At 68.7% G+C, this 43,536-nt stretch carries 38 protein-coding genes and 1 pseudogene; 23 read left to right on the forward strand and 16 right to left on the reverse strand.

Annotation, left to right across the window (positions count from 1 at the left end):
- Positions 1 to 562, reverse strand: a pseudogene (locus D7Y15_RS17230) (bifunctional aspartate kinase/homoserine dehydrogenase I); the annotation flags it as partial.
- A 457-nt stretch (positions 563 to 1,019) separates the two neighbouring features.
- On the opposite strand from D7Y15_RS17230, the gene D7Y15_RS17235 reads away from it, so the two are divergent.
- Positions 1,020 to 1,301 carry a hypothetical protein gene (locus tag D7Y15_RS17235; protein WP_120576139.1) on the forward strand — a complete coding sequence of 94 codons (282 nt, stop codon included), beginning with the start codon at positions 1,020 to 1,022 and terminating at the stop codon, positions 1,299 to 1,301.
- Positions 1,302 to 1,365: 64 nt separating this feature from the next.
- Here D7Y15_RS17235 and D7Y15_RS17240 read toward each other — a convergent pair whose 3' ends face one another.
- Entirely contained in the window at positions 1,366 to 2,862 is a 1,497-nt protein-coding gene (locus D7Y15_RS17240) for a pitrilysin family protein (RefSeq protein WP_121753270.1), read from the reverse strand.
- Between the two features lie 2 nt (positions 2,863 to 2,864).
- Entirely contained in the window at positions 2,865 to 4,271 is a 1,407-nt protein-coding gene (locus tag D7Y15_RS17245) for a pitrilysin family protein (RefSeq protein ID WP_120576137.1), read from the reverse strand.
- A 132-nt stretch (positions 4,272 to 4,403) separates the two neighbouring features.
- Between D7Y15_RS17245 and D7Y15_RS17250 the strand changes: the two genes are divergently transcribed.
- A complete protein-coding gene (locus D7Y15_RS17250) occupies positions 4,404 to 5,225 on the forward strand; it encodes a DUF4190 domain-containing protein (RefSeq protein ID WP_121753271.1) in 822 nt (273 codons plus the stop codon).
- A 9-nt stretch (positions 5,226 to 5,234) separates the two neighbouring features.
- Here the strand turns inward: D7Y15_RS17250 and D7Y15_RS17255 are convergent, their stop codons facing one another.
- Entirely contained in the window at positions 5,235 to 6,002 is a 768-nt protein-coding gene (locus D7Y15_RS17255) for a hypothetical protein (protein ID WP_148712795.1), read from the reverse strand.
- A gap of 10 nt (positions 6,003 to 6,012) precedes the next feature.
- On the reverse strand, positions 6,013 to 6,825 hold the full coding sequence (locus D7Y15_RS17260) for a hypothetical protein (protein ID WP_121753273.1): 813 nt from the start codon (positions 6,823 to 6,825) through the stop codon (positions 6,013 to 6,015).
- 184 nt (positions 6,826 to 7,009) lie between these two features.
- Between D7Y15_RS17260 and D7Y15_RS17265 the strand changes: the two genes are divergently transcribed.
- The gene (locus tag D7Y15_RS17265) at positions 7,010 to 7,450 is read left to right on the forward strand and encodes a CBS domain-containing protein (protein WP_120576160.1); all 441 of its coding nucleotides are present in this window, start codon (positions 7,010 to 7,012) and stop codon (positions 7,448 to 7,450) included.
- A gap of 5 nt (positions 7,451 to 7,455) precedes the next feature.
- On the opposite strand, the gene dnaA is transcribed toward D7Y15_RS17265, so the two are convergent.
- Positions 7,456 to 8,811, reverse strand: a complete 1,356-nt coding sequence (gene dnaA / locus D7Y15_RS17270) for a chromosomal replication initiator protein DnaA (RefSeq protein ID WP_120576133.1) — start codon at positions 8,809 to 8,811, stop codon at positions 7,456 to 7,458.
- Positions 8,812 to 9,141: 330 nt separating this feature from the next.
- Here dnaA and D7Y15_RS17275 point away from each other — a divergent pair, with 330 nt between their 5' ends.
- A complete protein-coding gene (locus tag D7Y15_RS17275) occupies positions 9,142 to 9,477 on the forward strand; it encodes a hypothetical protein (protein WP_126936227.1) in 336 nt (111 codons plus the stop codon).
- Positions 9,478 to 9,507: 30 nt separating this feature from the next.
- Here the strand turns inward: D7Y15_RS17275 and D7Y15_RS17280 are convergent, their stop codons facing one another.
- The 3 genes from D7Y15_RS17280 to D7Y15_RS17290 form a co-directional block, all read right to left on the reverse strand.
- Positions 9,508 to 10,245 (reverse strand): hypothetical protein, encoded by a 738-nt coding sequence (locus D7Y15_RS17280; protein WP_148712796.1) that lies wholly within the window; start codon positions 10,243 to 10,245, stop codon positions 9,508 to 9,510.
- Positions 10,246 to 10,427: 182 nt separating this feature from the next.
- A complete protein-coding gene (locus tag D7Y15_RS17285) occupies positions 10,428 to 11,183 on the reverse strand; it encodes a DUF5953 family protein (protein ID WP_121753290.1) in 756 nt (251 codons plus the stop codon).
- Entirely contained in the window at positions 11,180 to 11,776 is a 597-nt protein-coding gene (locus D7Y15_RS17290) for a DUF6310 domain-containing protein (RefSeq protein WP_306465329.1), read from the reverse strand. The genes D7Y15_RS17285 and D7Y15_RS17290 overlap by 4 nt, the downstream gene beginning before the upstream one ends.
- Before the next feature lie 601 nt (positions 11,777 to 12,377).
- On the opposite strand from D7Y15_RS17290, the gene rpmH reads away from it, so the two are divergent.
- The 8 genes from rpmH to D7Y15_RS17330 all read left to right on the forward strand — a co-directional run bounded on the left by rpmH (position 12,378) and on the right by D7Y15_RS17330 (position 18,224).
- Positions 12,378 to 12,530 carry a 50S ribosomal protein L34 gene (rpmH, locus tag D7Y15_RS17295; protein ID WP_120526629.1) on the forward strand — a complete coding sequence of 51 codons (153 nt, stop codon included), beginning with the start codon at positions 12,378 to 12,380 and terminating at the stop codon, positions 12,528 to 12,530.
- Between the two features lie 15 nt (positions 12,531 to 12,545).
- Positions 12,546 to 12,965 (forward strand): ribonuclease P protein component, encoded by a 420-nt coding sequence (gene rnpA, locus D7Y15_RS17300; protein ID WP_120576130.1) that lies wholly within the window; start codon positions 12,546 to 12,548, stop codon positions 12,963 to 12,965.
- Entirely contained in the window at positions 12,962 to 13,180 is a 219-nt protein-coding gene (gene yidD / locus D7Y15_RS17305) for a membrane protein insertion efficiency factor YidD (protein ID WP_120576129.1), read from the forward strand. The genes rnpA and yidD overlap by 4 nt, the downstream gene beginning before the upstream one ends.
- A gap of 54 nt (positions 13,181 to 13,234) precedes the next feature.
- Positions 13,235 to 15,058, forward strand: a complete 1,824-nt coding sequence (gene yidC, locus D7Y15_RS17310; RefSeq protein WP_121753277.1) for a membrane protein insertase YidC — start codon at positions 13,235 to 13,237, stop codon at positions 15,056 to 15,058.
- Positions 15,055 to 15,849, forward strand: a complete 795-nt coding sequence (locus D7Y15_RS17315) for a hypothetical protein (protein WP_120576127.1) — start codon at positions 15,055 to 15,057, stop codon at positions 15,847 to 15,849. Before yidC ends, D7Y15_RS17315 begins: the two co-directional genes overlap by 4 nt.
- Positions 15,850 to 15,895: 46 nt before the next feature.
- A complete protein-coding gene (locus tag D7Y15_RS17320) occupies positions 15,896 to 16,123 on the forward strand; it encodes a hypothetical protein (RefSeq protein ID WP_120576126.1) in 228 nt (75 codons plus the stop codon).
- 56 nt (positions 16,124 to 16,179) lie between these two features.
- Positions 16,180 to 17,538 (forward strand): tRNA uridine-5-carboxymethylaminomethyl(34) synthesis GTPase MnmE, encoded by a 1,359-nt coding sequence (mnmE, locus tag D7Y15_RS17325; RefSeq protein ID WP_121753278.1) that lies wholly within the window; start codon positions 16,180 to 16,182, stop codon positions 17,536 to 17,538.
- 77 nt (positions 17,539 to 17,615) lie between these two features.
- Complete coding sequence (locus tag D7Y15_RS17330; protein ID WP_120576125.1) at positions 17,616 to 18,224, forward strand: Uma2 family endonuclease; 609 nt, start codon at positions 17,616 to 17,618, stop codon at positions 18,222 to 18,224.
- 10 nt (positions 18,225 to 18,234) lie between these two features.
- Here the strand turns inward: D7Y15_RS17330 and D7Y15_RS17335 are convergent, their stop codons facing one another.
- The gene (locus D7Y15_RS17335) at positions 18,235 to 19,245 is read right to left on the reverse strand and encodes a general secretion pathway protein GspE (protein ID WP_121753279.1); all 1,011 of its coding nucleotides are present in this window, start codon (positions 19,243 to 19,245) and stop codon (positions 18,235 to 18,237) included.
- A 323-nt stretch (positions 19,246 to 19,568) separates the two neighbouring features.
- Between D7Y15_RS17335 and D7Y15_RS17340 the strand changes: the two genes are divergently transcribed.
- Entirely contained in the window at positions 19,569 to 20,132 is a 564-nt protein-coding gene (locus D7Y15_RS17340) for a cysteine dioxygenase family protein (protein ID WP_233604986.1), read from the forward strand.
- 1 nt (position 20,133) lies between these two features.
- Here D7Y15_RS17340 and sppA read toward each other — a convergent pair whose 3' ends face one another.
- On the reverse strand, positions 20,134 to 21,927 hold the full coding sequence (sppA, locus tag D7Y15_RS17345; protein ID WP_121753281.1) for a signal peptide peptidase SppA: 1,794 nt from the start codon (positions 21,925 to 21,927) through the stop codon (positions 20,134 to 20,136).
- Between the two features lie 248 nt (positions 21,928 to 22,175).
- On the opposite strand from sppA, the gene D7Y15_RS17350 reads away from it, so the two are divergent.
- Entirely contained in the window at positions 22,176 to 23,162 is a 987-nt protein-coding gene (locus D7Y15_RS17350) for an aldo/keto reductase (protein WP_120576121.1), read from the forward strand.
- Between the two features lie 21 nt (positions 23,163 to 23,183).
- Here D7Y15_RS17350 and D7Y15_RS17355 read toward each other — a convergent pair whose 3' ends face one another.
- Positions 23,184 to 23,573 carry a hypothetical protein gene (locus D7Y15_RS17355; RefSeq protein WP_120576120.1) on the reverse strand — a complete coding sequence of 130 codons (390 nt, stop codon included), beginning with the start codon at positions 23,571 to 23,573 and terminating at the stop codon, positions 23,184 to 23,186.
- A gap of 230 nt (positions 23,574 to 23,803) precedes the next feature.
- On the opposite strand from D7Y15_RS17355, the gene D7Y15_RS17360 reads away from it, so the two are divergent.
- The 4 genes from D7Y15_RS17360 to D7Y15_RS44180 all read left to right on the forward strand — a co-directional run bounded on the left by D7Y15_RS17360 (position 23,804) and on the right by D7Y15_RS44180 (position 28,487).
- The gene (locus tag D7Y15_RS17360; protein ID WP_199745937.1) at positions 23,804 to 26,623 is read left to right on the forward strand and encodes a pitrilysin family protein; all 2,820 of its coding nucleotides are present in this window, start codon (positions 23,804 to 23,806) and stop codon (positions 26,621 to 26,623) included.
- 11 nt (positions 26,624 to 26,634) lie between these two features.
- Positions 26,635 to 27,096, forward strand: coding sequence for a macro domain-containing protein (locus D7Y15_RS17365; protein ID WP_121753283.1), 462 nt, complete (start codon positions 26,635 to 26,637; stop codon positions 27,094 to 27,096).
- Positions 27,097 to 27,133: 37 nt separating this feature from the next.
- Positions 27,134 to 27,811, forward strand: coding sequence for a glutathione S-transferase family protein (locus D7Y15_RS17370; RefSeq protein WP_120579471.1), 678 nt, complete (start codon positions 27,134 to 27,136; stop codon positions 27,809 to 27,811).
- An 82-nt stretch (positions 27,812 to 27,893) separates the two neighbouring features.
- A complete protein-coding gene (locus tag D7Y15_RS44180; protein ID WP_148712797.1) occupies positions 27,894 to 28,487 on the forward strand; it encodes a hypothetical protein in 594 nt (197 codons plus the stop codon).
- Between the two features lie 362 nt (positions 28,488 to 28,849).
- On the opposite strand, the gene D7Y15_RS17380 is transcribed toward D7Y15_RS44180, so the two are convergent.
- Both D7Y15_RS17380 and D7Y15_RS17385 read right to left on the reverse strand, forming a co-directional pair.
- Positions 28,850 to 31,339: a kelch repeat-containing protein gene (locus D7Y15_RS17380; RefSeq protein ID WP_233604987.1), complete on the reverse strand. Its 2,490-nt coding sequence runs from the start codon at positions 31,337 to 31,339 to the stop codon at positions 28,850 to 28,852.
- Between the two features lie 20 nt (positions 31,340 to 31,359).
- On the reverse strand, positions 31,360 to 32,019 hold the full coding sequence (locus D7Y15_RS17385) for a hypothetical protein (RefSeq protein WP_147452188.1): 660 nt from the start codon (positions 32,017 to 32,019) through the stop codon (positions 31,360 to 31,362).
- Between the two features lie 439 nt (positions 32,020 to 32,458).
- On the opposite strand from D7Y15_RS17385, the gene mnmG reads away from it, so the two are divergent.
- Both mnmG and rsmG read left to right on the forward strand, forming a co-directional pair.
- Positions 32,459 to 34,300, forward strand: a complete 1,842-nt coding sequence (mnmG, locus tag D7Y15_RS17390; RefSeq protein WP_121753286.1) for a tRNA uridine-5-carboxymethylaminomethyl(34) synthesis enzyme MnmG — start codon at positions 32,459 to 32,461, stop codon at positions 34,298 to 34,300.
- Between the two features lie 76 nt (positions 34,301 to 34,376).
- Positions 34,377 to 35,030 (forward strand): 16S rRNA (guanine(527)-N(7))-methyltransferase RsmG, encoded by a 654-nt coding sequence (rsmG, locus tag D7Y15_RS17395; protein ID WP_120579475.1) that lies wholly within the window; start codon positions 34,377 to 34,379, stop codon positions 35,028 to 35,030.
- A gap of 27 nt (positions 35,031 to 35,057) precedes the next feature.
- Here the strand turns inward: rsmG and D7Y15_RS17400 are convergent, their stop codons facing one another.
- Positions 35,058 to 36,212 (reverse strand): NAD(P)/FAD-dependent oxidoreductase, encoded by a 1,155-nt coding sequence (locus D7Y15_RS17400; protein WP_233604988.1) that lies wholly within the window; start codon positions 36,210 to 36,212, stop codon positions 35,058 to 35,060.
- 205 nt (positions 36,213 to 36,417) lie between these two features.
- On the opposite strand from D7Y15_RS17400, the gene D7Y15_RS17405 reads away from it, so the two are divergent.
- Positions 36,418 to 37,290 carry a helix-turn-helix transcriptional regulator gene (locus D7Y15_RS17405; RefSeq protein WP_233604989.1) on the forward strand — a complete coding sequence of 291 codons (873 nt, stop codon included), beginning with the start codon at positions 36,418 to 36,420 and terminating at the stop codon, positions 37,288 to 37,290.
- Positions 37,291 to 37,315: 25 nt separating this feature from the next.
- Here the strand turns inward: D7Y15_RS17405 and D7Y15_RS17410 are convergent, their stop codons facing one another.
- Entirely contained in the window at positions 37,316 to 38,269 is a 954-nt protein-coding gene (locus D7Y15_RS17410; protein ID WP_121753288.1) for an oxidoreductase, read from the reverse strand.
- Between the two features lie 99 nt (positions 38,270 to 38,368).
- Here D7Y15_RS17410 and D7Y15_RS17415 point away from each other — a divergent pair, with 99 nt between their 5' ends.
- A complete protein-coding gene (locus D7Y15_RS17415) occupies positions 38,369 to 38,761 on the forward strand; it encodes a VOC family protein (protein WP_120579477.1) in 393 nt (130 codons plus the stop codon).
- Between the two features lie 3,773 nt (positions 38,762 to 42,534).
- On the forward strand, positions 42,535 to 43,326 hold the full coding sequence (locus D7Y15_RS17425) for a ParA family protein (protein WP_120579480.1): 792 nt from the start codon (positions 42,535 to 42,537) through the stop codon (positions 43,324 to 43,326).
- Positions 43,327 to 43,536: the final 210 nt, after the last annotated feature.

Here is a 43,536-nt window from a genome sequence, read left to right on the forward strand (position 1 = left end):
GCATCAACATCAGCCCCGGCCCGCCCTCGCGCAACGTCGCGAACCTCGCGCGAATCTCCTCCACCCGGGGCGTCGCCTGCAGCGGGTCTCCCGAACACACCAGCGCCTGCCTCGGGTCCACGCTCACGGGCTCCAGGCCCCGTGCCTCCAGCAGCGCCGCGAGCAGCAGACACGACGCCCGCTCCCCCAGCCCCGACAGGTGCGCCAGCACCGATGGCGAGCACTCCCGCAGCAACCCCACGCCCTGCAGCAGCCCTCGCAGCTCGACGCCAAGCGCAACCAGCCCCTCCGCCAGGGGCCGCGTCTGCGCGGGCTTCAGGTCCACGCTCAGCACCTTCGCGATGGCGGAGTGCGTGTCGTCGAACCGGGCGCAGGCCTCCTGCACGGACTCGCCCTCCTGCGCCACCTTCGCCGCCTCCACCAAGAGATTCGTGATGCCCGACACCGCGGACGCCACCACCATCACCCGCTCGGCCTTGCGCGCCTCCTCCACCAGCGCCACCACTCCGCGCATCCGTTCCGCATCTCCGACACTGGTGCCACCGAATTTCATCACGCGCATGACACGGACTCCTTCCGGAACGACGGGACTCGGTGGCTGGGGCGGCACATCGGAAGCGGCGTCATGCGGGTCCTCGGGGGTGACGACTGGCAGATGGGGCAACGAAAAAGCCCCGCGCTCGGGAGGAGCGCGGGGCCGGGTTCGGAAGGAGGGACCTTCAGGAGGTCCACTTCGGAAGTCAGGCGGTCCGCGCTCCGCGAGGAGTCAGGCCGGTGCGAGTGCAAGTCTCGGTCATCACGGTCTGGACGCGCGCGCCCACGGAGGACGTCGTCCCCTCGTGCCGCTGGCTGTTCCCGCTGCGTCCAACCATGGAGTCCCCATCCTAGCCGCTTCCGCGCGCCAAGGTCAGGGGGCAGGCGACCAGCCCCCCGCCCCAGGGCTCCCACCGTGGTGCATGCGGCCAGGGCTGCCGACATTGAGCGTGTGTGAGCTGTCCCACCCCCTTCAGGAGCAACCCATGGCCACCCGCAAGAAGAGCGACACCGCCCACAAGCCCGGCTTCGCCAAGGACCGCGTGGAGCGGGGGCTGGAGGCGGACGACACCAAGCCCCTGTACGCGGACGACGCCAAGCACTCCACCGAGGAGCAGAAGTTCGCCTTCGACAGCGACGCCCCCGTCGGCGGGGATCGCAACAACCCCCAGAGCGTCCTCGATGACGTCGACGACGAGGAGCGCGAGGAGCGCGGCCGCCTCAGGGCCGAAGCCCGCCAGGAAGAGAACGAGCCCACCCGGGAATGAAAAACCGGGGCCCCGACACCCACGTCGGGACCCCGGCTTCAACATCTCGAAGTGAAGCGCTGCGCTACTTGGACGCCGGCGTCTCTTCCAGCGTGAGCTTGCCCAGGTTGAGCGGCGTCACCTGCTCCTGGATGACCAGCGGGTCGCCCACGAGCACCACCTGCATGTTGGCCGGGTCCAGGTAGGACTCGGCCACGCGCTGCACCTCCGCGGCGCTGGCCTTCTCCAGTCCCTCCACGGTGCGCTTGAACTCATCCATCGGCCGGCGGTGGAAGTAGAGATTCGCGGCGCTGACACCCAGGCCCTCCACCGTCTCGAAGGCGCCCGGGAACGCGCGGATGAGGCCTTCGCGCGCCGCGGCCAGCTCCTTCTCCGTGATGGGGTTGGACTTGATGCCGGCCAGCTCCTTGATGAACTCGTTGAGGGCCGGACCCGTCACGTCCTTCCGCACGGCCGCGTACGCGGTGAGCGGTCCCACGCCCAGGCGCGTGCCCAGGTGCGCGTTGGCGCCGTAGCTGTAGCCCTTGTCCTCGCGGATGTTCATGTTGAGCCGGCTGCCGAAGAAGCCGCCGAACACCGTGGTGGCCAGCTCCAGCGGGAACTCGTCCGGGTGGCCCGTGGCGAGGCCAGGACGGCCCACCAGCACCACCGTCTGCTCCAGGCCCGGCTTGGGCACCACGCGCACCAGTTGACGCGGCGGCGCGGGCGGCGCGGGCGGCGGCTTGGGAGCCACGGCCCCGCCCTTCCACCCGCCGAAGTACTTCTTCCCCCACTCCACTGCCTGCTGGAGCGTCACGTCGCCGGTCATGATGAGCGCGGCGGCGCGAGGGCCGGTGTTCTTCGTGTAGAAGTTCTTCGCGTCCGCCAGCGTGAGCGACTCCACCGTCTTCGGCGTACCGCCGGACGTGTGGCCATACGGGTGGTCCGCGCCGAACACGGCCTGGTAGTAGGCCTGCTGCGCCAGGAAGTTCGGGTCGCCCATGCGGCGCACCAGCTCGCCCAACTGCTGCTTCTTGCGGCGCTCGAAGGCCTTCGCGTCGAAGGTGGGCCGCAGGACGACGTCCGACAGCAGGCTCATCGCCGCGTCCACGTTGGTCGTGAGCACGCGCGCGCCCACGAAGGCGCCGTCCGGGTCCACCGACAGCGCGGGCGACACGCCCAGGTCCGCGAACGCGTTGTCCAGCGCCACCGTGTCGCGCTTGCCCGCGCCCTCCAGCAGCATGCGGTAGGACAGGTCCGCGATGCCCAGCTTCGCGGCGGGCTCCTGCGACCCGCCCGCGGCGAAGGCGATGCCCACGAACACCAGCGGCAATTCCTTGCGCGTGCTGACGATGACGGTGAGGCCGTTGTCCAGCTTCGCCTGCTCGAACGTGGGCAGCACCAGCTCCGGCGGCTTTCCGGGCTTGGGCTGCTGGTCGCGGAACGCCTCCGCGTCCGGAGCGGGTGTCTGGGATTGCTGCGCCGTGGGAGGCGTCTCGGTGGGAGGCGTCTCCGCGGGCTTCGTGGTGGCGCAGCCGGCGACGGACAGCGTGAGGAGGGCAGTGAGGATTCGGCGGTGCATGACTAGCGGGCCTCCTTGCCCGGGGCGGAAGACGGCGCGGCCTTGTCGGCGGACGGCACCGCGTGGAGCACGACGCGCGCGTCCGGGCGCAGCACGTCGTTGGCGAACTGCTTCACCGCGTCGGGCGTGACGTCCTGGTAGCGCGCCAGGTCCTGCGCGACGTAGCTGGGCTCGCCCACGAACTGGTTGTAGCTCTGGAGCGTGTCGGACTTGCTGCCGGATCCGCCCACCGCCTGCAGACCCGCCAGTTGGCGCGTGTCATAGCGGGTGCGCGCGCGGACAATCTCCTCCTGCGTGACGCCGTCCTTGCGGACCTCGTCCAGCACCGCGTCGATCTCCTTCTTCAGCGTGTCCGTGGTGACGCCGGGCCGGGCCACCGCCTCGATGGAGAAGACGGACTGCGCGCCCTGGCTCTGCTGCACGGCGTCCACGCTCTGCGCCAGCTGCTTGTCCAGCACCAGCCGGCGGTACAGGCGGCTCGCGCGGCCCGTGCCCAGCGCGGTGGCGAGCACGTCCGCCGTCGCGTCCCCGGGCTTCAGGTACGGGGCGGTGAGCCAGGACATGGTGAGCAGGGGCAGCGTGGCCACCTTCTCGTCGTGGCGGATGACCGTCTCACGCGTGACCTTCACCGGCTTCACGTCCGGACGCTGGGGCCTGGGTCCAGAGGTCAGCGTGCCGAAGTACTTCTCCACCAGCGCCTTGGCCTTCGCGGGGTCGAAGTCGCCCACGATGGCGAGCGTCGCGTTGGAGGGCGCGTACCACTTGCGGAAGAACCCCTTCACGTCATCCACCGTGGCCGCGTCCAGGTCCTTCATGGATCCAATCACGTTGCCGGAGTACGGGTGCGGCGCGGGGAACAGCGCCTGCCACGCCTTCTCCTGCGCCTCGCCGTAGGGGGCCGTCTCCACGCTCTGGCGGCGCTCGTTCTTCACGACCTCCTTCTGCGTATCGAGCTTCTTCTGCGTGAGCGCGTCCAGCAGGAAGCCCATGCGGTCGCTCTCCAACCACAGGGCCGTCTCCAGCAGGTTGCTGGGCACGGTCTCGTAGTAGTTGGTGCGGTCGAAGCTGGTGGTGCCGTTGAGGTCCGTGGCGCCCGCCTGCTCCAGCAGGCCGATGTGCACGTCGTCCGGCACGTGCTTGGAGCCCTGGAACATCATGTGCTCGAAGAGGTGCGCGAACCCGGTGCGGCCCGGCTGCTCGTCGTAGGCGCCCACGTGGTACCAGATGTTGACGGCCACCACGGGCAGCTTGCGGTCCACGGAGAAGATGACCTCCATGCCGTTGGGCAGCGTGTACTTCTCATACGGGATGGCCAGGTTTTCGCGGCCGGGCTCCAGCGGCTTCGCCTCGGGGGTCTGAGCGAGCGCCGGAAGCCCCACGAACAGGGCCGCTGCGGCGAGGGCCTTCAATCGGGACAAGGTTCCTCCACGGTTCAGGACGTTCTCTCGCGCGCTTAGCACGCGCCCCGGGGCCTGTAAGCCGGAAGGAGACGGGGTGGGCCCGGGGGTGCCGGGTGTTGCTCGCCGTGCGACACTGCGGCCATGAGCCCGGAGGTGCCCCTCTCCCAGCAGGGCCGCTGCGCGGTCCACCCGGACCTGCCCGCGGGCGGCACCTGTTCCCGCTGCGGGAGCTTCTTCTGCGCGGACTGCGCCACGTCCGTGGCGGGCCTGGGCGCGCGGTTGTATTGCACGGCCTGCGCGGCGCGCCCGGACGTGAACTACCTGGAGGCCCTGCGCCAGCGCTATTGGGGCCGGCGCGATGACTGGGCGTGGGTGGTGGGAGGCGTGACGCTGCTGCTCTGCGTGGCCACCGCCGCCGCGCTGGCGCAGTGGGGGCTGCGCGCGACGAAGTCGTCGTTGTTCACGCTGTTGCTGCTGTTGCCCGTTCCGGTGGGCGTGGCCTTCTTCCTGGGCCAGCGCTGGGCGCGGCACGCCATGCTGGTCACGCCGTTGGTGATGGCCGTGGCGGCGGATGCCATGAACCGGGATGGGCGCTTCTTCTACTTCCTGTGCGCCATCCCCGGGGTGCTCACCGGGCTGCGCATCCACCGGGACGTGCGCAACCAGCTCTTCTTCCGGCTGCCGGTGTCGCCCGGGGCGCTGAAGTTTCTCTGGGACCAGCGCTTCAACAACCCGATGGCGCATCAGGCGCTGCGGTTCGGCTTCGGCTCGGTGCTGATGCCCCTGCTCTCACCCATCGCGGTGATTTGCGGCGCGGTGGCGCTGACACGCGTGGACCCGGCGGCGACCCCGCCCATTGGCCGCCAGGGCCAGGCCATTACGGGCCTGGTCCTGGGGCTGGTCAGTCCGCTGCTGTGGTGGCTCGTCCTGCTGCCGTGGTTGGCGGACCTGATCCACTCCTGACCGCGGCGGTCAGAAGGTGCGGGACTGCAGCGAGATCCGGGTGCGGATGGTGTCGCGCACCCGGTCCCCGGCGCCCTGGCACTCGCCGCGCGCTTCGTCCAGGCGCAGCTCTGAGTCCGTCCGGGGCAGCTCTCCGCTCTGGAAGCACGTCCCCAGCGGCAGCTCCTTGAGCCAGGCATCCTGGTTGAACATCACGCGCAGGGAACCCCCCTCCTCCAGCGTGAGGTCGTAGGCGGTCTCGAAGCCCAGCGCCGTGCCCTCGGGCAAGGTGAGGTTCATGTCCCAGCCCCGCGAGTCCTGGGTCAGGCGGGTGTGGGCATTCAAACCGTTCTTCCCCAGCACGAAGTCCACCCGCCGGTAGATGCCGGGGGGCACCCGCGGTCCTTTCACGTCATTCCAGGGCTCCCCAGTCCCCAGGTCGATGGAGAACGGACCCGCGAGCGTGACCGTGCCCGGGGCATCTCCCGACTGGACGCACCCGGTGCCCTCCGGGAGCTCGTCCTCCACGTCCTCGCAACGCAGTCCTCCCCCCAATTCCAGACGGATGTCCGCAATGTCGGCGGTGGCGAACTCCAGCTGGAAGGCCGATCCGTCACCCGACTTGATGTCGCGGAGCGAGGGCGGGTCCGTCATCGCCCGGACTCCCGAGGCCGGGACCGCCAGGGAGCTCCCCTGGAGGAACGAGTGATTGAGCGCGAAGTACAGCCGGGGATGGCTGTCACCGCAGCCGGACAGCCCCAGGGACATCAAAGACAGACACAGCCAACGTGAGGTCATGGACATGGGTTCACCGGTGGGAAGCGAGGTACATCCGGGTGCTGGCTTCGATGTTCTGTTTCACGCGCTCGGCGGCGCCCGCGCACGCACCCGTCCCGCTCTCCAGGCGCAGCGTGGTGCCGTCCAGGGTCAGGTCTCCCAACGCCAGACAGCTCGCCACGGGGACGCCGTCGAGCCACGTGGTCAGGTCCAGGCTGCCCACCACGACGGGGTTTTCGGCGTCGCTGAGGTCAAAGGGATGCCGCGGCTCGAAGCGCAGGGCCGCGGTGGACGGGAAGGCCACTGTCAGGACATGGCGCTGGTCCTCCCAGGTGAAGCTCGCGGCCATGCTGAAGCTGGGGAGCGAGGGCGCGTTCTGACCCAGGCGGGCCTCGATGCGGGAATAGGTTCCCTGGGGGATACGGAGCGTCCAGTCCGGGATGATCGTGGCGCTCAGCCAATTCACGTCGAGGGGCTCCCGTACGCTCAACGTCCCGGGCTGTCCCTCCGCCGCGTCGGTGCAGGTCATCAACGGGGCCAGCGGGTCCTCGTAGTCCGAGCACTCGCGCCCGGACGGCAATTCCAGACGCACGTCGAACAGCGTGGCGTTGGCGGACTCGACCGTGAACTTGAGACCGTCGTTCGAGGAGAAGGTGGGCGACGCGAGCGGGGCGTCCATCGTCATCCGCCGGGACGGCGAGGCCTCCGCCGTCAGCGGACGCATGTAGGTCGACGGGTTGATGCCGAAGCGCAGCTCGGTGGTGTCCGAGTCGCTGTCACAGGCAGACAGACACAGCACGGCGACAGCAAGGCCGGAGGCACGCAACCAGGGGATGGAGGGCATGTCGGAAGCAACGCGTGAGGGGGAGCGCCTCCGGCCGGGCGTCCCGATGCGCGGACCCCGGAGGGCCCACGAAGCCTCAGCATGCCCGAAGCCCGGGGAAATGGACAGACACCCGCGAGGGTGGCGCATGCCAGCGGACAGACCGGTGCCCACGCTGAAGGAGGAACCCCACAGGAGAGACGCCATGGCAACGCAACGAGTGAGCGACGTAATGACATCCGACGTGGAGGTCGTCCGCCCGTCTGATTCCCTGAGGGTCGCCGCGGAGAAGATGCGCCTGCTGAACGTGGGCCCCATCCCCGTGTGTGATGGCGACCAGCTGGTGGGTATCGTCACGGACCGGGACATCGTCATCCGCGCGGTGGCGCAGGGACTGGACGCCGAGCGCACCCAGGTGGCCCAGGCGATGACCCGGGGCGTGGAGTTCGTCTACGACGATGACGACCTCACCCAGGCGGCCCAGAAGATGAGGGCTTCGCAGATCCGCCGCATCCTGGTGTTGAACCGGGAGAAGCGGTTGGTGGGCATCCTCTCGCTGGGGGATGTCTCGGCGGAGCTCAGCGACCAGGAGAGCGGCAGGACGCTCGAGGAGGTGTCCGCCCCGTCACAGCCGGCCGCACCCTGAGACGGCTACATGCCGCCGAGCTTCGTCTCCAGCTCCGACAGGTCGCGGTGCACGGCCGCGTCCGTCTCCCGCAGGCCTTCGACCTTGCGCACGGCGGAGATGACGGTGGAGTGGTCCTTGTTGAAGCGCGAGGCGATCTCCGGGAAGGAGCTCTTCGTCAGCTTGCGGCTCAGGTACATGGCCACCTGGCGCGCGTGCGCGAGCGCCTTGTGGCGCCGGTCCTCCTTCAGCGCTTCGACCGTCACCTTGTAGAAGCGGGCCACCTCGCGCTGGATGGCGTCCACGTCCACGGCGCGCTGCGCGGGCAGGATGTCGCGCAGCACCTGGGACGCGAACTCCTCCGTCACCGGCTGCTTGGTGAGGCTGTGCATCGCGGACAGCTTCACGAGCGCGCCTTCCAGTTCGCGCACGTTCTTCTGCACGTGCTTGGCGATGAAGTGCGCCACGGGGTCCGGCAGGTCGAGGCCCTCCTGCTCCGCCTTCTTCTGGAGGATGGCGACGCGCGTCTCGTAGGAGGGCTCGCGGATGTCCGCCATCAGGCCCATGGCGAAGCGGCTGCGCAGGCGGTCCTCCATGCCGGGCACTTCCGCGGGCACCATGTCGCTGGTGAGCACGATGGCCTTGTTGAGGCCGAAGAGCGTCTCGAAGGTGTAGAAGAACTCCTTCTGTGTCTCCTCGCGCTTGCCCAGGAACTGGATGTCGTCGATGAGCAGCACGTCGCACTCTTCGCGGAACTTCCGGCGGAAGTCCGTCATGCGGTGCTCGCGCACGCTCTCCACGTACTCGTTCGTGAACTGCTCGCTGGAGAGGTAGACGATGCGCTGGGTGGGGTCCTTCTCCCAGATGTGATTGCCCACCGCCTGGAGCAGGTGGGTCTTGCCCAGGCCGGTGCCGCCGTAGATGTAGAGCGGGTTGTAGTTGTGGCCCGGCCGGTGGGCCACGGCCTGCGCGGCGGCGGCGGGGAGCTGGTTGCTGTCCGCGACGACGTAGGTGTCGAAGGTGAAGCGCGGGTTGAGCCGCGCGGGCCGCAGCGAGTTCACCTTGACGATGGGCGTGGGTGGCAGGTCCGCGGACGGCGGGATGCCGACGACGACCTCATAGGCGACGCGGCCCAGGGACGGCTCCAGCCGGGCCAGGTGCGTCTCCAGCATGGCGCGGTAGTGGTCATCCACCCAGTCGCGGAAGAAGCGGTCCGGCACGCCCAGGACCAGGGCGTTCTCGCGCACCTCCATGGGGCGCATCCGCTCCAGCCAGGTGAGGGCGTAGTGCAGCCCCTCCTGACGGATGGCTTCCAGCGTGCGGGTCCAGATGACGCCGGCACTGGGAAGCGAAGGCGAAGGGGCTTGGGCGAGGGCGTTCACTTGGAGGCTCAGGGACGGCGCGGAACGAGGGAACCCGCGGGCGTTCGGCGGTGCTAACACCCGCTCTCCGGCTGATCAAGGAACCGGCCTGTAGCACGGATCAGCGGGGCGCCCTGGCGGGTGGGGATGATCACTCCCGGTGGATCCGCTTTTTCGCCTCTAGCGCGAGCCGTTCCGGTGGGTTGTGCGAGGTGGTCCGTGGAGCCACCTGAACGGATCCACCGGTGTGTCCGGGACGTCCTGCGCTGGACGGATGGCGGAGGTCCGTCCGTGGCCCTCCCCTGCTCCCGGCAGCATGGGAGGGAACCCTCGAGGCCTGGGAGCGGCGGGATGTGTGAACCGCATCGTGGAGCGGGGCTGACGCGCAGGAGCGCGCTGTTCGCGGGGGCTCTGCTCCTGGGCGCGGGATGTCTTCGACGGGGGACGGTGCCCGTGCGCGAGACGATGTCACAGGACACGGGGAAGGCGGGCCGCCGCTACCTGGTGAAGGGCGGCGTGGTGACGCTCATGGAGCGCAGCAACGTGGACACCGTCATCGTGGCCGGACAAGTCCGCAAGTGGCGCGGGGCGCTGGTGGACGTGGACCTGGAGGGCCTGCGTCAGCGGGTCACCGCGTCCCGGGACTTCCTGTTCGAAACATCCGGGGTGCCGCGCCGGTTGTTCTGAAGGGCCCTTGCGGCCTCCGCACGCGTCGGCTCATTCCCGCCCCAGGCCCCAGTTGCGGTCAGGGTCATTGTGGCGATTGTTGGCGTACAGGCTTTCCTTCTGAATCTTCTGGGCCGTTCCATCAGCAGAAACCCACGAGAAGATGACATCGGAGTCGTGACTCTTCCCAGAGTTACTCCAATAGATGAACACGCTCTTGGTCACGAGCAGGCCCCCAATCCTCATTTGGATGGATCCGCCCTGTAAACCATGGTGGCGGATGAATACGCTGTTGAGCAGGCTGTATGTGAAGTCCTGCTCGGTGATGCGTTCTGGCTGATCGATCAAGAGGGCACGTGCTTGCCGGGCCTCTTCATCCTTGCGCATTGCTTCGAGGATCTCCGGAAGAGAGTTGGCATACGCCCGAAGTTTCACAGGGTCACCCGGGCTCGCCCGCTTCTTGCGCAGCTCGAAGAGTCCCGCCTCATACATTCGGATGAGCAGGATCGCACCTGCAGGGGTCACCCGGTTGCGCTCGCGGCTTTTGAAGCACTCCTCCAGGTCCGAGGGTGTGATGATCAAACCCGGGCTGGGTTCCCGTCGTCGGGGATCCGGTGGTTTGGGGAGAGGAGTTCCATCCTCTCGGACATAGGACTGCGCCCATGGTTCGTTCCGTCTGTAGGCGTTGTAGTGCTCGTTGGAGAAGTCGTTGTCGAAATCGTCAAGGGTCTGCTTTGCCAGGCGCGGCTTTACATCCGGCAGCAGCGCGAGCGCCTCCAATAGGAGCATGAGCCGCTCATCAAGGATTCTGGGTGAAGGCGATGTTGGAGGGGGTGGTGACATTTGGGCGCCCAAAGATCCAGAGGAAGGCATGGCACGAAGTCGATCTCTCGTTCCTACGCCTTGGGTATGCCATGGAGGTCTGACACGCGGATTAGGAGTGCAGAGCGTGGGCTGGCACTTTCGTGTGATCAAGGCACTGACCGTCCGCCTATTTCCGGAAAACGCTCGTAGGCCCACAGAAGTGCTGCCAGGTGCGCGCGGTTTCCCAGGTCGAGCGGAGCATCCGTGAGCCGGACCACCCACCCGCCAGTAGCCGTGCGCCGGGCACGTGACAGCAACTCGGCGTCACGCGAAGGGTCCGGGAACCCGATGGCCATCGCGGCTGAGGCAGACCAGTAGTTCAGCCAACCCAGGTGGCGTGGAATCTCTGGAGCGGAAATCGCTTCTGGGAGCTTGAGGGCGGGCAGGCCGAGAGGTGGCCTTTCAGGTCCATGTCGCTTCGGACCTGTTTGATCCGCGATGACCTGCATCACGGATGACGGCGCCAGGAGCCCCCAATATGCGCGGATACCCTCCGCGACGTGCTCCAGCACATCCGCTGCCGCCGCGATGCCGGCTGTGTCCTGAGGCAGCTTCGCATGGACCTGGAGTTGAGGTTGTCTGCCCGGACTCGAACTGGCGGATCTGCGCAGTCCGGAAATCGTCACGGGGTAGTCCTCGTCTCCGTTGCAGATGAGTGGAAACTCTCCTCGCGCTGCTGAGGCCGCGAGCCACGCGTCTCGCTGAGATAGCGCGACGGGCTTTCCTTCCTTGGATATCTCCCACGCCAGACGCATGCCGGGCATCGCCCGTTCCATGCCTTCAACGACAGCGAGCGTACGGCCGTCGTCCATCGTTAGAGCCGGCGCATGGACATTCAGGATGAGGCGGTCGCGCGTCGTCATCGTCCGCACCCCGTGACGACGATATCCAACTCGTCGGCAATCTCCTTCAGCGCGGCTTTATGCGCCTCGCTGCTCACGCCCACCACGAAGGCGTAGCCACATGCCCCCGCGATGTCTCGCTCCTCCAGCAGCTCGGCCACCTGGTCCCTGACCACCTGCGCTTGAAGGAAGTCGCTGTACGTGTCGAACTGGTCGGTCTTGATTTCCCACAGCACGCGCACACCGAATTGCAACGCATCGAAGTGCTTGCCGTTCACGAGCACGTCATGGCCGGGGTAGCGATTCGGTGGAATCCTGTCGGCACACCGGTTGTGCGCGTCGTCTCCTCCCCGGTGCTTGACCGGAATGGGCTCGCACCTGGGATGGCGCGTCCGGTCCAAGGCGTCGGGAGGTATCGGGGGCTGCCAGTCCTTCCCGACAGGGTCGGGTTCAAGCTTGGGCTTCCGTTTCGCCACGGTCTCCCGGGGAACGGCCTGCGTTCCTCGCATGGCCCCAGCTTCCTCGGGATAGAGCTGGCGGAACTCGTACGCGTCCAGTCCCTCTTTGATGGCGACCCCCACCACGACAACCCCTGTGATGATGACTGCGCCCATGACGATTTCAGGAGCGACAAGGACACAAACTCCAAGGCCCAGGGTTGCAGCTCCAGCGGAGGCGACCGTGCAACGTCCCGTCGGATCGTGAAACCGGATCCGGTGATGGTCCAGCGCTCCGAAGCAGCGCTCCACCACCACGGACCAAGGCGAAGAAGCCTCCTGGACGACGCATCGTCCCTCATCACTCCAGGGCAGTTTTGACGCCCTATGGAGGTTGGCGACTCTCAAGGAAGAGGTCGTGCGGGCCTTCAGGGGCGTTGAGGGAGCGCACGCCGAGGCTAGGAGCAAAAGCAGGATGCAGGCAGGGAGGCGCATGGCCACGCCCGTTCAACCGGCCAACCACTCGTGGGTCAACAGCGAAGGACCTGGATCGGGCCCGCCCTACGCCGGACCCAGGGTCCTTCAGCCAAACCCTCTTCCTTGCCCCCTGCCCCCTTTTCCTACATGATCGCCAAGTCCACCCGGCGCAGGGCTGTTCGGTCGGCGCAGGTGATCCTTGATTGACTTGTCCAAGAATTAGGGTTACGGACGCCCCCTTTCCACTGTACGGGTCGCGCCGGAAGTTCCCAGGTGCCGCCTTCAGCTCTCAGGAGTCGTTGTGTCCAAGCGCACGTACCAGCCGTCGAAGATCCGGCGCAACCGCGCCCACGGGTTCCGTAAGCGGAATGCCACCAAGGGCGGCCGGGATGTCCTCAAGCGCCGCCGCGCCAAGGGCCGTAAGCGCCTGGTGGTGTCGTCGTTCAAGAAGTAACTGGACGCACGGACGATGGCCGAGGGAGCGGCGCCGCGGGTGCCTCAGGCAACCGACGAGCGCTTCCCCAAGGCCTTTCGCCTGCTCCAGCGGCGTGAGTTTCTTGAAGTCCAGGAGGGCGGTCAGAAGCTTCCGTCCGACTGCCTCCTGGCCCTCGTTCAACGCAATTCCCGGGCGCACTCCCGCGTAGGCCTCACCGTTTCCAGCAAGGTGGGCAACGCGGTGGTGCGCGCACGCCTGCGCAGAGTGCTCCGCGAGCTGTTTCGCAAGCACCGCGGGCAATGGCCCCCCGGTCTCGACGTAGTCCTGGTCGTTCGCTCCTCGGCGAAGGAAGCCTCCTTCGCGCAAGTTTCCCGTGCGTTCGACGGTGTCACCCGTAAGCTGCAACGGCTCTTTCCGGCACCGCGCGTGCCTCCTAAAGAGCCCGCCCCATGAGTCCACTCGCCTTCGTCATCGCCCTGCCCATCCGCTTCTACCGGCGGTTCCTGGGGCCGCTGCTGCCGAAGGCGTGTCGGTTCCATCCCTCGTGCTCCACCTACGCCATGCAGGCGCTGGAGAAGCACGGCGGGTTCAAGGGCAGCGCCCTCACCGTCTGGCGCCTGCTGCGCTGCCAGCCATTCCACCCCGGTGGATTCGATCCCGTCCCCTGACGGTTTGCTTCCGCCCGCCCTCCGGCGCCGTGCCGCCGGGGCATAGGGAACTCCATGACGAACGACCCGCTGTCGCCCCAGTCCAACGATTCACAGAAGCGGCTGCTCCTGGCGCTCGCCCTCTCCTTCGCCGCCACCGCCGCCTACACCTTCTTCTTCGCCCCCAAGGGTCCGCCCCCGGGCGCGGAGGGGACGGACGCGGGCGTTGAAGTCGCCGCCACGCTGGACGCCGGCACCCCGGGCATGGCCGCCGTGCCGCCGCCGGGTGCGGCAGGCGAGGACGCGGGCACCCACGCGGAGGTCCCGCCGCCCCCCGCGCGCACCGCGGAGTTCGCCCGCCCGGAGGTGAAGTACACCTTCTCCTCGGAGGGCGCCGGCCTCACCTCCGCCGTGCTCCAGGGCACGAAGATGCGCGAGCAGCAGTCGCTCACCGTCAAGGAGGGCTTCGAGAAGCTCTTCGGCAAGGACATCCCCCCGCCGCCGCAGATGAACGTGGCGCACCCGGTCCCCGGCCAGCCCCTGCCGCTCGCGGTGACGATTGAGGGCGCTGCTCCGCTGGCGGCGAACACCCGCTACGCCGTGCAGGAGGGCCCCACCGACAACGGCGGCAGCGTGGTGTTCACCGGCCGCCAGGGTCCGTGGGAGGTGACGAAGACGGTGCTGTGGCCGCGCGAGGGCTTCGAGTTCACCTACACCCTCCAGGTGCGCAACACCTCCGCCCAGGCGCAGTCGGGCGAGCTCAAGGTGCACTACGGCCGCGCCATCGATCCGGAGTTCGAGCACGCGCCGTCCTTCTTCGGCGGCGTGGGCAACCTGAGCCGCTCCACGTGCTGGGTGGAGGACAAGCTCCACAACCTGTCCCCGGGCGACAAGCCGCCGGAGGAGACGAAGGGTCCCATCTCCTTCTTCGGCATCAACCAGCAGTACTTCCTGTCCGCGCTCTACCCGCTGGACGGCGCGCTCAACGGCCACTGCACGCTGACCGCCACTCCCACCGCGCGCGAAGTGTCGGCGGGCTTCCCGCTCAACGTGGCCCCCGGCCAGGTGGCCACGTTCCGCTTCGGCGGCTACGCGGGCCCCAAGGATCCGGACCTGCTGCGCCTGGTGCCCGGCGCGGAGCTGCGCTCGGTGGCCGGCCTGTCCACCACGACCTTCCATCCCATGATGGAGGACACGGTCGACTTCGGCATCTGGGCGGTGGTCTGCAAGATCCTCCTGGCCGTCATGAAGTTCTTCCACGGCATCGTGGGGAACTGGGGCGTCGCCATCATCCTGCTCACCGTGGTGGTGAAGCTGGTGCTGCTGCCGCTCACCTACCGCTCCATGGTCAGCATGGAGGCGGTGAAGGTGCTGCAGCCGAAGATGGAGGAGATCCGCAAGAAGTTCGCGGACGACAAAGAGCGCCAGAACATGGAGATCATGAAGCTGTACCAGGAGGCGAAGGTGAACCCCCTGGGCGGCTGTCTGCCGCTGCTCATCCAGATGCCGGTGTGGATTGCCCTGTTCACGTCGCTGCGCAACAGCTTCGAAATCTACGGCGAGCCCTTCTTCGGCCCCATCTGGCGTGACCTCACCTACAAGGACCCCACGTACATCCTGCCGCTGGCGCTGGGCGTGTCGATGATCATCACGCAGAAGATGCAGCCGCAGATGATGGACGCGGCGCAGGCGCGGATGATGACCTGGGTGATGCCCATCATCTTCACCTTCACGCTGCTCCAGTACCCGGCCGGCCTGTCGCTCTACATCTTCACGAACAACGTGCTCTCCATCGGCCAGCAGTGGGGCCTGCGCAAGTGGCTGGACCGCAACAAGAAGAACCAGACGGGCGGCGGGACGCCGGCGGTCGTCACCGCCGGGGGAGGCAAACGCAAGTGAGCGGGGCACAGGTGGTGGCGGGCGGCGGGGACTTCCGCCCCCGGGTGGAGAAGCTGCTCACGGACATCCTCGGACTGATGGGGTTCCCTGCGCGGCTGGACCTGCAGGACGCCACCGACGGCAGCCTGTCCGTGGCGCTCCACTTCGAGTCCGGCGCGCCTCCGGGCGTGGAGCCGGGCAAGCGCAGCCAGGTGCTGGATTCGCTTCAGTTCCTGCTCAACAAGATGCTCCACCGCCCCGGCGTGGAGCGCCGCTGGGTGATGCTGGGCGCGGGCGCCCACCCGGAGCCCCGGCCGCGCCGTGACGCGGCGGCGGCGCAGCAGCCGGCAGCCGCTGCCGCTCCGGTCACGTCCGTGGCGCAGGCGGCTGCCGCCACTCCCGCGCAGCAGCCGGCCCGGGCCGCGGCGCCTGCTCCGGCCGCGCAGCCGCAGCAGCGCAACGCCCGGGGTGGTCAGCCGGCGCAGCAGGCCGCGAAGCAGGTACAGGCCCCCGCGAAGAGCGCGGAGGCGGACGAGCGCACGCTGCAGGTCGAAGAGGATCCGGTGTTCCGGGAGGCCGTCCGCAAGCTCGCGGAGAAGTCCGCCAGCCTGGGGCGCTTCTATGCGTTCGCCGCGATGAAGACTGAGGACCGCGCGCGCGTCCTGAAGGCAGTAGAAGGAGTGGGTGGAGTGAAGGTGGCGGCGGAAGGCGAAGGCCGCAACCGACGCGTGGTGTTCACCCCGGCGAAGCCCGCCCCGATGCCCAAGCGGAGCCTGCTGCCGGACGACGACGAGGACGACGTCGACGCCTGAGCAGGTGTGCCCGCTTCGGGGCCGCTGGCGGGCGCGAGAGGAGCGAATGGGTAAGTCGAAGGGTTTGAAGGACAAGCTGTACGGCGCGGCGGTGCTGAAGATGAGCTTCCGCCTGCGAGGGGACGAGGAGTCCCCGGCGTTCCGCTTCGTCTACCCGGGCGTGCTGCGCGACCTGGCGGTCGACGACGCCGAGGTGGAGAAGTACATCGAGGAGCACCGCGACGTCGTGGAGCGCGCCGCTCGCGGCTCCACTCCGCCGCAGGGCGTCCGGTAGGGACTCGAGGGTGGGAGTCATGCGTGCGCCCGTCCGCCGGTGCTCCCCTGCCCTCCATGACGTCTGACTCCTCCACCATCGTCGCGCTCGCCACCGCACCCGTCGCGGGGGCCGTGGGCATCCTCCGCGTGTCCGGACCGGCCGCGCTGGAAGTGGGGCGGAGGCTGGCGCCCGGTGTCCCCGCGTCTCCCACTCCGCGCCATGCGTACCTGGCGTCGTTCGTGGACGCGGCGGGCGCGGTGCTGGATGAGGGACTGTTCCTCTACTTCCAGGCGCCCCGGTCCTTCACCGGCGAGGACGTGGTGGAGCTCCAGGCGCATGGCAGTCCTCGCCTCTTGCGGCTGCTGCTCGCGCGGGCGCTGGAAGATGAGCGCGTGCGTCCGGCGCTTCCCGGTGAATTCACCCGGCGCGCGTTCCTGAATGGCCGCATCGACCTGACCCGCGCGGAGGCGGTCGCGGACCTGGTGGCCGCGGATTCGGAGGCGGCAGTGCGCGCCGCGGCGGCCGGTCTGTCCGGTGCGTTGGCCGGGCGGATCCGCGCGCTGGAGACGCCGCTGCGCGAGCTGCACGCGGACCTGGAAGGCGTCCTCAACTTCCCTGAAGAGGCGGAGGGCGCGGACGCGGAAGCTGGCCCTCGCGTCACCGCGTTGCGCTCCGCCGCGGAGGCGCTGCGCGCGGAGGTGGGCCGTGGACGGCTGGTGCGCCAGGGCGCTCGCGTGGCGCTGTACGGCCCGGTGAACGCGGGCAAGTCCACGCTGTTCAACCGGCTGGTGGGCGAGGCCCGCGCGTTGGTGGACGACGAGCCCGGCACCACCCGCGACGCGCTGGAGGCTCGCGTCGAATGGGACGGCCTGGGCGTCACCCTCTACGACACCGCTGGCCTGCGCGAGGCGCCCGGACGCGTGGAGGCCCTGGGCATCGCGCGCACGCGGGAGCTGCTCGCGGCCGTGGACCTGGCCGTGCTCGTGTTGCCTCCGGGGACTTCGCGGGACGAGGCCTCGTCGTGGACGCGCGAGGCTGGCGCCACGCCCGTGCTCTCCGTCACCGGCAAGTGCGACGTGATGCCGGGGGCTCGGGAGGAACACGGCTCCGCCGCCCTCCCCTCCCCTGCCCCGCCGCGCGTCAGCGGCCTCACGGGCGAGGGCGTGGAGGCGCTCCGGACCTCCGTGCTCACGCGGCTGTGGGGCGGTGGCACTCCCTCCGCGGTAGCGTTGGTCTCCGAGCGTCACTCGGACGCCCTGCGTCGCACCGCCGAGGCGCTGGGCCGTGCCGAAGCGGCGTCACGCGTGTCCACCCTGGAGGTCCTCTCCGGCGAGGTGGGGCTCGCGCTGGAGGCCCTGGGCGAGGTGTCCGGAACCAGCGTTTCCGAAGCGCTTCTGGACACCCTTTTCCAGCGCTTCTGCATCGGGAAGTAGCGCCTTCGGGGGTGGCGGTCCGCATGTCAGACCCCTCCCTAGAATGCCTCGCGTTCACCGGCGCTCCCCGAGGATTCATGACGGCACTTCAGCACCTTCAACCCACCTCCCACTCCCTGCTCTCGGCGCTTCCGTCGGGCTGGGTCGGGGAAATCCTCGATGGCGAGTTGGTGGCCTCGCCCCGCCTCTCCGTGGCGCCCGCTCGCGCGGCCTTCATGATGGGCGTGGAGCTGGGAGAGCGGCTGGATACGCGCCGTGGCGGCAACGGCCGCTGGTGCCTCCTGCGCGCGCCGGAGCTGCACCTGGGCGAGGACATCCTCGTGCCCGACCTGGCCGCCTGGCGTCGTGAGCGCGTGGCCGCCCCGCCGGAGCCCGGCGCCGCCTTCTTCACCCTGGTGCCGGATTGGGTCTGCGAGGTCCTCACCCCCGCCACCACCGCGCTGGACCGGGCCCGCAAGCTGCCCCTGTATGCGCGGGCCGGCGTGTCCTACGTCTGGCTGGTGGATCCCGTCGCGCGCACGCTGGAGGTCTACCAGCGCCTCAAGCGCGGCTGGCTCCTCACCGCGAGCCACGAGGACGACGCCCTGGTGCGCGCCGAGCCCTTTACTTCCGTCCCCCTGGAGCTCGGCTCGCTGTGGCTCCCCGACGCGCCGGAGGAGATGCCCCGGCTCGTCGCGGTGCCCTGAAGCCGCGGCTTCAGCTCGCGTGCTTGAGGCGCGCTTCGTCGGAGGCGCGCGACAGCCGCCGCACGGAGCGCAGCAGCAGATCCGGATCCACCGGCGCCGCCACGAAGCCCCGCGCATGCACGGCCTGCGCGCGGGGCAGGTCCCGCTCCGGCGCCTTGCCCGCCACCAGCACCTGCGCGCGCAGCCGCTGCGCCAGCACCTCCATCGCGGGCAGCGGCGCCACCACCACCTGCGCCTCGGTCGCGGCGCACACGTCCCCCGTGCTCGCCACCTTCACCGTGAACCCCGCCCCGCTCAGCACCTGCACCAGGCCCGCCGCCGCGTCCGCGCCCCAGCCGTACACGAGCACCTGCTCGCGCTCCGTCACGCGCGGCTTCGGCGCCGGTGCCCAGGGGAACTCCAGCGGCGCCAGCATGGGCAGGTTCGCGCTGTCCGCCTGCCGCACGGGTTCGCGGACGGGCTCCGGCGCCAGCATGTCCGTCAGCTCCGCCAGGGACTGGCCCACCACCAGGGGCATGGACTCCTCCCACTCCGGCAGGGTGAAGCTCTCCATCCCGGGACGGCGCTGCGGCGTCGCCGGCTCACCCCGGTACAGCCGCCCGATGGCCCGTCCCAGCGCCGCGTCCGTGGCCAGCCGGGGCACCACCCTCGCCTTGCCGGACACGCTCTTCACCACGTCCAGCGTGGCCAGGCTCGCCGGCGCGGCCAGGGCCACCACCAGCACCTCCCGGAGCCCCTGCCCTTCCAGCCGCAGCGGCACCACGCGGTGGGCCTCCGCCACCTTGCACGGAATCAGCCTCGCGAGCGACGCGTCCAGCGGGCAGGCGTCCAGGTCCACCGACTCCACGCCGGACTGGGCCGCCAGCGCGGACAGCACCGCCTCCGCCGTGCAGAAGCGCTGGTCCACCACCACCTGCCCCAACGCCACGCCCCACTTGCGCTGGTACGCCAGCGCCGACTGCAACTGCAATGCATCCACCACACCCCGCGCGAGCAGGATGTCCCCCAGGCGCTTCTTCATCTCGTTCTCCTCCGGCCCCCCTCCGTGCTCCGGCCGGGACGACCTGCCCACCACTCCTGCCCCTGTACGTCAGGAGGGTGTAAAATTACAGTTAAACCGTAGGAGGCGAGTTGCAGCCAGGTGCTGGTTGCCTGCTCGGACCCAGAAGGTGCCGTTCGGCCACGCCTTCCCGCGGTTTCTCCGTCCTTCAACGAACCCCGCCTCAATCCTTGAGGGGGGGACGACAAAGCGGACGTTCATTGGCAGACCCAAGGGTGGCCGGATGTCGCAGACGTTCCTAGCCTGTACGCATGGCTGACGCGTGCCTGAGAGAATTCGTGCGGATGCTCCGCGCGCGCCGTGCCGCTCCCGGGGGACTCGCGGGGGTGGACGCGCGGATGGCGGGGCTGCACCTGGAGCCCTCCAGCCTCAAGCCCTACCTGCACTTCCTACCGGGCCGCTACACGCGCAACCTCGTCCACCGCGACGAGGGCATGGAGGTCATCGTCAACTGCTGGTCGCCGGGCGTGGCCTCGCCCATCCATGACCATGACGGTCAGGAGTGCTGGTTCAGCATCCAGCGCGGCGAGTTCCTCCTGGAGAACTACCCTCTGCTGGAGGGCGGAACTCAGCCTGGCATGGCGCGGCTGGGGGCGCCGGTACGCGTGGGGCCGGTGGGCGCCGGGCACGTGGACTTCCGCGACCCGGGCACCTCCATCCACCGCGTGAGCATCGCCGGCAACGCGCCGGGCATCACGCTGCACGTCTACGCCGGACCGGTGGCCAGCTGTCTCGTGTTCGACCCGCGCCGTCACCGCTGCGCGTCACACACCCTGCGCTACCACAGCATCTTCGGGCGACCGGTGCGGCCCAACGAAGGCCGCGTCCCGGTCCCGCTGCACGTCTGAGCTACCAGCGCACCTCCGGAAGCGGCGCGTACAGCATGCGCCCCTCCGCGCCCTGCCCGGTGAGGCCCAGCTTCGCGCCCACGCGGTACACGGCCCGCACCTGCTCCAGCACCTGGGACGACATGGCGGCGTGGCCGGTGGCCTCGTCATCGCTGTTGTCCGCTTCGTGCTTGCCCAGGAGCTCCGACAGCACCTGGCCCGTGGGCCGGGGGCGCGGGAAGACGACGATGCGGACCGGGGCGTCCTTCTCCAGCTTCGCGGCCTCGCGGGCCAGCTCCAGCGCCTTCGGGTAGCCGCCGAGCGCGTCCACCAGCCCGCGCTCCAGCGCGTCCTCGCCCGTCCACACGCGCCCCTTCGCGACCGCCTGGAGCTTCTCCAGCGGCATGTTCCGCGCCTGGGCGGCGCGGCTGGTGAAGTCCAGGTAGATGGTGTCCAGCTCGGACTCCAGCTGCGCGCGCTGCTCGGGGGTGAACTCCTGGTCGGAGCTGGAGAAGGTGGCGTTCTTGCCGAAGGCGATGGTGTCGAAGTTCACGCCCAGCTTCGCCCACAGCTCCGACGTGACGAACTTGCCGTTGTACACGCCGATGCTCCCCGTCAGCGTGCCCGGCTGGGCGACGATTTTATCCCCGGCCATGGCCACGAAGTAGCCGCCGCTGGCCGCGTACGTCCCCATGGAGACGATGACGGGCTTGCCCGCCTCACGCGCGCGCTGCACCTCCCGGCGGATGGTGTCGCTGGCGGAGTAGCTGCCGCCCGGGCTGTCCACGCGGAAGAGGATGGCCTTCACGGATGGGTCCTCCACCGCCTTGCGGAAGGCCGCCGCCACCGTGTCGCCGCCCATCACCTGGCCGCCGGAGAGCGGGTTGGACTGGCTCTTGCCGCGCAGCACCTCACCCACGCCGTAGATGAGCGCGATGGTGGTGCCCGTCTGGTGCGGCCGGCCCGCGCGCTCCAGGTACTTGTCCACGTAGAGGAACTCCGCGCCGTCTCCGGCCTGCTTCTTCAGCTCGTCGTGGATCTCGTCGCGGTAGCGCAGCCCGTCCACCAGCTTCGCGTCCACGGCCGCCTGGCCCATGAAGGGCGCGCGTTCGATGAGCGCGCGCACCTCGTCCTCGGTCAGCTTGCGGCCCTCGGCCACGCCCTTCACCACCTGCTGGAAGAGGCCGCCGCCGAAGGCCTCGGTGGCTTCGCGCTGGTGGGGGCCGTAGGACTCGTCGGTGAAGGTGTTGACGGCGTTCTTGAACTCGGCGCGCTTGCCGAACTCCGGCTTCACGCCGAACTTCGCGAAGGCGTCGCGCGCGAAGGGCGTCTCCATCACCAGGCCGGTGAGCCCCACGTCGCCGGAGGGCTGGATGTAGACGGCGTCGAAGGCGCTCGCGAGGTAGTAGGCGCCCGTGCCGTTGCCCGCCTCACCGAAGCCATCCGCGTAGGCCACCGCCCGCTTGCCCGACGCGCGGAAGGCCTTCACCGCGTCCCGCAGCTCCTGCACCTGCGCCGAGCTGCCCGGCTGCCCGATTCGCACCACCAGCGACTTCACCCGGGGGTCCGTGGCGCCCTTCTCCAGGCCCTCCACCACGTCCCGGAGTGACGTGGGTTCCTCGCCGAAGGCGCCCGCCAGGGACGTGTCCAGCGTGTACTCCGGCAGCGGCTGCTGCAGGTCCAGCTCCAGCACCAGGTTGGACGGCACGCCTGGCTTGCTCGATGCCGCGAGCATCAACAGCCCCACCACACCCACCACGAAGAGGATGGACAGCGCTCCAATGAAGGCCAGCGCGCCAATGAAGAAGCGTTTCATCCGGAAGGACTCCTGGTGCCCAAGTACCCGAGGGGCGTTCCCCCATCTGGCGGCCTACCATCAACGCGCGCGTCCGACGACGCTTGCGTGCGATGCATTGATGGACGGCGGACGGGGAGCCAGGGCCCGCCCCTCCTGGTGGCCCGGGGGCGGGCCAGCATCCGGCCCCGGGCGAGGGCCGCCGCGGTGCACACCGTGCTTCTTGGAGCCAGGGGAACCAGGGGGCATCCGGCCCCGGGAGGCACGGGATGCAGAAGCGACGGTTGGGCAATTCCGACATGGACCTCACGGCGCTGGGGTTCGGCGCGTGGGCCATTGGAGGGGGCGGCTGGGCGTTCGCCTGGGGCACGCAGGACGACGCGCAGTCCATTGAAGCCATCCAGCGCGCGTTGGATTCGGGCATCAACTGGATTGATACGGCGGCGGTGTATGGGCTGGGGCACTCCGAGGACGTGGTGGCCCGGGCGCTGAAGGGCCGGGACAAGAGCCCGTATGTCTTCACCAAGTGCGGGATGGTCTGGGATGACGAGGGCAAGGTCAGCCGCAGGTTGAAGCCGGACTCGGTGCGCAAGGAGTGTGAGGCGTCGCTGCGCCGGCTGAAGGTGGATGCCATTGATTTGTATCAGGTGCACTGGCCGGTGGATGACGAGGCGGAGCTTGAAGAGGGATGGACGGCGCTTGCGGAGCTGCAACGGCAGGGCAAGGTGCGCTGGTTGGGCGTGTCCAACTTCAATGTCTCGCAGCTGGAGCGGGTGCGGCGCATTGCTCCGGTCACGTCGTTGCAGCCGCGGTACTCGCTCATCCATCAGGACATCGAGGACGAACTGCTGCCCTACTGCCAGAAACAGGGCATCGGGGTGATTGTGTATTCACCCATGGCGTCCGGCCTGCTGACAGGGGCGATGACACGCGAGCGCATCCTGGCGATGCCAGATGACGACTGGCGCCGCGGCAGCGCGGACTTCCAGGAGCCGAAGTTGTCGCATCACCTGTCGCTGGTGGAGCGCATGCGTGAAGTGGGCGCGAGGCATGGGCGTTCTCCAGCGGAGGTGGCCCTTGCATGGACGTTGCGGGATCCGGCCGTCACCGCCGCCATCGTGGGGGCGCGCAGCGCGAAGCAGGTGGAGGGTTTCATCCACGCGGGGGACTTCCGGCTGACGTCCGAGGAGGTCCGCGAGGTGGAGGAGGTCCTGGGGGCCGGCTCCGCGATGGCGCCTGGCGGCATCTACGCCTGAGTGAGGAGGCGCATGGAGGGCTCAGTTCTCCCCTGGGCCGTCCATGCGCACTTCCAGGACGTCGATGCGCTTGCGGTCCGTGGTCTGGGCATCCGCGAGGTGATTCAGCATCCGACCCATTTGACCGAACATCTTCGTCTGGGTGCGTTTGACGCCATCTACCTCCCTCGCCAGCTCAGAGACGTGCGTGGTGAGCTCCCCCATGTTGTCGCGGAACCCATCCACCTCCTGCGAGAAGGCGCGGACCTGATCCGCGAAGATCCGGGTCTTCCTGTAGACGACCCGGCACTTCATGCGGAGCACCCGCAGCGCCTTCTGGGTTCGCGCGTACTGCACCTCCGACTCCTCCTGCATCTCGCGGAACTCCTGCAGCATCTGCAGCATCAGGTCCCCGCCCATCGCCTTCGCCATTCCGTACCCTCCCTGGTGACGCGCGAGTCTCCTACCAACCCATCCTGACATCGGATCCGCGCCAGGATACATGACGACCTGTGAGGTTGGAAGCGCGGGACAGGACCTGGGACGGTCCACGGGTGTCCCTGGGTGGACGCCTGCCGGGTGGGCCTGGGTTTCTCGGGATGGGAGGACCCGGTGGAGCGGTTAGAAGTCCCGTGCCTACTCCTTCGCACCCTGAGGACCGCATGACGCGTCGTACACCGCTCGCCCTGCTGGCTGTCCTGCTCGTGGCGGCCCCGCCCGTGTGGGCCCGGGCCCCGGCTCCCCTTCCGAAACCCGCTGCCTCCTCGACCGCGCGCGCCCAGACGAAGCCGGCCGCCCTGACCCCCGTCGCGAGCGTGGAGGGCATCACCGAATACCGCCTGCCCAATGGCCTTCGCGTCCTGCTCTTCCCGGACCCCACCAAGGCCACCGTCACCGTCAACGTCACCTACCTGGTGGGCAGCAAGCACGAGGGCTACGGCGAGACGGGCATGGCGCACCTGCTCGAACACCTGATGTTCAAGGGCACGCCCACCACCCCCAACGTGCCCCAGGCCCTCACCGAACGCGGCGCGCGCCCCAACGGCACCACCTGGTTGGATCGCACCAACTACTACGAGACCCTGCCCGCGTCGGACGACAACCTGTCCTGGGCGCTCGCCTTCGAAGCGGACCGCATGGTCCACAGCTTCATCGCGCGAAAGGACCTGGACAGCGAGATGACCGTGGTCCGCAACGAGTTCGAGTCCGGCGAGAACGACCCGCGCGGCATCCTCTTCAAGCGCACCATGAGCGCCGCGTACCGCTGGCACAACTACGGCAAGGCCACCATCGGCGCGAAGGCGGACCTGGAGCACGTGCCCATCGACCGGCTCCAGGCCTTCTACCGGCGCTACTACCGCCCCGACAACGCGACGCTCGTCATCGCCGGACTCTTCCAGCCGGAGAAGGCCCTGGCGCTCGTGCAGTCCACCTTCGGCAAGCTGCAGAAGCCCGCGGAGCCCGTGCCCGTCACGTACACCGAGGAGCCCACCCAGGACGGTGAGCGCGAAGTGACGCTGCGCCGCGTGGGCGACAACCAGCTCATCTCCAGCGTCTACCACGTGCCCGAGGGCGCCCACCCCGACTTCGCCGCCATCGACGTGCTCACCCAGGTGCTGGGCGACGTGCCGTCCGGCCGCCTCTACAAGGCGCTCGTGGAGACGAAGAAGGCCTCTCGCGCGGGTGCGTTCAACTTCCAGCTGCGCGACCCGGGCGTCATCGGCTTCCGCGCCGAGGCCCGCCAGGATCAGCCCCTGCCCCCCGTGCGTGAAGCGCTGATCAAGACCGTGGAGGAGGCCTCCCGCACGCCCTTCACCGACGAAGAGGTGAACCGCGCGAAGACGGCCCTCGCGAAGCAGACGGAGCTGCTCCTCAACAACTCCGAGCGCGCCGCCATCCTCCTGTCCGAGTGGGCCGCAGTGGGCGACTGGCGCCTGCTCTTCCTGCACCGCGACCGCATCGAGGCCGTCACTCCCGCGGATGTCACCCGCGTGGCCGCCGCGTACCTCAAGAGCTCCAACCGCACGATGGGCACCTTCGTGCCCACGCCGAAGCCGGACCGCTCGGAGCTGCCGCCCGCGGTGGACGTGGCGAAGATGGTGGACGGCTACCAGGGCAAGGCCGCTGTCGCCCAGGGCGAGGCCTTCGACCCCTCCCCCGCCAACATCGAGTCTCGCGTGCAGCGCGGCGAGCTGGCCAACGGCGTGAAGTACGCGCTGCTGCCCAAGAAGACGCGCGGCGAGATGGTCAACCTGGCGCTGGACCTGCGCTGGGGCACCGCGGAGACCTTGAACGGCAAGCTGCCCGCCGCCACCTACGCGGGCGGCATGTTGATGCGCGGCACCACGAAGCACACCCGCCAGCAGCTCTACGACGCGCTCGACAAGCTCAAGGCCCGCGTGGGCGTGGACGGCGGCGCGATGGGCGCCAGCGTCTCCATCGAGTGCCCTCGCGCGAGCCTCCCGGAGGTCCTCAAGCTGGTGGCCGAGGTGCTGCGCGAGCCCGCGTTCGACGCGAAGGAGTTCGCGCTCCTCAAGCAGGAGCGGCTGGCCTCGCTGGAGTCGCAGCGCAGCGAGCCTCAGCCCCAGGCCAGCATCGCGTTCTGGCGCCTGCTCAGCTCCCAGTACCCCAAGGGCCACCCGTACTACGTGCCCACCCTGGACGAACGCCTGGCCGACGCGAAGGCCGTCACGCTGGAGCAGGCGCGCGACTTCCATCGCAAGTTCTACGGCGCCTCGCGCGGGGAGCTCGCGGTGGTGGGTGACTTCGACGCGAAGGAGCTCACCTCGCTCGTGGGCCCCCTGCTCGACGGCTGGAAGAGCCCGGCGCCCTACGTGCGCGTGCCCCGCACGTTCCAGGACGTGGCCCCGAAGTCCGTCGTGCTGGAGACGCCGGACAAGGCCAACGCGTACTTCCTCGCGGGACAGCTGCTCCAGATTCGCGACGACGACGCGGACTGGCCCGGCATGATGATGGGCAACTTCATGCTGGGCGGTGGCTTCCTCAACTCGCGGCTGGCCACGCGCGTGCGTCAGCAGGACGGCCTGTCCTATGGCGTGGGCAGCAGCCTGTCCGCCCAGGAGCTGGACACCGTGGGCTGGTTCCTCACCTACGCCATCTACGCGCCGCAGAACGCCCAGAAGCTGGAGGCCGCCATGCGCGAGGAGGTCACCCGCGCGGTGCAGAAGGGCTTCACTCCGCAGGAGCTGGACAAGGCGCGCGCGGGACTTCTGGAGTACCGGCAGTCCGCTCGGGCGCAGGATGGGAACCTGGCGCAGCAGCTGACCGAAGGCCTGTATCTGGGGCGCACGCTGAAGTTCGACGCGGACCTGGAGGCGAAGCTCCAGAAGCTGACCGCCGAGGACGTGCGCAAGGCCCTGTCCAACCACCTGGACTTCAGCAAGGCCACCCTCGTGCGCGCGGGTGACTTCGCGAACGTCCCCAAGCAGCAGGCCCCGCAGGCTCCGGCGCCGGCCAACTAAAGTCCGCGCCCATGCCCGTGCAATTGGTGGAAGGCGACCTGCTGGACCAGCCGGTGGACGCCATCGTCAACGCGTGGAACCGGAACATCATCCCCTGGTGGCTGCTGTTGCCCCAGGGGGTGTCCGGGGCCATCAAGCGCCGGGGTGGCACGGCGCCGTTCCGCGAGGTCGCGCGCGTGGGGCCCATGCCGCTGGGCTCGGCGGTGGTGACCGGGCCGGGGCGCCTGCCCTTCAAGGGCATCATCCACGTCGCGGGCATCAACATGCTCTGGCGTGCGTCCGCGCGGTCCATCCAGGACTCGGTGCGAAACGCGCTGGAGCGGGCCGGGGAGCACGGCTTCCGCTCCGTGGCGCTCCCCATCATCGGCGCGGGCTCCGGGAGCTTCAATGAGGACCGCGCGCTGGAGTTGATGCGCGAGGCGTTGGGGGATGCCCCCGCTTTCGACGTGCGCGTGGTGCGCTTCCGCCGTTAGACGGAGCGCACCTCTTCACACGCGAAGCGAGGGTGACATGATCGACCTGTACACGTGGGGCACGCCGAACGGTTTCAAGGTCTCCGTGGCGCTGGAGGAACTGGCGCTGCCGTACACCGTGCATGCGCTGGACATCTCCACCGGGGTGCAGAAGCAGCCCGCGTTCCTGGCCATCAACCCCAATGGCCGCATCCCTGCCATCGTGGACCGCGCGGAGGGCGACTTCGCCGTCTTCGAGTCCGGCGCCATCCTCATCTACCTGGCGGAGAAGACGGGCCGGCTGATGCCCACGGATGCGAAGGGCCGCTCGCGAGTCATCCAGTGGCTGATGTTCCAGATGGGCGGCGTGGGTCCCATGCAGGGGCAGGCCAACGTCTTCTTCCGCTACTTCCCGGAGAAGATTCAGCCCGCCATCGACCGGTACCAGAACGAGACGCGCCGCTTGTACACGGTGCTGGAGAGCCGGCTGAAGGACCACGAGTACCTGGCCGGCGACTACAGCATCGCGGACATCGCGAACTGGGCGTGGGTGCGCTCGCACGAGTGGGCGGGCGTGTCCCTGGACGGGCTGCCGGGCGTGCAGCGGTGGCTGGCCGCCATCGAGAACCGGCCTGCGTCGCAGCGCGGACTGGACGTGCCCACGCCTCGCAAGCAGGAGGACGCTCGGACCGCCGCGCAGCGCATCGAGGGTGCTCGCGGGCTCATCCAGCGCTGAGGCGCCCTCCCCTCCCCTGCCCTGTCGCATGGCCCCGAACATCCGGACATCCGAGCCCGGCGTGCGCATGATGGGGCCGTTCATGGCTCCCGAGACGGGAGCCCAGGGAGCGGATGACATGGGAGTGGTGCGGAGCCTGGGGCGGTGGGCCGGACTGTGTCTGGCATTGGGATTGTGGGGCGCGTGCACGCCGAGCGGTAGTGGCACCGTGCGCGCGTCGCGGGACAACGTGGCGCCGGATGGCTGCGCGCCGGCCACGTGCTCGCAGGCGATGGTGGCCTGTGGCCGGACGCCGGATGGGTGCGGCGGGTTCATCGACTGCGGCGACTGTCAGGCCGGCACGTGCACCCACGGCCGCTGCGTGGCCCCGCCCGTGCCCGCCGAGCCGAAGAAGGACCCTACGGGCCCCATCAGCACCTGCACCCCCGGGTGCAAACCCAACGAGTCCTGCGTGGACGACCGCTGCGTCTGCCAGCGCGCGACGTGCGCCACGCTGGGACTGAAGTGCGGCACCGCGGATGACGGCTGCGGCGGCATGTTGCAGTGCGGCGCGTGCGTGCCGGCGTGCCGGCCGGACGAGATGGAGTGCTGCGGCGCGTGCATCCCCAAGTCGGACGGGCGCTGCCCGGAGAACGTGCACTGCCCCAGCCGGTCGAACCCCCCGGCCACCCGCTGACGCCGAGCGGTTCCGGGCCCTGGTGAAGGGCCTGGAACCGGCAATGTCAGACCCCCCCGCTATACCCTTCCCCGTCGCGCACACGGGAGGTCCGCCGGCCTCGCTGGTTCGAGTCCGAAAGCCCAATGCGCCCTCACCGCACGGGTAGGTCTGGCTCCCGTGTGTGCGACGCCATGTGAAGGCACGAGGTCCGGGGGACTCGTGCGGGAAAGGTCCCATGGATGCCATCGCCGTCGAAGGGCCAGAGACGCCACCGGTGTGTCAGGCGCGTCCTTGACGGATCCACGATGACTGGTGCGCGCGAGGCGGGCGGCGTTGTTACCCCTCCCACTGCCCGCCTCGCGTGCTCCCAAACTTGTGGGTCAGGGGGTGTAGAGCTCCGCGCTGGCGAAGTCGGAGCCAGATTCATACCCGCCCGCCACGAGCACCTCGCCGGAAGGGAGCAGCACCGCCGCGTGGGAATCCCGTGTGCTCGCTGTCAGGCCTGCCAGGGTCCAGGTTCCACGCTCGGGGTCGTAGAGCTCCGCGCTTTTACGCGATTGGGAACTGCCGACGATCAGCACCTTGCCGGAGTACAGAAGGGTGGCGGTATGCCTTGAGTGGACCTGCATCATGCCGCCGGTCGTGACCCATCGGTCCCGCGTGGGTTCATAGAGGACGGCGCTGGAGGTGGCCGGACCCTCGTTCACCGCACCGCCAGCCAGGAGTACGCCTCCTGAAGGCAGCAGCGTCGCTGTGTGGAGACGCCGACCCTCAGGCATTGGGGCCACCGTCGTCCATGAACCGGTTTCCGGATCGTACACCTCCGCGGATTTCAGGTCCGTGTAGGAGCTGCCTCTGCCTCCTGTCACCAGGACCTTGCCGGAAGGTAGCAACGTGGCGGTATGGCTTCCGCGCGCCTCGCTCATGCTCCTTGTCAGAACCCAGACGCTCCTCCCCGGGTCATAGAGTTCAGCGGTGGCGAGGTACCGACTGCCGTCAAATCCGCCTGTCACCAACACCTTGCCCGAGGGCAGGAGCGTCGCGGTGTGCTCGGTGCGGCTCGAGACCATGTTTCCCGTGGAGGTCCACGCTCCCGTCGTAGGGGCATACAACTCCGAAGCAACGAGAGGCGTTCCTTTCTCATCCGAGCCTCCGGTGATCAGGACCTTGTCTGAAGCGAGAAGCGTCGCGGTGTGGCTGTCGCGCTTCGTGAGCATGCCTTCGGGATAGGTCCAGGCATTCGCGACCGGGTCGTAGAGGGCCGAGACATCCGCCGCGCCGCCGTAGCGGCCTCCTGCCAGGAGCACGCTCCCCGAGGAGAGCAATGTCAGCGTTCCATTGATCCGGGGCGAAGTCGCGAGCTGGGTGGCCATCCAGGTTGAGATACCCGGGTTGTGCATCTCCGAGGTGGCCATCTCGTTGAAGGGAATTTTACTGACGCCTCCTGTGACCAACACCAGCCCACTCGACAGCAGCGTGGCCGTATGCCCGAAACGTCCCATGGCGAGGTTGCCGCTGGGAGTCCAGGCATTGGAGGCCGGATCGTACAGCTCGGCATCGTAGAGAAAGGAGGAGTTGTTGCCACTGCCACCCGACAGCAAAACCTTGCCTGAGGGCAACAGTGTGGCCGTATGGAAATTGCGGCCCGTGGTCATGCTTCCGGTGGAGGTCCAGGTGGCCGCGGATGGGTCGTATACCTCCGCCGACGCAAGTGACGAGCCAATGGATCCGGTGAAACCTCCGGCTATCAGGACGAGGCCCGAAGGCAGCAGGGTGGCTGTGTGGTCCCGGCGCGGATCGGACATGAGTCCCGCGGAGGTCCAACGCTCCGTCTCCGGGTCATAGACTTCGGCACTGGCGAGCACGGTTCCACCGGCATCCGCGCGGCCACCCGTCACCAACACCTTGCCGGAGGGCAGAAGCGTGGCCGTATGCCCATGGCGAGGCGAGACCATGCTCCCGGTGTCAGCCCAGGTTTTTGTCTCAGGGTCGTACAGCACCGACGTTCCGATTGGACCCCCATTGCCGGAGCCGCCCGTGACGAGGACCTTGCCCGAAGTCAGCAGCGTGGCGGTATGTCCATACCGAGCCGTGGCCATGCTCCCCGTGTTCGACTGGGAATAGCTGCTGGAACGATCCCACAGGTGGAGCTCCGCGGAGGCGAGGGGCTGGTTATTGCTGGCAAGGCCACCGGTGATCAGGACATGGCCTGAAGGCAGCAGCGTGGCCGTGTGTTGTTCACGGGCCGTGGCCATGTTTCCGGTGCGTGTCCAGGTCCCTGTTGCCGGGACGTACACCTCGGTGGTCGCGGCTTGCCCTCCGTTGCCGGAACCGGTGAAGGCTCCCGCCACCAGCACTTCCCCCGAGGGTAGCAACGTGGCCGTGTGGCCCCTTCGGCCCGTGGTCATGGTTCCCGTCGAATACCACCTCGGGCAGTTCGGAATGCCCACGACATGGAAAAGTGCAGTGAGCGTCTTGCCCTGTGGGTCCCTGGCCATGACCGAGAGAGAAGCCCAGGGTCCCACCCAAAGGCATGCAGGCGCCGTCCATCGAACCTGGCTGGAGTCGCGGGTGTTCTCGGGAGGGCCCAAGGTTCCCTCGGAGGAGATCCAGGTGAACTGGACCACCGCTCTTGCTGGGGCTTGGGTTTGAACGAAGAACGTCAGTGGTTTCCCGCCTTCACCGTGTGAAGTGGACTGGGGCGTCTGGACGAACTGGAACGTCACCGGTTCTTCCTCGTCCCCGGTGCCCGCATCGAAGCGCACGCCGGCATCCCGGATGCCGCAGCGTCCGGGGTTCCGCTGGCAGAAATCCTCCAACTCCTCATCGAAGTCAGTGCATGCGGGCAGGGCCATCAGCAGGACGCCCATGAAACACATCCACGGCCTGTTCACGGCCACCTCCCCGCGACGAACGCCGAAGTCCCATCCGTGCCCAACGCCAGACTCCCCTCCCCTGCCCCGGAAGGCTTCGCTGTCAGATACAGGCCCAGGGACACGCCCAGCCCCACCACGCCTGCTCCCGCGAGGCCCAGTCCCACGGCTTGATAGGTCCGTCCCCGCGAGGCGCTGTTCTTCGCGTCCTCCAACGTGGCGAGGTTCGCGACATCGCTCCGGAGCGCGGTGCGCTCCAGCCGGGACAGCGCATAGGACAGCCCGCCTCCTGCCAGCAGTGCACCTCCCGCTATCGCGGAGATCCAGGCGACGTCGCTTGAACCCGGACGGCTCGCGGCCACCTGGGGCGTGGGCATGACAGGCATTGCCTGGGGCACGACCGTGGCCGGTTCCGGTGGCGCGGGCGGAGGTTGAACCTCCACGACAGGTGCAGGCGGCGGAGGCTCTACCGGCTTCGCGGCAAGCTGCCGCTGCGCTTCCAACTCCCCCTTCACCTGCTGTCGCAATTCCTCGAACCGCTGCTCCACCTTGGGAGACACAGCCAGGGGAAGCTGCTCATCTGGTTGCAGTGACAGGGCCGCCTTGAACGCGGCATCGCTGTCTTCGGTCCGCCCCAGGTCCGCGAGGATGATGCCTTCCAGGAGCGAGATGCTCACGGTGTCCTCCGCACGTGCCGAAAACCGGCGGGCGCAGCCGAGCTCCTCCAACGCATGCTCGTATTCGAGGTCGTCGTAGAAACGCCCCGCGGCCAGGAAGCAGGCCTTTCCCTGATCATTCTCTTGAGCCGTCGCCCCCAGTGGAGTGAGGACCAGACTGCTCAACACCACGCCCACGACACACTTCCTGCCCGCCTGTCTTTTCATGAAGCCTCAGGTGCCCGGCACCCCGTCAAAAAAGCGCGCGAATGTGTGCCGAGCCGGCATGGGCCGCATAGTTGGGTCAGACAGACACCGTGACAGGTACGGGTGACCCGGGAGTGCCGTGCAATACCTCGCACCCTCGGCAGTCCAGGCGGGTGAGGAACCAGCCGGGTGGACGGTGTCCCCATGCCCGGCTTGCCACGGACGCGCCGGGGCGTGATACCCCCGGGACGCGATGGAACTCCGATACGACATCGTCGTGGTGGGGCTGGGCCACGCGGGCTGCGAGGCGGCGCTCGCGTGTGCTCGCATGGGCCTGTCCACCCTGGGCGTGACGCTCAAGCGCGAGCGCGCCGCAGTGATGAGCTGCAACCCCGCCGTGGGTGGCACCGCCAAGGGGCACCTGGTGCGCGAGCTGGATGCGCTCGGCGGACAGATGGGCCGCGCGGCGGACCTCGCGGGCACTCACGTCAAGGTCCTCAATCCCTCCAAGGGCCCCGCCGTGCAGGCCACTCGCGTCCTCTGCGACCGTGACGCCTACGCCGCCGGCATGCAGGCCGTGCTCTTCACCCAGCCGAACCTCACCGTGCACGAGGGCGAAGTCGCGGCCGTCGTCGCGGAAGAGGGGAGGGTGAAGGGCGTGGTGCTGGGAGACGGCACCCAGGTGGTGGCCCGCGCGGTGCTCCTCACCACCGGCACCTTCCTCCGCGCGCTCATGCACGTGGGCGAGCAGAAGGAGGTCGGCGGCCGTCTGGGAGACGAAGCCGCGCGCGGCCTGTCGGAGTCGCTGCACGCGCTCGGCTTCACGCTGGGCCGCTTCAAGACGGGCACGCCCGCGCGACTGTCCCGCGACAGCATCGACTGGGATGCCGTCACGCCGCAGTCGGGAGACGTGGGCGTGCGGCCGTTCTCCTGGCGCACGCAGGTGGAGCAGGGCCTGCCGTTCCCGCGTCGGCCCTCGGTGATGTGCGGCCTCACCGCGACGACGGAGGCGACGCACCGGCTGCTGCGCGACAACCTGCACCGCTCGCCGCTGTTCCAGGGGGACATCGTGGGTCGAGGGCCCCGGTACTGCCCGTCGCTGGAGGACAAGGTGGTGCGCTTCGCCGCTCGCGAACGGCACCAGGTGTTCCTGGAACCGGAAGGGCCCACGTCGCCGCTCGTGTATCCGGCGGGCCTGTCCACCAGCATGCCCGCGGACGTGCAGCTGGAGTTCCTGCGCACCATCCCGGGCCTGTCCCGCGTGGAGGTGGTCCGCTACGGCTACGCGGTGGAGTACGACTTCGCGCCGCCCACGCAGCTGCACCCCTCGCTAGAGACGAAGGCCGTCGCGGGCCTGTTCTTCGCGGGCCAGCTCAACGGCACCTCCGGCTACGAGGAGGCCGCCTTCCAGGGCCTGTGGGCCGGCATCCAGGCGGCGCTCCAGGTGAAGGGCGAACCGGCGCTCGTCGTGGGCCGTGACGAAGCGCACGGCGCGGTGCTCGTGGATGACCTGGTGACGAAGGGCGTGGACGAACCGTTCCGCATGTTCACCAGCCGCTCCGAACACCGGCTCAAGCTGCGCGAAGGAAACGCGGACCTGCGGCTCGCGCGTCACGGACATTGCGTGGGGCTGTTGCCGAAGGAGGCCCTGGAGCGCGCGGAGGCTCGGGCCCACGCGGTGACGGCGGAGGTCGCGCGGCTCAAGCGCACCGGTCTGGCCATGCGCCTCAAGCGCCCGGAGGTGACGTACGCGCAGCTGGCGCAAGAGCGCGAGGACTTCCCGGTGCTCGCCCCCGAGGTCGCGGAGGAGGTGGAGGTGGAGGTGAAGTACGAGGGCTACATCGCCCAGGCCGCCCGGGCCGCGGCGCGCGAGGCGGAGGCGTCCGACCGTTGGCGCATTCCGGACACGTTCCGCTTCACGGACGTGCGCGGTCTGGGTACGGAGGCGGTGGAGAAACTGTCCGCGCACCGGCCCGGGACGGTGGGGCAGGCTCGGCGGATTCCGGGCCTGACGCCCGCCGCGGTGTCCCTGCTCCTGGTCGCTCTCAAGCGGGGACAGGGGCCGTCAAGTGATCAGGAACAGGGCTGTGGATAACGTGTGGACATTTCTGGGGATTGATTTCTCCTGAGTGATTCCAAGGACTTGAAGGGCCCTTCGGGGTGGAGGTGTTGTGGATAACGCGCGGTTCTCAGATCAGCTGGCATCCGGATGCAGTGCGTTGGGCATCACCGTGGGACCGGACGTGGGCCCCAAGCTCCAGCGGCTGATGGCGGAGCTCCTGAAGTGGAATGCGAAGGTGAACCTCACGGCCATCACCGCGCCGGAGGAGGTGCTGGAGAAGCACTTCCTGGACTCGCTGGCGGTGCTGCCGGAGGTGAAGGGCGCGACGTCGCTGCTGGACCTGGGCGCGGGCGCGGGCTTCCCCGGGCTGCCGCTCAAGCTGGAGCTGCCGGAGATGGGCGTGACGCTGGTGGACACGGTGGGCAAGAAGATCGCGTTCATCAAGGCCGCCGCCGCCAGCCTGGGCCTCGTCGGCGTGCGCGGGCTGCACGCTCGAGCGGAAGGGAAGCCGGAGACGGAAGGGATTCCGCGCGCGCAGGTGCTCATCGCGCGAGCGTTCATGGACCTGCCGGACTGGCTGAACCTGGCGCCCGCGTACTTGGAGGAGGGCGGACGCGTGGTGGCGATGCTGGGCAAGCAGCAGACGGACGCGGAGCTCCAGGCGCGCGCGGCCGAGCGCAACCTGCGCGTGGTGTCCGCTCGGGCGTACCGGCTCCCGTTCTCCGGCGCCGAGCGTCAGGTCGCGGTGTTCGCGAAGCAGTAGGGGAGGGGAGGGCGCTCGGGCTCGGCTTCAGTGCGAGCCCAGGGCCGCCAGCTCCTGCTGGACCCCACGGAAGTGCTCCAGCACGTGCTCGAGCGCGTGCTCGGAGAGGAAATCCATGCCCTGCATGGAGCCCTCGGCCGCGATGGCGGCGCGCTCGAACATGGCAGCCTCGTAGCCCTTCACGGCCTGGCTCCAGTCGGAGTCCGCCGCGAGCGCGAGCCCCAGCTCCAGTCCGTCGAGCATCGCCATGTTCACGCCCTCGCCGCCAAAGGGCGGCATGACGTGGGCCGCGTCCCCGAGCAGCGTCACTCCCGGCCGGTGTGTCCAGCGGTGGCCCACCGGCAGCGCGACGATGGGGCGCGCGGCGATGCTGTCATTGCACGCGTCGATGAACGCGAGCAGGGACGGCGCCCACCCCGGGAGCAGCGCCTTGAGTTGTTCGCGGGCCCGGGCAGGGGAGGACGTATCCACGAGCCCCTGCTGGAGCTGTGCCTCGGACACCCGGAACATGAAGTAGGCGCGCACGTGGCCGTGGCTGCTGCGCTGAGCGATGAGGCCCTGGTTGCCCCCGACCACGGAGATCTTCCCGCGAGGGAGCAGCTTCGCGACCTCCGGATGCCGCGTGTCCACGTCGTCGATTTGCAGCTCGATGAAGAGCACGCCCGTGAAGGCCGGCGTCGCGGAGGACACGAGCGGGCGGACCTTCGACCACGCGCCATCCGCGCCCACCACCAGGTCGAACTCACCGAGCGAACCCGCCGGACCCACGACGCGGTAGCGCCCATCGGGGAGCGGTTCCACGGCGGACACCTTGCTTCCCCAGCGGATCCGCTCCGCGGACAGGCTTTCCAGCAGCAGGGAGCGCAGCTGCGTGCGGTCGATTTCCGGCCGGTCGCCGTCGCTCGCCTCGTTGTGCTGGAAGTGGAGCGTCCCCTGCGCGTCGTAGATGGCGTCACCCTGGTCGTCGTACCGGGCGACGGCCTTGAACTCCGCCTCCAATCCGGCCTCGCGAAGCGCGCGCAGCCCGGAGTCGGCGTGCAGGTCCAGCGAACCTCCCTGGGGACGGGCGAGCGGGTGCTCATCCAGCTCGAACACCGTGGCCGCGATGCCCCGTGTCGCCAGGATCCGCGCCAACGTCAGCCCACCCGGACCACCCCCGATGATTCCCACTGTCTTGGTCATGTGCATAGCTTGCTATGTAAATTGAGATGGGCTCCTATGCAACCCAAAGGGACCGCCGGGGGGTGGGCGCGCCGGATCCTCGTCACGACGTGAGTGGATCCACGGCCGCTTGAGAGGGGAGGGCACCTCACGAGCGTCCGCGTGGGATGCGTGGAACACACGGTGTCGATGCCTCACGCGGACGGTTCGCCTAACGTTCCGCCGCGTGACGGACATCTCCCGCAGCTCCGGGCGCGTCGAGCTCGCGCACTTCCTTCGCAGCCGCCGTGAGCGTTTGCGTCCGGAGGACGTGGGACTTCCTTCCGGTTCGCGGCGACGCACGCCGGGCCTTCGCCGTGAGGAACTGGCGCGGCTCGCCGACGTGGGCGTCAGTTGGTACACGTGGCTTGAGCAGGGGAGGGACATCCACGTCTCCGAACCGCTGCTGGAGCGCCTGGTGGTCGCGCTCCGCCTGACTCCGACGGAGCGTCTGCACCTCTTCGCGTTGGCGCACGGCCGGCCCGCGTCCATGCCCGTGCGCTCACCGGAGTCGGTCAGCGACGCGCTTCAACGACTGCTCGATGCGCATCCTTTTCCGGCGCTCGTCTCCACTCGACGGTGGGACATCGTCGCGTGGAACGCGGCGGCGACGGTCCTCTACGCGGACCTGGAACTTCCGGCCTCCTCATTAGAGGAGCGCAACGGCTTGTGGGCGCTGTTCATGAATCCAGAGCGGCGCGCGCGCATGCCTTCGTGGGATGAGGCGGTGCGCCGCGCCGTGGCGGGGTTCCGGATGGACGCCGCGAGGGCCGCGGACCGGTCGGAGTTCGACGCGCTGGCGGAGAAGCTCCAGTCCGCGAGCCCGGAGTTCGCGCGCCTCTGGAGCGAGCACGACGTGGTGGAGACCGCCTCCATGGTGAAGGTGTTCCTCCTTCCGAAGTGGGGGCCCATCGCGTTCGAGAACGTCACGCTCACGTACTCGGAACCCGACGGCCGGGAGCTGCGCGTGTCCTTCTACTCGCCGCGTCCCGGTCCCAACCTGGAGCGCACGCGGAAGTTGTTCCAACCGTCGTCGCCGCCCGGTCCGGACCGGACGTAGCACCCGCGGATCCGAAGGCCGTGCGTCACGGCTTGAAGTGGACGCCGGTCCACGCCTCGCTCGCGGACCACAGCTGGTCGGCCCGCTTCGGATCCACGGCCCAGTCCTTCACGCCGCGCCGGATGGTGGCGTCCGCGGGCGCCATCACGGCGATGTCGACGTTCTCGCAGTAGACGCCGCCCTTGCCCGCGAGCTGGGGGCTGGTCGCGCACCAGACCGTGGTCGCGGCGCCCTGTTCCACTGTCTTCAGCGGTTCGATCTTGTTGGAGTTCTCGACGGAGGCGCGGACCTCCTCCTCGGACATGTGCCGGGCCAGGTCCGTGAGGATGCCGCCGGGGTGGACGGCGAACACGCGCACTCCGTGGGCCTCGCCGCGCGCATCCAGTCCGACGGCGAAGAGGATGTTCGCGGTCTTCGACTGCCCGTAGGCGACCCACTTGTCGTAGGGGCGCTGCTGGAAGAAGGGGTCCTCGAAGTCGACGCCGGAGAAGAAGTGGCCGCGCGATGACAGGCACACCACGCGCGCGCCGTTCGCCTGCTTCAGCGCGGGCCAGAGCCGGGCGGTGAGCTGGAAGTGGCCCAGGTGGTTGGTGGCGAATTGGGATTCGAAGCCGCGCGCGTCGCGGGTGAGCGGTGAGGCCATGATGCCCGCGTTGTTGATGAGCAGGTGCAGCGGCCGGCCGGACGCGATGAAGCGCGAAGCGAACGCATCGATGGACGCCGGGTCGAAGAGGTCCATGGGCTCCAGCTCCACGCGCTCCAATCCAGCGAGCGCGGCGCGCGCCTTGTCGGGAGTCCGCGCGGGGACGATGACGGTGGCACCCGCGGCGTGGAGCGTGCGGGTGGTCTCCAGTCCGATGCCCGCGTAGCCGCCGGTCACGATGGCGACGGTGCCATCCAGCCGGGTGTTGCCGAGCGCCTCGCGTGCGGTGGTGGTCGCGCCGAAGCCGGAGTTCAGGGGCTGCTGTTTCGTGGTCATGGGCACAGGGTGCAGGCCCGCGGTCCGCGCGAAAAGAGCGTCAATTCATCCTATGTCTGGCACCACCCGGATGCGGATCCGGGAAGGGGAGGGCGGCACATGGACGCGGTGAAGTTGCGGGTCGCGAGGCCGACACGGGACCTGGACGCGGTGGTGCGCTTCTACCGGGACGGGTTGGGCTTCGAGGTGCTCGGAGGGTTCGAGGACCACGCGGGGTTCGACGGCGTGATGCTCGGGGATGCGGGTGCGCCGTATCACCTGGAGTTCACGGTGGAGCACGGACACGAAGCACCGCGAGCTCCGTCCGAAGACCACCTCCTGGTTTTCTACGTGCCGGACCCGGAGGCGTGGGCGGAGCGGGTCCGATGCATGGAGGCCGCGGGCTTCGCGCCGGTGCGGTCGCGCAATCCGTACTGGGATGCGAACGGAAGGACCTTCGAGGATCCGGACGGCTATCGCGTCGTGCTTCAGCAAGCCGCCTGGTCACGCTGAACAGTGAAGCGCGGCGGCGCGTGTTCCACGTGGAACGTCTGTGGCCGAGTCGCCCGGATGCGTTCGCGGGTCCCGAGGCTCCGCGTTCCACGTGGAACACGTCATCGAGTTCAGCCGCGTGATGAAGCGAAGTTCGGGACCGTCGCCGTGAATCGCGGCATCGACGTGAGTCCCCGGACCTCCATGCGGATGGAGCGCATGTTCAAGGGCTCGGCGCGAAAGCACATGCGGGCCGGACTCCCTGCTCCAGCGTTGGGTGGCTTCCTGTTCCACGTGGAACGTCTGAAGCGGAGTCGCGTGGATGCGTTCGTTGCTCATGTGGCTCCGCGTTCCACGTGGAACACGTTCACGGCGAGAGGCGCGAAGCGGAACGCGGACGCACGTGATGCCCATGTTCCACGTGGAACACGCGCGGCTTGAGGGTCCTGCGGATGGGCCCGGCGGTTGATGCGGTTGAGTCCTGGCTGAGCACCACGCGAGGCCGCGTGAAAACCCGTTCATGAAGGACCGAACTCACGTCGTTGTTCGCGCATGGGCATGCAGGTGGACCCGCATCACGCCGCTGCTTCGCACCCAGGCATGCGCATGCACAGGACCTCGCAGTCATGAGCTTCCGCCTGCCATCGGATCCGGTGCGCGACGGGCATCGCTGAAAGGAACGAAGCGATGGAGGCACGGGCTGAGTGGCCGACCGGTGTTCCACGTGGAACACGGCCGACCTCCGGTCCGCGTGTGGAGGCGCTGGCGAACAAGCGTTGAAGCGACACGCGGTTGTTCGTCGTGGCGTTGAACCGTGGCTGTCCTGGAGCGCTTGATGGTGCGAAGGGGAGGGGAGCTGGCGCTCATGCGGCCTCGCATGTTCCACGTGGAACACGCTCCAAGAAGGGGCTCCCCTGGTTGCTCGGACAGCGGTCGTCAGCGTGAGGGGCAGCGCGTCTGATGTGCTGTTGGGGGATGAAGAAGAGACCGCGTGACCGGCTCCACATCAGGCTCGCGGCACGGCGGTTCGCAGGCCTTTGGGTATCGGATCCGGACAAGCATCCATGCGGCGGTTCATGGATGGCGGATGCGAAGCGCGGTGGATGAAAGAGAGCCCCAGGCCGGTTGCTCCTTCCCCAACCACGGTTCGAATCGCGCGTGCTGGAAGTGGTTCAGGCACTTCCCCTTCGCGGCCTCCGTGACGTGTTCCACGTGGAACGTCCCGGCATGGATGCGGCGCTTGAAGTGAGCAACGCGCTCAACAGGCATCAGCGAGTTCATGGCCGATGAAGCAGATGGAGGCGACTGCGTGTTCCACGTGGAACGTCCTGGTGGATCCACTGCCTTGCGGCGCCGTGTTCAGGAACGGTTCGGGACGGGTCTTCATCTGCGTGAGTTCGCGGATGCGTGAGCGTGTTCCACGTGGAACCTCATGGTGGTGGACCGTGCCTTCCGCGACCACGGTCCGCATGAAGCGCTGAAGGCTCTGTCGAAGCGCAGTGGTGGGGTTGGCTTGAGCGTGTTCCACGTGGAACGTGCCGGTGGATCCACTGCCTGGGCATGGTCAGACCGCTACGGCTTCCGGACCGTGCTTCCACCTGACCGTGTTCGCGGATGCGTGAGCGTGTGCCACGTGGAACGTCCAACGTGAGAACCAACGGGGCGGACAGAAGGGCCCACGCAGATGCTGGACTGGTGCTCGCCGCATGCGCGCGAGATGGCGTGAACGTGTTCCACGTGGAACGGGCCATGCGGGCCTGCCGTCTTGATGGGGTGCCGTTGTCCACGATGGATGCCAGGCCTTCCTTCGCGCAGGTGCTCGCGACCGCATGCGCGTGTTCCACGTGGAACAGCGTGGCGTGTGTTGGGCCATGACTCGGAACCGTCGTTGTCCGCGCCAGGTGCTGGGCCTTCTTTCGCGCCGCCTGTTCGAAACGGTGTGGCGGGGTTCGCGTGAAGCAGCGGCGCTGAACCACGGACTTGGGCTGATGGGATCCGCCCTGAATGCCGCGCTTCGCATCGTGTGCTCGCCGCCGCGTGAGCGTGTTCCACGTGGAACCTGCTGGCACGTGCGCGCGGCCTTGGGTTGGCGTGGTCCGCGAAACGCGCGGAGCGTTCTTCCTCATGGCGTGGTCCGTGCGCTCATGCGTGTTCCACGTGGAACGCGCGGCATGGATGCGCGGCCTGTCGTTGGCGTGGTCCGCGAAGCACGGCGGGCTGTTCCTCCGCATGGCGATGCTTGCCCTCATGCGTGGTCCACGTGGACCGGCGGCCTTGATGGACGGCCTTCAACTGACGCGGTTCCGAAAAGTCAGACCGCGCTTCCACGTGGCGGTGCTCGCATCGGTGGACGGTTGCTCATGTGAACGGCGCACCTGCGATGCCCTCGCCTGCGTTGGACGGGGTTCGTGGGAAGTGCCCAGACCGCCCGGCCGCATCACGCTGCTCGGGTTTGCTGATGCAGCTACGGAAACGGCTGGCGTGAGCGACTTCGGTTGGCGCGGTTCGCAAAAAACACAGGGGCGTTCTTTCGCGGCGTGGTGCTCGCAGCGGCATGGCGCGTGTTCCACGTGGAACCGCCGGTGGTCGTGGCTGGGCCCAGCGCATCCACCTGATGGGGGCGTGAACGGGAACCCGGTGACTCGCCACGTGTCATGAGGCGCGGGTTCGCATCGCGTGCCGTGCTCCCCATCAAGCGCGGCTCCGTGGTCCGAAGGCGGTGACGTGCGGCTGGTCCCTGCGATGACGGTTCACGGTCGAAGTCCGTTGGCCGCATCGCCCGTTCGACGCCACGAATCCAGGCATCGCCATCCATGGTCCGCGCGGGTGCCGGAACCGATGATGGAAGCCGTGCCGCGCGGCGGTTCGCTCACCCCATGCGGTGCGCCGCACGAACCGCCAACTCACGACCCGAGGCCGACATGGCGGAGCAGCTGTCGCAGATACGCGTTCCACGTGAAACCACCGGCGCGGCCCACGTGAAGTGGCGGCGGTGGCACCGCGCTCGGCGGTTCGATTCAGCGGAGGTGCTCGGCGGGACTTCGCATCCGGTTGGGCGCCGAACCGGATGCCATCCGGTGTGCACTGCGAACCGCGCGATGCTCACCCGGTCCCATTCCTCAACGTGGCACGGACGCGCATCCGGTCGGCGCTCCAGGGATCCGCGGAGGTGGCGCTCACGTGGAGGGCCTCGCCCCGGATGGCTGGAACGCCTCGTTCAGCGGCGAGCTTGAGAAGCTCACGCGTCCACGCCGCCCCGAATCTGGAACCCACGACTTGAAGTCGCCGGACCGGTGCGCGGACTCACGCGGCCACCTCGTCCCCAAACCGGCGCGCACCCACCCGCGCCGAACGCGAGCTCGAACCGGACGCCCAAACCCAACGCGCGAACCGCATCGCCGCACCAGCCCGCGCGAAATCCCCGCGCCGCACGGACCCACGAAGCCCAACCCGTTCCACATGAAACGCCGGACCCGCGAACCGCGCGAAGCCTCCACCACGAACTCGCCGCGCGCGACCCCCTGAAAAACCCAACACCCTTCCGCCCCGCACGGAATCGCCGGCCAGAAAGCAGCCGAGCAGGCACGCGCAGCCCCCCTCATCCGCGCGAAATTCCGCCACCCACGGGTCCCCGAGCGAGGGGACGGGCAGGGCTTGAGTCCCACCTTGGATGGGAAATTGATCCATCCTCGAACCCCGTGCTAGCTGCCTGATCAGGCTCCGATTCGCGCGCACGTCCGCGCGAACCGCGGGCGGGGCTCTGGCGTCAGCCGGGGCGAGAGAGGATGGGCCACGTGGGTCGTATCATCTGCATCTCCAACCAGAAGGGCGGCGTGGGTAAGACCACCACCGCCATCAACCTCGCAGCGAGCCTCGCTTCCGCGGAGCGCCGCACCCTGCTGGTGGACATGGACCCCCAGGGCAACGCCGGCAGCGGCCTGGGCCTCAAGCGCGAGAACCTCACCGGCACCGTCTACGACGCGCTCCTCGGCGGCCGCCCCGCAGCCGAGCTCATCCACCCCACCGAGCTGCGCTTCCTCCAGGTCATCCCCGCCACGCCCGACCTCACCGGCGCGGAGGTCGAGCTCGTCAACCAGGAGCGCCGCGAGTTCCGCCTGCGCGAAGCCCTGCTGCCGCTCAAGGACAAGTACGACTACATCATCATCGACTGTCCGCCCTCGCTCGGCCTGCTCACGCTCAACGCACTGGTGACCGCGGACTCCGTCCTCATCCCGCTCCAGTGCGAGTACTACGCGCTCGAGGGCCTGTCCCAGCTCACGCACACCATCGACCTGGTCAAGCAGGGGCTCAACCCCTCGCTGAAGATGGAGGGCATCCTCCTGACCATGTTCGACGCGCGCGCCAACATCGCCCACCAGGTCGTGGACGAGGTGCGCGGCTACTTCAAGGACCAGGTCTTCCAGGCCGTCGTGCCGCGCAACGTGCGCCTGTCCGAGTGCCCGTCCTTCGGCAAGCCCATCATCCTGTACGACATCAAGTCCAAGGGCTGCGAGAGCTACCTGGCCCTGGGCCGCGAGCTGATGCGCCGGGACTCCCCCAAGCCGTCCAAGCGCCGGGTCGCCTGACCGGTCGCCTCCTTAATAGAGCGATGTGAATGGTGGGACCGGGTGCCCGGTTCGCCGTGAAGCACTCAAGGCCCATGCGCGCCGGCCCCACGCCGGCGCGGGAGTTCCCAACCGCCGTGCAGAAGAACGCTGACACCCAGAAGCGCGCCCTGGGCCGGGGCCTCTCCGCCCTCATCCCCCAGGCCGCCCCCGCGCCGGCCCAGGGCGCGC

The organism is Corallococcus sp. AB030 (genome assembly GCF_003668965.1).
Classification (GTDB): domain Bacteria; phylum Myxococcota; class Myxococcia; order Myxococcales; family Myxococcaceae; genus Corallococcus; species Corallococcus exiguus.

Bases quoted from the DNA above. Each gene is read 5' to 3' on its own strand.
- D7Y15_RS17380 (WP_233604987.1), bottom strand. From the start codon at position 31,339: ATGGGCGTCCTGCTGATGGCCCTGCCCGCATGCACTGACTTCGATGAG.
- D7Y15_RS17330 (WP_120576125.1), top strand. From the start codon at position 17,616: ATGACGGCACTTCAGCACCTTCAACCCACCTCCCACTCCCTGCTCTCG.
- D7Y15_RS17415 (WP_120579477.1), top strand. From the start codon at position 38,369: ATGGACGCGGTGAAGTTGCGGGTCGCGAGGCCGACACGGGACCTGGAC.
- rnpA (WP_120576130.1), top strand. From the start codon at position 12,546: ATGGCCGAGGGAGCGGCGCCGCGGGTGCCTCAGGCAACCGACGAGCGC.
- D7Y15_RS17400 (WP_233604988.1), bottom strand. From the start codon at position 36,212: ATGACCAAGACAGTGGGAATCATCGGGGGTGGTCCGGGTGGGCTGACG.
- D7Y15_RS17290 (WP_306465329.1), bottom strand. From the start codon at position 11,776: ATGGGCGCAGTCATCATCACAGGGGTTGTCGTGGTGGGGGTCGCCATC.
- D7Y15_RS17360 (WP_199745937.1), top strand. From the start codon at position 23,804: ATGACGCGTCGTACACCGCTCGCCCTGCTGGCTGTCCTGCTCGTGGCG.
- D7Y15_RS17350 (WP_120576121.1), top strand. From the start codon at position 22,176: ATGCAGAAGCGACGGTTGGGCAATTCCGACATGGACCTCACGGCGCTG.
- D7Y15_RS17240 (WP_121753270.1), bottom strand. From the start codon at position 2,862: ATGCACCGCCGAATCCTCACTGCCCTCCTCACGCTGTCCGTCGCCGGC.
- yidC (WP_121753277.1), top strand. From the start codon at position 13,235: ATGACGAACGACCCGCTGTCGCCCCAGTCCAACGATTCACAGAAGCGG.
- D7Y15_RS17285 (WP_121753290.1), bottom strand. From the start codon at position 11,183: ATGACGACGCGCGACCGCCTCATCCTGAATGTCCATGCGCCGGCTCTA.
- D7Y15_RS17355 (WP_120576120.1), bottom strand. From the start codon at position 23,573: ATGGCGAAGGCGATGGGCGGGGACCTGATGCTGCAGATGCTGCAGGAG.
- D7Y15_RS17265 (WP_120576160.1), top strand. From the start codon at position 7,010: ATGGCAACGCAACGAGTGAGCGACGTAATGACATCCGACGTGGAGGTC.
- D7Y15_RS17335 (WP_121753279.1), bottom strand. From the start codon at position 19,245: ATGAAGAAGCGCCTGGGGGACATCCTGCTCGCGCGGGGTGTGGTGGAT.
- D7Y15_RS17235 (WP_120576139.1), top strand. From the start codon at position 1,020: ATGGCCACCCGCAAGAAGAGCGACACCGCCCACAAGCCCGGCTTCGCC.
- sppA (WP_121753281.1), bottom strand. From the start codon at position 21,927: ATGAAACGCTTCTTCATTGGCGCGCTGGCCTTCATTGGAGCGCTGTCC.
- mnmG (WP_121753286.1), top strand. From the start codon at position 32,459: ATGGAACTCCGATACGACATCGTCGTGGTGGGGCTGGGCCACGCGGGC.
- D7Y15_RS17365 (WP_121753283.1), top strand. From the start codon at position 26,635: ATGCCCGTGCAATTGGTGGAAGGCGACCTGCTGGACCAGCCGGTGGAC.
- D7Y15_RS17320 (WP_120576126.1), top strand. From the start codon at position 15,896: ATGGGTAAGTCGAAGGGTTTGAAGGACAAGCTGTACGGCGCGGCGGTG.
- D7Y15_RS17340 (WP_233604986.1), top strand. From the start codon at position 19,569: ATGCTCCGCGCGCGCCGTGCCGCTCCCGGGGGACTCGCGGGGGTGGAC.
- D7Y15_RS17275 (WP_126936227.1), top strand. From the start codon at position 9,142: ATGTGTGAACCGCATCGTGGAGCGGGGCTGACGCGCAGGAGCGCGCTG.
- yidD (WP_120576129.1), top strand. From the start codon at position 12,962: ATGAGTCCACTCGCCTTCGTCATCGCCCTGCCCATCCGCTTCTACCGG.
- D7Y15_RS17250 (WP_121753271.1), top strand. From the start codon at position 4,404: ATGAGCCCGGAGGTGCCCCTCTCCCAGCAGGGCCGCTGCGCGGTCCAC.
- mnmE (WP_121753278.1), top strand. From the start codon at position 16,180: ATGACGTCTGACTCCTCCACCATCGTCGCGCTCGCCACCGCACCCGTC.
- D7Y15_RS17260 (WP_121753273.1), bottom strand. From the start codon at position 6,825: ATGCCCTCCATCCCCTGGTTGCGTGCCTCCGGCCTTGCTGTCGCCGTG.
- D7Y15_RS17410 (WP_121753288.1), bottom strand. From the start codon at position 38,269: ATGACCACGAAACAGCAGCCCCTGAACTCCGGCTTCGGCGCGACCACC.
- D7Y15_RS17255 (WP_148712795.1), bottom strand. From the start codon at position 6,002: ATGACCTCACGTTGGCTGTGTCTGTCTTTGATGTCCCTGGGGCTGTCC.
- D7Y15_RS17280 (WP_148712796.1), bottom strand. From the start codon at position 10,245: ATGCTCCTATTGGAGGCGCTCGCGCTGCTGCCGGATGTAAAGCCGCGC.
- D7Y15_RS44180 (WP_148712797.1), top strand. From the start codon at position 27,894: ATGGCTCCCGAGACGGGAGCCCAGGGAGCGGATGACATGGGAGTGGTG.
- D7Y15_RS17370 (WP_120579471.1), top strand. From the start codon at position 27,134: ATGATCGACCTGTACACGTGGGGCACGCCGAACGGTTTCAAGGTCTCC.